We start from the raw sequence: 46,148 nt of genomic DNA, 5'->3' as shown, positions 1-46,148 counted from the left end.
GGCCCACCCCAGGCCACCGACCAGAGCCAGATTTCGTCGGTGGGGCCGCGCAGGAACTTCGGCTCGGCGGTCTCCGCGTCCCAGACGTGCAGCAGGGTCTCCCCTTCCACGGCGGCCGCGGCGAGCAGGCTTCCGTCCGGGCTCCAGGCCAGGACACTCGGGCTGGACGCCCCCACGCGCGTCCGGTCCAGGACGAGGTTCATCTCGGGCAGGAAGTGCGCGGTGCACCGCAGGTCCTTGATGATGGGCCGCCGCACTTCGGCGCCGGCGTCCGCGCAATCTCCCGACCACCGGTTGAAGCGCCAGCCCGAGCGCGGCACCGCGCTCAGGGTGACCTCGTCGTTGTCTGGGAAGCGCACCTCGCAGGCGGCGCCAGGACACGCCAGCAACGCCGGGGTGCTGTGCACGTCTCCAGCGCCCATCACCTCCACCTGGAGCGTGAAGCTCGCGGGCCGGCGCTCGAAGCGCGCCACGCACCGGACATCCGTGTGCAGGTACACCTGGGACTGAGTGCCCTCCCCCTCGCAGTCGCCCTCCCAGCGGGAGAACCGCCAGCCATGGGCGGGGGTGGCCTCGAGGCCCACCCAGGAGCGCTCGGGATAGCCGGCCTCGCAGGTGGCGCCGCAGGAGATGCCGTCCGGCACGCTGCGGACCGAGCCCTCCCCCTCCAGCGCCACGGTGAGCAGCGGCCCCGAGGCCAGGGCACGCACGTGGACCTCCACGGGCTCGGACCAGGGCCCCGCCCGTCCCGCGGCGTCCACCCCACGGCAACGCACCCGGTGCTGCCCCTTCTGGGTGAAGGCATGCTCGACCTCCACCGGCGTGCCGCTGGCCACCGCTTCCGTGAGGGGCTCCGTCGCCTCGGAGCCGTCTCCCCAGTCGAAGCCGTAGGTCAGCGCGCCGCCGTCCGGGTTCAGGGCCGAGCACCGGAAGCGCAGCCCCATCCCCACCGCGCCGGTGGTGACGTCGGCCTCGAGACGGGCCTGTGAAGGCGACCGGTCCCCCTGGCGGCCCTCGCCACCACAGGCGGCGGCGACGAGTGCCAGCAACAGGGAGAAGCACGGCGAGAGGCGCCCGAAGCGGGCGGAAGCCAGGGGTCCAGGACGGAAGTGCATAGACTCACTCGCGCAAGCCCGGCCCCGGATACGCGCGAGGTGCTGAGTAACCGCACCGGCCGTCGGAAGTCAAAGGACACTTCAAAACGGCAACGGCCGGGCCCCCTTTCGGGAACCCGGCCGTCTCGCCGTGAGGCGTGTGCCGCTGAAGCGATTACTTCTTCAGCTTGCTCGCCATCACGTCGCCGAGGCGCGCCTTGGAGCCTTCCGCCTGCTTGCGGAGGTACTCGCGGTAGTCCTCGCCCTCGCCGATGAGCGCCTTCATCGACAGCGCCACCTTCCGGTCCGGGGTGTTGATGTCGATGATCTTGACCTCGACCTCCTGGCCCTCGTTCACCACGTCACGCGGGTTCTCGACACGCTCCTCCTTCAGCTCGGAGACGTGGACGAGGCCCTCGATGCCCGGCTCGATCTCCACGAACGCGCCGAAGTCGGTGACCTTGGTGACCTTGCCCTTCACGCGGCTGCCCACCGGCAGGCGCTCGGACAGCGTCTCCCAGGGGTCCGGCTGGAGCTGCTTGATGCCCAGGCTGAAGCGCTCGTTCTCGACGTCGATGTTGAGCACCACCGCCTCGACCTCGTCGCCCTTCTTGAACATCTCGCCCGGGTGCTTGATGCGCTGGGTCCACGAGATGTCGGACACGTGCACCAGGCCGTCCACGCCCTCCTCGACGCCGACGAACACGCCGAAGTCGGTGACGTTGCGGATCTGACCCTTGATGACGGAGCCGATCGGGTACTTGTCCTCGAGCAGCGTCCAGGGGTTCTGCTCGATCTGCTTCATGCCCAGCGCGATGCGCTTGGCCTTCGGATCGATGTCCAGGACGACGGCCTCGACCTCCTGGCCGACCTCCAGAATCTTGGACGGGTGCTTGAGGCGCTTGGTCCAGGACATCTCGGACACGTGCACCAGACCCTCGACGCCCTGCTCGATCTCGATGAACGCGCCGTAGTCGGTGATGGAGACGACCTTGCCGCGCACGCGGGTGCCGACCGGGTACTTCTCGTCGGCGCGGTGCCACGGGTCCTCCTGGATCTGCTTGAGGCCCAGGCTGACGCGCTCCTGCGTCGGGTCGAACTTGAGGACGACGACGCGGACCTCGTCACCCACGTTGAACATCTCGCTGGGGTGACCGATGCGGCCCCAGGACATGTCCGTGATGTGGAGCAGGCCGTCGATGCCGCCGAGGTCGATGAACGCACCGTAGTCGGTGAGGTTCTTGACCACGCCCTTGAGGACCGCGCCCTCGCGCAGGTTCTTCAGGGTCTCCTTCTTCATCTCCTCGCGCTGCTTCTCGAGGAGGACGCGGCGGGACAGAACGATGTTGCCGCGCTTCTTGTTGAACTTGATGACCTTGAACTCGAATTCCTTCGAGATGTACTGGTCAAGGTTGCGCACCGGGCGGATGTCCACCTGGGAGCCAGGGAGGAACGCCTTCACGCCGATGTCGACGGAGAGGCCACCCTTCACGCGGCCGACGATGGTGCCCTTGACGATCTCGTCGCGCTCGCAGGCGGCGCTGATCTCGTCCCAGATGCGCATCTTGTCGGCCTTCTCCTTGGAGAGGACGACCATGCCGGTGTCGTTCTCGCGGCTCTCCAGGAGAACCTCGACGGGGTCGCCGGCCTTGACCGAGACCTCACCGCGAGGGTTGGTGAACTCGGAGATCGGGACCTGACCCTCGGACTTGTAGCCGATGTCGACAATCGCGAAGTCCTTCGTCACCTGGACCACGGTGCCCTTGACGATCTCCCCTTCCTTCAGGATGCCGTCACCACCGCGCTCCTTGAGCGAGGCCTCGAACAGTGCGGCGAAATCCTCGTCACCGCCGTCCATCCCGACCTGCTGGTTCACGTTCTGCTGCATGTAGAGGAAGTCCTTTGAAACGGTACAGCTGCCCCCTGATTGTGGGTGTACGCAGCGGCCTGCGGGGAGCAACGGGCCGGAGCGCTCGTCCTCGTCATGAGGACCTTGAATTTACGGAAGCCGCGCACCCTAGACACCGGAGATTCCGGGAGTCAAGCGAGCACGTGCTCCTTGTGACCTTGGGTGGATGCCCTACACCGGCCCTGTCAAGCCCGCCGTTCCTCGTCCGCCTGGTAGGACCCCAGGCGGACGGGCTCGAAACCCCGGCCGGATGGACCCAGCACCTACTTAAGAACGGGTCTGCCCCGGCGCAGCCCTCCCCACAAGGACTCTCCTTATATGCACGCCCTCCTGGCCGCACCCCGGGCGAGGAAAAATCCAGTCCGAATGCGACATTTTCCCCCGGAATCCGTTCGCCATTTGGGTGGAGGCCCGCGAGTCCAATGCCCGGCGTAGTCACGGGGGAGGTGCGCCCGGGGGGGTGGACTGTTCCCGAACGTCGGCGGCCGCGGGCCCCTCCCCCTTTTCCTGTTCATTTCAGGAGCTTGGACCCGCTCGGTTGTCGCGTGGGTGACGCCTGATGTGGGTTTTTGTCGGATCTGCCCCGTGATCCGAGGAAACCCTTTCCGGGCTCCCCCGATAATCCCGGGCTGAGGGTGTACCTACCTCCCGGGAGGTCCCGCTGTGATCCGCCAGATCTTCAGTTCGATGACGGCCGCGAAATCCAAGGCGTCCCAGGCCGTCCAGTCCAAGCAGGCGAGCAAGGACGGCTGGCAGCCCATGGGTCACGTCAGCCAGACCCACCCCAAGGGACGGAACGCCCAGTACGTGAATGCCGCGTTCAACTGCGGCCCTTCCGTGGTGGCCATGCTGGCGCGCGGCCATGGAAAGCTCGCCAAGCTCTCGGATGCCCAGCTCATCAACCGCCTGGGTCGCGGGGTCGTCACCGAGCAGGGAAGCACGCCCCGGGGCATCGCGAAGATGCTCGAGAAGGCCAACGTGCCCATCGCGGGCCCCGCGCTCGGCGGCCCCTACGACAACGCGGCCGTGAAGGGCGAGCTGAAGAAGGGGCGCATGCTCATCGCCCAGGTCAAGGTCGAGGACCCGAAGACGAAGGAGAAGAGTTCTCACTACGTCCTGGTCCGCAAGATGACGGCCGATGGCAACTTCGTCATCTCGGATCCGCTGAAGAAGGGCACCAGCATCGTCACGCCGCAGCAGCTCGCCAAGGCCGTCAACGGGGCTCCGCCGGACGGAGGCATGCTCATTCCCGTCTCGCGCCCCGGAGGGGACCTGAAGCCCAAGGAGCCCGCGCCGCCTCCGGCACAGCCGGGCCTGGTGGACCACCGCTCCTTCCAATACCCCCCTGGCTGGGCGGAGTACGTGCGGAACAACCCCTTCACCCACCGCTATGGGGACATGGGCCCGAACTTCGATGGCGAGCGGCAGTGGGAACGTCGCGGGGCGGACTCCTTCCAGCCGTCCTCCCACTTCAGGAACAGCACGTACGGCGGCTCCGACTTCCGGCGGCCTGGCCGTGACCGCATGGGCCTCTCCTCGATGCAGGACCGGTTCATGGGCTCCAGCGCGGCCGGTGCGAGGCCCGCGCCGAGCCCGGCGCCCGCGGAGAAGAAGCCCCCCACGAAGACCAAGGCGGACAAGAACGCCTTCACGGCCACGGATGACGTCTACACGGGCGTGAAGACCGACTTCGTCGCGCAGCCGGCCGCGCCCGAGCCCGCCGGCAAGTCGTCCAGCAAGAACAAGGCGTTCAGACTGATCGTCAGCTACAAGCACCACGACAAGGACGGTGCGAAGGCGGACAAGCCCGTCCTGAAGAAGATCAAGACCGACGAGGATGTCCAGGCGGCGGCGGAGCGGCTGCTGAAGCTCAAGGCGAAGGGAACCAAGGGCATCAACAAGATCCTGGGCAGGATGGAGAACAGCCCCCACGAGAGTGACAAGCTCGTGCTCTCGCGCTTGAAGAACCTGGAGCTGAACCAGGGCGGCATCGGCAAGAAGATCAATTACGAGTCGTGGGGCTGAGGGCCACGCCGCACGGGGGCGCTCCGCCTCAGCTAGGATTCCCGACGCATGGCCCGCCAGCCCACGGATGAACAGACGCAGGAGTCCCCCGCCCCCGTGATGTCCGCGCGCCCGAACACCGGGCGCCCGGAGGAATGGGTGGACACCGGAGGCCCGCCGCCGCGCAATCCGGGGTCCCCGGCGCGCCGTCGGAACACGGGCGTCCACGAGCAGGGCCCCCTCGCGCGCGGCACCCACGTCGAGCGCTACGTCATCCTCAAGCCCGTGGGCCAGGGCGGCATGGGGATGGTGTACGCGGCGTATGATCCGGACCTGGACCGCAAGGTCGCGCTGAAGCTGCTGCACCCGGACCTCGCGGGCCCCGAGGAGCAGGGGCGCGCGCGGCTCCTGCGAGAGGCGCAGGCCATGGCCCGCGTCTCCCACCCCAACGTCATCACCGTCCATGACGTGGGCACCTTCGGCCAGCAGGTCTTCGTGGCCATGGAGTTCATCCAGGGCCAGAACCTGCACGACTGGATCCGCCAGGGCGGGCACCCATGGCAGGAGGTGCTGCGCGTCTTCCTGGAGGCGGGCCAGGGCCTGTCCGCGGCCCACCAGGCGGGGCTCATCCACCGCGACTTCAAGCCGGCCAACGTGCTCATCGGCAATGGCTCGCGCGTGTACGTGACGGACTTCGGCATCGCCCGGCTGTCGGCGGACTCCGCTGACGAGGACGAGGACGCCGACGTGACGCGCGAGGAGCGCAGCGGCGCCGGACTGTCCTCCGAGCTCACCGCGGCCGGCGCCGTCCTCGGCACGCCGCAGTACATGCCGCCGGAGCAGTACGTGGATCAGGGCGCGACCGCGCGCTCGGATCAGTTCAGCTTCTGCGCGTCGCTGTACTGGGCCCTCTACGGCAAGCGTCCCTTCGACTACCGGCAGCTGCACCGGGCGGCGTCCAAGGCCTTCCTGGCTCCTGGAACGCTCTCCGCGGAGGTGCTCCGGAAGGAGCCGCCGGGCAGCATCATCCGCGAGCCCCCGCGAGAGGCGCGCGTGCCCGCGTGGGTGCGGCGCGCGGTGCTGCGCGGACTGTCGCTCCACCCGGATGACCGGTTCCCCACGATGGAGGCGCTGCTGGAGGCCCTGTCCCAGCAGACGCGCCTGGCGCGCCGGCGCGGCGTGCTGGCGGCCGTGGGCACCGTGGCGCTGGCCTCGGTGGGCGTGGGCCTCTACCTCCACCAGCAGTCGCAGGTGTGCGCAGGGGCGGAGTCGCTGGTGGCCTCCACGTGGGGCCCCGCCTCGCGCGAGAAGCTGGCGGCGGCCTTCGTCGCCACCGGCCGCCCCTTCGCCCACGACAGCGCGGAACGCGTGAGCCGGATGCTGGATGGCTACGCGGGGGACTGGGCGCGCCTGCACACCGAGGCGTGCGAGGACACGCGGGTGCGCGGCACGCAGACGGAGGAGCTGCTGTCGCTGCGCATGGTGTGCCTGGACCGGCGCCGCAAGGACCTGGGGGCCCTGGTGGGCCAGCTCTCCGATGCGGACGGCAAGGTGGTGGAGCGGTCCGTGGATGCCGTCGCCGCCCTCCCCTCGCTGCAGCCGTGCGGGGACCTGGCGTCGCTGACGGAGCAGACACCGCTGCCCACGGACCCGCTGCTGCGTGCCTCAATCGATGGGCTGGGCTCTCGACTCGCGGACGTGAAGGCGCTCTTCGACGCGGGCCGCTACCCGAAGGCGCTGGAGCACGCCCGGAAGCTCCAGCCCGAGGTGGAAGCCACCGGCTGGCTCCCGCTTCAGGCCGAGCTGCGCAACCACCTGGGCTGGCTCCAGCAGCAGATGGGCGAGGCGGACGCGGGCCTGCGGGAGCTGGAGCGGGCGCTCGACGCCGCGGAGGCGAGCCGCTCGGACCGGATGCGGTTGGAGATCCTCGTCCGCCTCATCTTCGCGCAGGCCAGCCACGGCAAGATGGAACAGGCGGAGCGCTGGGGCCAGGTCGCGGAGTCCGTCCTCGCGCGGCTCGGCGGTGAGCCGCTGCTGGCCATCGACCTGCTCGGCAACCTGGGCAACATCCGCATGATGCAGGGCCGCTACCAGGAGGCCCGCGACTCCTTCGCGAAGGCGCGCGTGCTGCAGCGGGACACGCTCGGTCCGGAGCACCCGAAGCGCGCCAAGGTGTCCTTCAGCGAGGGGCTCGCGGCCCTGCGCCTGGGTGAGCATGCGCGCGCCATCCAGTTGCTCACCGAGGCGCTCCAGCAGACGAAGCTCGCCAAGGGACAGAGCCACCCGGAGATGGGCAACCGTCACGCCATGCTGGCCACCGCCCTGCGCGAGAGCGGTGACCCCACCCGCGCCCTGCCCCACGCCCAGGCCGCGCTCGAGGTGCGCAAGGCCGCCTTCGGACCCAAGCATCCCCTCGTCGCCGACGCGCTGGACGAGATTGGCATGGACCTGCTGGCCATGAAGCGCCACGAGGAGGCGCTCGCCACCTTCGAGCAGGCCGTGGCGCTCAAGCGCGAGGCGCTGGGCGAGGACGACTCCAACCTCTCCTATTCGTACGACGGCATCGGCCAGGTGCTGCTGGCCCAGGGGCGCGCCGCCGACGCCGTCCCGCCCCTGCGCAAGGCGCTCGCGTACGAGGACGTCGAGCCCGAGGCGCTGGCGCAAACGGGCTTCGCGTTGGCGAAGGCGCTCTGGGAGACGGGAACGGAGCCGGCCAGCATTCGCGAGGAGGCCCTGCGCGCCCGCGAGCGGTACCTGAAGCTGGAGAAGAAGCAGCAGGCGGCGGAGATCGACACCTGGCTCCAGTTCCTGGCGGAGGCGCCCGCCCCCGCCCCCGAGCCCGAGAACGCCACGAAGCGTCGCGTGGCGGTGAAGAAGCGCTCGCGGAGCCGCTGAGCGTCCTACTCCCTCCGGGCCGCCGCCTTCGCGAGCGGCCCGACGTGCGCCTGGGGAACGCTCGCTGGGGGAGCGACCCATGCCGTGTGGTGGTTCGGGATGCTCCCGCCTGTGCCTGCTCAGCAGACGGGCTGACCTGGGTCGCGGAGAAGCGCCGCGCGGCGGAATGCCTCGCTTGCCCGGAGCGGTTAGCGCCGCGCTCACTCCCCGTGAACCCGATGACGCCCGAAAAGAACTTCCCGACGTCTTCCCCCCGTCCCCTTGATTCCTCGCGGTCCGAGCTGCCAGCAGCCGGGCACGCCAACGCGCTCAGCTCGACCGTGCCGGGCCTCTTCGACGTGGCACCGCGAGGCAATCCCACGCTCGCCGAGCTGCTCGCCCGCCCCGCCCGCGTACCGGAGTCGCTCCTGCCGGGCAACATGCCGGATCCGTTCGTGCTGAAGCTGTCGGACACGAGCCCGGGTGGCGCGCGGACCGCGGGCGCGTGGCTCATCGCCACCCACAACGACGCCCCCCACGCGTTCCCCCTCTATCGCTGGAGCGTGGAGCGCGCGTGCTTCGAGCCCGCCATGAAGGACGGGCGCCACGTGAGCCTCTTCCCCGAGGACCAGCTCCCGGACTGGTGGAACCAGGGTGAGCCGGTGCCCACCGAGCCGGACCTGCCCCGCGACCTCCTGCGGGCCCGCTGGGCGCCGGAAGTCTTCGAGATGGGCGACCAGCTCGTCCTCTTCTACACGGCGAGAGATCGCCAGGGCATCCTGCGCAGCGCGTACGCCACCAGCCGCGACATCGGGGGCCCGTGGACGGACCACGGCCCCCTGGACGTCAACCCGAAGGTGAAGACGCTGGTGCCGGACTACCCGGGCGGGCCCGCGGGCCCCAACCCCGTGCTGGGCACCATCGACGGCACCGTGGTGCGGCTGGAGGACGACGGCAGCGGACGCCCGCGCCACGCGCTCGTCATCAAGGTGGACGGCAACGCCCTGCGCTGGGAGGACCCTGCCACGGGCCGCCGGCGCGTGGCGCCCACCCCCCTGGTGGCCCGTGAGTTCACCCTCGACGCGGACGGGAAGCTCCGCTTCGTGGGCACGCCCAACGTCATCCTCAGCAACGGGCCGCAGCACGGCGGGCTCGTCGAGGGCCAGTTCTTCGTCCGGGAGAACGGACACCTCTACGTGCTCTACAGCGCCGGCTTCTTCGGCAACCACGAGTACCGCACCTACGTGGGCCGGCTCGACGACGTCATGCAGGGCCGCGTCTGGAACGAGCGGCTGCTGATGGACAGCGAGAGCCCCGCCCTCCGAGGCGCGTGGAACGGCCCCGGTCACCCCTCGCTGGAGAAGGTGGGTGACGGCCTCTACGCGCTGTATCTCCACGCGTGGCGCGAGGGTACCGACTACAACCGCCATGGCGAGCAGCGCCGGGCGCTGCGCTTCCACGTGTCCTTCCGTGACACCGAGGGCCGCCCCTGCGCGCCCTTCGTCGTCGAGGACCTGCAGAACCCGCGGGCTTGATCCCCACGTGTCTGTAACCTCCGGAGCAACACCCCGTGGCCTCCGGAGCAACAAGCTGTGTCTTGATTCGTTACACGCTGTCGCTCCGGAAGCCACAATCGCTGTCGGGCTGTAGCAGGGCAGGTCCTCAGAAGCTGCCGAACTTGAGGTACAGCGTCCCCGCGAAGGCGCTGAGGTCACTGCTCTCCAGCCCCTCCAGATCCACCCCGCCCATGTAGCGGTAGCTCACCCCCGCGCCGATGCGGAAAAACCCCGTCACATTCACTTCGGTCATGACCGAAGGCTCTGTGACGAACAGGGCATCGACCCCCAGGGTCTCCTCGCCGGCGAACCTCCCACTGCGTCGGTTCAGCCACCCACCTCCGAGGAGAACGCCGACCGTGGAGTGCAGTACCCGGTGCGGGGTGAAGACGTACTCCAGCCACAATCCGCCGTACCCCAGGCGAAGATCGTAGCGCTCGTTCGTTCCTACGGGGAATGCCGCGCGCGTCGGGATGAGGCCATTGACGGCCGCGCCCACCGCGAAGCGCCGATCGATGAGCCATGCGCCGCGTCCACCCACGAGCAGCACGTTCTTCCCCAGCATCCGCGAATAGGTCGCCGAAGGGCCGCCGTAGCCGCCGTACTCCCGCTCCCCATCCAGCAGCGTCCGTTGCTCCGGCCGTGGCTCGGGCCGCGGCTCGCTGGCGGCTGGCACTGTCCCTGCACTGGCTGCGGTTCCCAGCAGCAGCAGCGCGACCATCATCCACTGAGAATACGGAGACCGATTCATGACTCCCCCTTCTTCGATGTGACTTCCGGGCCCCATGCCCGTTTCGGATCTGCGACGACACAGAACGCTGTTGACCCGCTGTAAAAGTATTTTGTAATACTCATACATGACAGGCTTTAGCGAATTGCTATAGGGGACCTGTCTGCGACCTGTCAATCATTGGGGAAGGTCGCAATCAAAAGAGGGGGAAGCGACATGGACGGGACTTCCGTCGAGAGCGGTATTGCTTTGTCTTCATCCCAGCCGGGCGCCGCGCTGGAGCCAATCGCAATCATTGGCATGGGCTGTCGCTTTCCCGGCGCGAAGGGCCCCGAGGAATTCTGGCGCCTTTTGATACATGGCGTGGACGCCGTCGGGGAGATTCCGAAGGACCGCTGGGACATCTCCACGTTCTACGACGCGTCACCGGACCGCCCCGGCAAGGCGACCACGAAGTGGGGGGGCTTCGTGGATCAGCCGCTGGGCGCCTTCGACGCCATGTTCTTCGGGATGTCGCCGCGCGAGGCGGCGTACCTGGACCCGATGCAGCGCTGGCTGCTGGAGGTGTCCTGGGAGGCGTTCGAGGACGCGGGCCTCAAGCCGGAGTCGCTGGCGGGCAGCAGGACGGGCGTCTTCGTGGGCGCCTTCACGGTGGACGCCACCGTGTACCAGCTCCAGCAGGGAAACACGGAGCTGCTCGGGCCCCACAGCGGCACGGGCTCGGCGATGACCATGGTGTCCAACCGCCTGTCGTACTGGTACGACCTGCGCGGGCCGAGCGTCTCGCTGGACACGGCGTGCTCGTCCTCGCTGGTGGCGGTGCACCTGGCCTGCCAGAGCCTGTGGAGCGGTGAGTCCACGCTGGCGCTGGCCGGCGGCGCCAGCACCATGTTCCAACCCGGGTACACCATCTCCGAGTCCAAGGCGGGCATGCTGTCGCCGGACGGGCGCTGCAAGACGTTCGACTCGCGCGCCAACGGCTACGTGCGCGGCGAGGGCGCGGGGCTCGTGGTGCTCAAGCCCCTGTCCGCCGCGCTCCGGGACGGGGACACCATCCACGCCGTCATCCGTGGCACCGCGGCCAACCAGGACGGCCGCACCAACGGCATCACCGTGCCCAACGGCGAGGCGCAGAAGGCGGTGGCGCGCGAGGCGCTGCGCCGGGCCGGGCTGGCACCGCACCAGGTGCGCTACATCGAGGCGCACGGCACCGGTACCCCGGTGGGAGACCCCATCGAGGCCCGTGCCCTGGGCGAGGTCTTCGGCCAGGGCCGCGCCGAGGGCCGCTGCGTGGTGGGCTCGGTGAAGACGAACATCGGCCACCTGGAGGCGGCGGCGGGCGTGGCTGGCCTCATCAAGGCGGCGCTGTGCCTGAAGCACGGCCAGATTCCCCCGCACCTGCACCTGCAGCGCACCAACCCCAACATCGACTTCGACGCACTGAAGCTGCGCGTGCCTCGCGAGCTGGAGCCCATGCCCGCGGGTGACGGCCCGGCCGTGGTGGCGGTGAACTCGTTCGGCTTCGGCGGCACCAACGCGCACGCGCTGCTCTCCGAGGCGCCGAAGGCTCCGGTCGAGAAGGCCGAGCCCGTCGTGGACGGGCCCACGCTGGTGACGCTGTCGGCGCGGAGCCCAGAGGCGCTGCGCCACCTGGCCTCGCGCTGGAAGGGGCTGGCCGAGACGTCCGGTGCGCCCCGGTTGCGCGAGGTGGCGGGCGCGGCGGCCACGCGCCGCACGCACCACCCGCACCGGCTGTCGGTGGTGGCGGACTCGTACCGCGAGCTGGCGGACACGCTGCACGGCTGGCTGGAGGGCGCGACGCGGGCGGGGCTGTCCACGGGACAGGCGTCGGCGAAGGCGCGCTCGGAGCTGGCCTTCGTCTACACGGGCATGGGCCCGCAGTGGTGGGGCATGGGCCGGGCGCTGCTGGGCGCGGAGCCGGTGTTCCGCCAGGCGGTGGAGCGCTGCGACGCCATCCTCGGGCAGTGGACGGACTGGTCGCTGATGAAGGAGCTGATGGCGGAGGAGTCGCGCTCGAAGATGACGGAGACGCGCATCTCGCAGCCGGCCAACTTCGCCGTGCAGGTGGGCCTGACGGAGCTGCTGCGCTCCTGGGGAATCGCTCCCTCGGCCATCGTCGGCCATAGCACCGGTGAGGCGGCGTCCTTCTGGGCGTCCGGCGTGCTCACCCTGGAGCAGGGCTGCTGGGTCGTGTACCACCGCAGCCGCCTGCAGCACCTGACGGCCGGCCAGGGCAAGCTGGTGGCGGTCGGCATTCCGTACGAGGAGGCCGTGGCCCTCATCGAGGGCACCGAGGGCGTGTCCATCGCCGCCGTCAACAGCCCCAGCTCGGTGACGCTGGCGGGCGAGCCCTCCGCGCTGGAGCGGCTGGTGACGCCCCTGTCCGGACGTGGTGTCTTCTGCCGCTTCCTCAAGGTGGATGTGCCCTTCCACAGCCACTACATGGACCCGCTGCGCGACGAGCTGCTGTCGTCCCTGGCGGACCTGCGCCCGGTGCGCGCGAAGGTGCCGCTCTGGTCCACGGTGACGGGCCAGCGCGCCGCCGGCCCGGAGCTGGATGCGCACTACTGGTGGCTCAACGTGAGAGACCCGGTGCGCTTCGCGCTGGCCGCCCAGAACATGATGGCGGACGGCTACCGCACCTTCGTGGAGGTGGGACCGCACCCGGTGCTCGGCGGCTCCATCAACGAGTGCGCCCAGCAGCGCAACACGCCCGTGCGCACCCTGCCCACGCTCAAGCGCGGCGATGACGACGTGCGGGGGATGCTCGGCACGCTGGGCGCGCTCCATGCGCTGGGCGTGTCGCCGGACTGGGAGGGCGTCTTCCCGGGCGCGGCGAAGCGGCCGGTGCCGCTGCCGCGCTACGCGTGGGACCACCAGCTCTACTGGCAGGAGTCCGCCGAGTCCCGGACGCAGCGCCTGGAGCCCATGACGCACCCGCTGCTGGGCAAGCGCCAGATCGCGGCGCAGCCGACGTGGCAGGGCCAGGTGGCGCGCACCTCGCCCGCGTGGCTGGTGGACCATGCCATCCAGGGCGCGGTGGTGTTCCCCGGCGCGGGCTACCTGGAGATGGGACTGGCCGCGCTGCGGCAGGCCACGGGCCGCGCCACCGGTGGCGTGGAGCTGCATGACATCCAGTTCCGCAACGCGCTCTTCCCGCGCGAGCCCGTGTCCCTCCAGACGGTGCTGGACCTGGATGACGCGAGCTTCACCGTCTACAGCCGCACGAGCACGACGGAGGCCACGTGGCAGCCGCACACCCGGGGCCGCTTCCGCGCCATTCCCACGCGCGCCGCGGTGCCGGGCCAGCTCGCGGCCGTGAAGGCGTCCTTCGCGGGCGTGCCCGAGTCCGACGCCACCGAGTGCTACGAGCGGCTGCGCTCGCGACACTTCGAGTACGGCCCCCGCTTCCAGGGCCTGCGCCGGCTGGCCGCGCGTGGCAACGAGACGCTCGCCCTGGTGGAGCTGAAGGCGGAGGACACCGCGGACCTGACCGGTTTCGAGCTGCCCCCTCCCCTGCTCGACGTCTGCTTCCAGGTGCTCATCGCGGGCACCCTGGCGTCGGGCGCGAAGGAGGCGTCGCTGCCCACTGGCATCGACCGCATCGCCATCCACGGGCCGCTGTCGGGACGGCTCTGGGTGCATGGCCGGATGAAGGACAGCAGCCGTCGGTCCATGTCCGGCTCGCTGGACGTGTACTCGGAGGACGGCCGGCTGCTGGTGTCGCTGGAGGGCATCCGCGTGCAGTCGCTGGAGGCCTCGTCGCGCTCGCACGCCACGCCGGACATGTTCTACGAGATGACCTGGCACCCGCTGGCGCAGGACTCCGCGACGGAGCCGGCGCGGGCGGCGAAGTCCTGGCTGGTGCTGGAAGACGCGCACGGCCTGGGCAACCGGCTGGCCTCCGCGCTGGAGGCGGCGGGCGGAAGCGTGGTGCGGGTGCGGCCGGGCACCGCGTTCCGCGCGTCGCGCGACGGGCGCCGCTTCGAGGTGAACCCGGAGAAGCGCAAGCACTTCGACCGGCTGCTGGCGGAGCTGGAGGCCCGGGGACGTCCGGACGGAGTCCTCCACCTGTGGGGCCTGGATGCGCGGCCCACGCGGGAGCTGACGTCGGACACGCTGATGGACGCGCAGGGCCCGGGCCTGGTGGCGCTGATGCACCTCTCTCAGGCGCTGCAGACGGCGGCCTGGTCGAAGCCGCCGCGCCTGTGGGTGCTCACGCGCGGCGCGAAGTACGTGCCGGGCGATGTGCGCACGCTGGAGGTGGCGCAGAGCCCGCTGTGGGGCTTCGCCGCCGCGCTCTTCCAGCAGGAATACCCGGAGCTGGCCGGCGGCGCGGTGGACCTGGACCCGTCCGCGCCCGACTCGGAGGTGGAGCGGCTGCTCTCGCTGCTGTCGCGGCCCTCGATGGAGCCCCTGCTGGCGCTGCGGCGTGAGCAGCTCTGGGGCGAGCGCATGGTGCCCGCGCCGCGGGTGGCCGGCGGCTCGCTGCCCGCGCGGCTGCGGCCGGACGCGTCGTACCTCATCACCGGCGGGCGTGGTGGCCTGGGGTTGGTGTTCGCGCGTTGGCTGGTGGAGCGCGGGGCGCGCCGGCTCGTGCTGGCGGGCCGCACGCCGCTGCCCGAGCGGCACAAGTGGCACACGGTGGCGGCCGACTCCTCGGTGGGCCGGCAGCTCGCGGCCGTGCGTGAGCTGGAGGCGCTGGGCGCGAGCGTCCACGCGGTGGCGCTGGACGTGACGGACGAGAAGCGGATGCGCGCGTTCGTGGAGGACTTCCGGCGCGAGGGCTGGCCGCCCATCCGAGGCGTCATCCACGCGGCGGGCGTGGTGCAGCCGCGGCGCTTCTCCGACCTGGAGGCGTCACACCTGCGCGACACGCTGGCGCCGAAGCTGGCCGGTGGGTGGAACCTGCACCGGCTGCTGGCGGACGCGCCGCTGGACTTCTTCGTCCTCTGCTCTTCCGTCAACGCGCTCGGCTTCTCCATGGGCGTGGCGGACTACGCGGCCAGCAACGCGTTCCTGGACAGCCTGGCGCACGCGCGCCGGAACCAGGGCCTGCAGGCGCTGTCCGTCAACTGGAGCGCCTGGGACGAGGTGGGCATGGCCAGCGAGGAGCAGGTGGCCCACGACTTCGAGCGGCGCGGCATCATCCCCATCCGACCAGCCCAGGGCGTGGAGGCGCTGGAGCGCGCCATGCAACATGACCTGCGGCAGGTCGTGGTGCTCGCGGCGGACTGGCAGCGCATCCTCCGCACCGGCTACCCCACCGCGGAGACGCCCGCGATGATCCGGCCCATCGCCGAGCAGCTCGCCGCGAGCGCTCCGGCCGACGAGCAGTCCGGCCCGCGGGAGAACGTGCGCGCGCAGCTGGCGGAGGCGAAGGACGATGCGACCCGCCAGCGGGTGCTGGAGGACTTCCTCGCGGGCGTGGTGGCCCGCACGCTGCGGCTGTCGCCGGAGCAGGTGGACCGGCAGCTGCTGCTCCAGACGCTGGGCCTGGACTCCATCATCGCCGTGGAGCTGCGGATGCAGATGGTGGGCGGCCTCGGCGTGGGTCCCACCCTCATCGAGCTGCTGCAGGGCGCGAGCGTCACGTCGCTCGCGGCCATGCTGCTGACGCGCCTGCCGTCCGCCGACGCGGCCCCGGCCGACGCCGAGCCCGCGAAGGTGGAGTCCGCGAAGCCCCAGCCTCCCGCCGCTGCCGTGGTGATGGCGGCGCCGGAGCCAGCCCCCGAGGTCGGTGACCTGGCGTCGAGCCTGAAGGACCTGTCCGAGGAGGAGCAGCAGGCGCTCCTCCTGGCGTTGGAGCGGGAGCTCACGACCGAGCAGCACGGCGGCGAGCGGCTGACACACTAGCCGGACCCGCCCTGTCTCATTGCCAGTTCGTCCACGTCCGGGGGCCCCGCGGCCCCCGCCTTGCCATTCGTGCACCCAGAGAGAGACACGGACATGCAGAGTTCGTTGAAGGATCGGTTGGCGGCGCTGTCTCCGGAGCAGCGCAAGCAGCTCGCGCAGCTCTTGAAGCAGCAGGGGTCGGCGGCCTCGAACACGCTGTTCCCGCTCTCGGAGAACCAGTGGGGGCTGTGGTTCCTGTACCAGCTCGCGCCGGAGAGCGCGGCGTACAACGTCGCGCTGCCCATCCGCGTCCACGCGCCCGTGGACCTGAAGGCCATGGAGCGCACCCTGCAGCGGCTGGCCGCGCGCCACGCGGTGCTGCGGACCACGTACGAGACGACGGCCGAGGGCCCGCGCCAGCGCGTCAACGAGCGGCAGGGCGTGGCGCTGGAGCACCACGACGTGGCGGGCGTGACGGACGCCCGGCTCTTCGAGCACATGCGGCGCAGCTACCTGCGGCCGTTCGACCTCCAGCATGGCCCGGTGGCGCGGCTGGACATCTTCTCGGTGGCTCCGGATGACCATGTCCTGCTGCTCGTCATCCACCACATCGCGACGGACCTGTGGTCCATGGCGCTGCTCCTGGAGGAGCTGCAGCAGCTCTACCGCGAGGAGACGGGCGGCGAGGCGGCCCGGCTCGCACCGCTACCGGTGGACTACGCGGGCTACGTGCGCCAGCAGCAGGAGATGCTCGCCGGGGCGCGTGGCCAGAAGATGGAGCAGTACTGGCTGAAGGAACTCCAGGGCGGGCCGCAGCCGCTGGAGCTGCCGGCGGACCACCCTCGCCCGCCGGTGTGGACGTTCCGAGGCGCGGTGCACGAGCTGAGCTTCGGCCCGGAGCTGTCCGCGAACCTTCGCGCCCTGGCGCGCACGGAGGGCAAGACGCTCTTCGCGGTGATGCTCGCGGCGTGGCAGACGCTGCTGCACCGGTACAGCGGGCGCACGGACATCATGGTGGGCACGCCGATGTCGGGCCGCACGCAAGCCGACCATCAGCGGCTGTCCGGGTACCTGGTGAACTTCGTGGTGATGCGCGGGGACCTGGAGGGCGACCCCACGTTCCGCGAGCTGACGGAGCGGCTGTACGCGAAGGTGCTGGGCGCGCTGGAGCACCAGGACTTTCCCTTCCACCGGCTGTCCGAGAAGCTGGGGATGAAGCCGGACTCGAGCCGCCCGCAGTTCATCGAGGCGGGCATCTCGGTGGACGCGATGCTGCGGCTGCCGGGACTGGGCGCGGGCTCGTCGCTGCCGGGTGAGCCGGTGCCGTTCTTCGCACAACAGGATGGACAGCTCGACGTGCACCTGCACCTGGTGGACACGGGCTACGACATGATGGGGGCCCTGCGCTACGCGGCGGACCTCTTCACGCCGGAGACGGCGGCGCGCATGGTGGCGCACCTGCGCCGGCTGCTGGAGGGCATCGTCCGCGCCCCGGGCGCTCGCCTGTCCGAGCTGCCGCTGATGGGCGAGGACGAGCGTCGCCGGCTCCTGGTGGAGTGGAATGCCTCGGCGGTGGAGCTGCCGCCGGAGCCGCTGGCGCACCGGGTGTTCGACCAGCAGGTGGAGCGCACGCCGGACGCCGTCGCACTCATCGCGGGAGCGGTGTCCCTCACGTACCGCGAGCTTCAGCGGCGGGGCCGTGAGCTGGGAGCGCGCCTGCGCTCGCTCGGCGTGGGCACGGCGGATTGCGTGGCGCTCTGCGTGGAGCGTGGCAGCGCGGACCTCGTGGTGGCCATGCTGGCCACGCTGGAGGCCGGCGGCGCCTTCCTGCCGATGGACCCGGCGCATCCGCCGGAGCGGCTGAAGTACTACCTGGAGGACTCCGGCGCGAAGGTGCTGCTGACGCACCGGGAGCTGGCCGAGCGCATGCCGGGGCACGGCGCGCGGGTGGTGTGCCTGGACGTGGAGCCCGAACGGCCCACGGCGACGAGGGTCTCCCCGCCCCTGTCCCCTGATGACCTCGCCTACGTCATCTACACGTCGGGCAGCACCGGACGGCCGAAGGGCACGCTGCTGCACCACCGCGGTCTCGTGAACACCGCGCTGGCCGCCGCGCGCAGCCTGCGGCTGGCCCCTGGAGAGCGCGCACTCCAGCTCGCATCCCCCGCCTTCGATGCGTGCGTCTGGGAGGTCTTCTCCGTGCTGCTGTCCGGCGCCACGCTGGTCCTCGCACCGCGCGAGCAGCTCCTGCCGGGCGACGAGCTTCAGTCCCTGCTGTCCACGCAGCACATCACCACCCTCACCTCAACGCCGACGGTCCTCTCCCGACTCCAGCCGGAAGCCCTGCCCGCGCTGCGCACGGTGGCCTCCGCCGGTGAGGCCCTTCCCCCTGCCCTGGCTCGCCGTTGGGGCGAGGGCCGGCTGATGCTCAACGCGTACGGCCCCACGGAGACGACGGTGTGCGCGTCGGTGACGTCGGGCCCGGTGGACCCGGAGCGCATCACCATCGGCCGGCCGTTCGCCAACACCCGGCTGTACGTCCTGGACGCGAACCTGAAGCCGCTCCCCGTCGGCATCCCGGGAGAGCTGTACATCGGCGGCGTGGGCGTGGCGCTCGGCTACCTCCATCGGCCGGAGCTGACCGCCGAGCGCTTCATCCCCGACCCGTTCAGCACCGAGCCCCGCGCGCGCATGTACCGCACGGGAGACCGTGCGCGCTGGCTGCCGGACGGCGAGCTGGAGTACCTGGGCCGCCTCGACTTCCAGGTGAAGCTGCGCGGCCTCCGCATCGAGCTGGGCGAAATCGAAGCCGCCCTCCTCGCGCAGCCCGGCATCCACGAGGCGGTGGTGCTCGTGCGCGACGACGTGACCGGGGACTCGCGCCTCGTGGCCTACGTCGTCCCGAAGTCCGCGTCCTCCGACCTGGACTCCGCCCCGCTGCGCGCGGCATTGAAGCAGCGACTGCCCGAGTACATGGTGCCCTCGGCCTTCGTCGTCCTGGAGACCCTGCCCCTGTCGCCCACGGGCAAGCTGGACCGCAAGGCGCTGCCCGCCCCGGAGGCGCCCCAGCCGGTGGCCGCCGACCCGTCCGAGGCCCCGCGCAATCCCGTGGAGCAGCTCCTCGCGGACGCCTTCGCGGAGGTGCTCAACCTCCCGCGCGTGGGCGTGAATGACGACTTCTTCGCGCTGGGCGGCCACTCGCTTCTGGCCACGCGCGTGGTGTCCCGCATCCGCTCCAGCCTCGGCATCACCCTGTCCCTGCGTGGCCTCTTCGAGGCGCCCACCGTCGCCCTGCTCGCGCGGCACCTCCAGGCCACGGCCACGAAGTCCCAGGCGCCCGCGCTCATCCGCGTGTCGCGCGATGGCGCCCTGCCCCTGTCGTTCGCCCAGCAGCGCCTGTGGTTCGTGGACCAGCTCATCCCCGGAGACGCCGCGTACAACATTCCCGCCGCGCTCTGGCTGTCCGGGCCGCTCGACGTGGAGTCCCTGCGCCGGGCCTTCGAGGAAATCGTCCGTCGCCACGAGGTGCTGCGCACCACCTTCGCCGTGTCCAGGGGTGAGCCCACCCAGGTCATCCACCCGCCCTCTCGCTTCGAGCTGCCGGTGCTGGAGCTCTCCACCGAGTCCACGGAGGCGTCCCGCGCCGAGGCCCTGCGCCTGTGCCAGGAGGACGCGCGCCAGCCCTTCTCGCTCTCCACGGGCCCGCTGCTCCGCGCCTCGCTGCTGAAGCTGGGCTGCGAGGAGCACGTGCTGCGCATCAACATGCAGCACAGCGTCTCCGACGGCTGGTCCGTGGGCGTGCTCGTCCGCGAGCTGGCCACCCTCTACGGCGCCTTCCAGTCCGGCCGGCCCTCGTCGCTGCCGGAGCTGCCGGTGCAGTACGCCGACTACGCCGTGTGGCAGCGCGACTGGCTCCAGGGTGAGGTGCTCGACACGCAGCTCGCCTGGTGGAAGGAGCAGCTCCAGGGCATCACCCCGCTGGAGCTGCCCACGGACTTCGCGCGTCCGGCCGTGCGCCGCCAGCGCGGCGGCATGGTGGGCGTGGCCTTCCCGAAGGCGCTCACCGACGACCTCAACACGCTGGCCCGCCAGGAGGGCGCCACGCTCTTCATGGTGTTGGCCGCGGGCTTCCAGGTGCTGCTCGCCCGCTACTCCGGTCAGCGGGACGTCACCATCGGTACTCCCATCGCGGGCCGTGCGAGCCAGGAGCTGGAGTCGCTGCTCGGCGTGTTCGTCAACACGCTGGTGCTCCGCGCGCGGATGGAGGACCGGCCGACGTTCCGCGCCCTGCTGTCCCGGGTGAAGGACATGACGCTGGGCGCCTTCGCGCACCAGGACGTCCCCTTCGAGAAGCTCGTGGAGGAGCTGGAGCCCACGCGCGACCTGTCCCGCCAGCCACTGTTCCAGGTGATGTTCGCCCTGCAGAACGCACCCATGGGTGACCCGGCGCTTCCAGGCCTCTCGGTGCGCTTGCAGGAGATCGACAACGGCACGTCCAAGTTCGACTTCACGCTGTCCCTCACGGAGACGGCGCGAGGGCTGGGTGGCTACCTCAACTACGACGCGGACCTCTTCGAAGCCGCCACGATGGAGCGGCTCGTCTCCCACTACCAGCGGTTGCTGGAGGGCATCTGCCGCGCGCCCCAGCAGCGCGTGGACGCGCTGGAGTTGATGACCGACGCGGAGCTGCGCGAGACGCTGGTGGACTGGAACGCCACCCGCACCGCGTTCCCGCGTGAGACGTGCGTGCACTCGCTCTTCGAGGCCCAGGTGGAGCGCACGCCGGACGCGGTGGCCATCGTCGCGGGCGACGTGACGGTGACGTACGCGGAACTGGAGCGCCGGGCGAACCAGCTCGCGCGGCGGCTGGTGGGCATGGGCGTGAGGCCCGAGGTGCGCGTGGGCGTGTGCCTGGAGCGCTCGGTGGACCTCGTGGTGGCGATGCTCGCCATCCTCAAGGCGGGCGGCGCGTACGTGCCGCTGGACCCGGCGCACCCCACCGAGCGCCTCGCGTACATGCTGGCCGACAGCGGCGTGCCCTTCCTGCTGACGCACGGCACGCTGGGGGATGGGCTCGACGCGCCGGGCATCCTTCCGCTGAACCTGGACACGGAGCGGCCGATGCTGGACGCCATGGCGCACCACCCCGTGCGCGCCTCCGTCACGCCGGAGGGGCTGGCGTACATCATCTACACGTCCGGCTCCACGGGCCGACCCAAGGGCGTGGCGGTGCACCACCGGGCCATCGTCCGGCTGGTGATGGACACGGACTACGTCCGGCTGACGCCCGAGGACCGGGTGGCGCAGCTGTCCAACACGTCCTTCGATGCGGCGACCTTCGAGGTCTGGGGCGCGCTGCTGAGCGGCGCGCGGCTGGTGCTGGTGCCGCGCGACACGTCGCTGGTCCCCGCGGACCTGGCGAAGGCGGTGCGAGACAGCGGCATCACCACGCTGTTCGTGACCACGGCCCTCTTCAACCGCATGGCCCGCGAGTACCCCGCGGGCTTCGGTACCGCGAAGCACGTGCTCTTCGGCGGCGAGGCGAGCGACCCGGAGGCGGTGCGCCGCCTGCTCGACGCGGGCCCGCCGAGGCGCCTGCTGCACGTGTACGGCCCGACGGAGACCACCACCTTCGCCACGTGGCACCGCGTGGAGTCCGTGGACGCCGGAGCGCGGAGCATTCCCATCGGCCGGCCCATCGCGAACACCACGGGCTACGTGCTGGACCGCGAGCTGCGCCCGGTGCCCCGGGGCGTGGTGGGCGAGCTGTACCTGGGCGGCGACGGCGTGGCCCGCGGCTACCACGAGCGCCCGGAGCTGACGGCGGAGAAGTTCATCCCCGACCCGTTCTCCACCGTGCTCGGAGCGAGGCTGTACCGCACGGGAGACCTCGTGCGCCTGCGCTCCAGCGGAGCCATCGAGTTCATCGGCCGCGTGGACCATCAGGTGAAGCTGCGCGGCTTCCGCATCGAGCTGGGCGAAATCGAGACCGCGCTCCAGGCGCACCCCGCGGTGACGGAGGCGGTGGTCCTCGTGCGCGAGGAGCACGGCGACCGCAAGCTGGTGGCATACCTCGTGGCGGAGGCGGGCCAGTCCCCCACGCCCGCGGCGCTGCGGGAGCACCTGGCGCGCACGCTGCCGGAGTACATGCTGCCGGCCGCCTTCGTCACCCTGCCCGCCTGGCCGCTCAATGCGAACGGCAAGGTGGACCGCAAGGCGCTGCCCGCCCCCACGGGCGAGCACGCCGCCATCGCCGTCACGGCCGGTGACGCGCCAGCAACCCCGGTGCAGCAGCTGGTGGCGGACGCCTTCGCGCAGGTCCTGGGCCTGCCCGCGGTGGGCCTGGGCGACGACTTCTTCACGCTGGGCGGCCACTCGCTGCTGGCCACGCGCGTGGTGTCCCGCATCCGCGCGAGCCTGGGTTGCGAGCTGCCCCTGCGCCTGCTCTTCGAAGCCAGCACCCCAGGCCGACTCGCGGAGCGCATCGAGGCGCTCGGGCTGACGGGCACGCGCCTTCCGCCGCTGGTGCCGGCCTCGCGCGAGCAGCCCCTGCCGCTGTCCTTCGCCCAGCAGCGCCTGTGGGTGGTGGACCAGCTCATGCCGGGCGACGCCTCGTACAACATGCCGGTGGCCCTGTGGCTCACCGGCGCGCTGGACGTGGAGTCGCTGCGCCGCGCCTTCGAGGCCCTGGTGCACCGTCACGAGGTCCTGCGCACCACGTTCGCCGCGGGCCCGGACGGCCAGCCCGTGCAGGTCATCCATCCCTCCGCGCGGTTCGAGCTGTCCCGTGACGACCTGACGTCCCTGCCCGACACGGAGGCCCGCGCCGAGGTCCAGCGCCGCGCCTTGGAGGATGCGCGCAAGCCCTTCTCCCTCTCCGAGGGCCCGCTGCTGCGGACCGCCCTGCTGAAGCTGGGAGACACCGAGCACGTGCTGCTGCTCAACACGCACCACAGCATCTCGGACGGCTGGTCCGTGGGCGTGCTGGTGCGCGAGCTGGCCACGCTCTACGTGGCCTTCCACGCCGGCCAGCCCTCGCCGCTCTCGGAGCTGCCGGTGCAGTACGCCGACTACGCCGTGTGGCAGCGCGGCTGGCTCCAGGGCGAGGTGCTCGACACGCAGCTCGGCTGGTGGCGCCAGCAGCTCGCCGGCCTGGAGCCGCTGGAGCTGCCCACCGACTTCCCTCGTCCCGCCGTGCGTCGCCAGCGCGGCGCCACGGTGGCCGCGCGGTTCTCCCGGCCGGTGGCGGACGGGCTCAAGTCGCTGGCCCGGCAGGAGGGCGCCACGCTCTTCATGGTGCTGGTGGCGGGCTTCCAGGTGCTGCTCAGCCGCTACTCCGGACAGAAGGACCTCGCGGTGGGCACGCCCATCGCGGGCCGCCGCGCGCAGGAGCTGGAGTCGCTGCTCGGCATGTTCATCAACACGCTGGTGCTGCGCACCCGCCTCGCCGGCAACCCGACCTTCCGTGAGCTGCTGGCCCGCGTGAAGGACTCCACGCTGGGCGCCTACGCGCACCAGGACATCCCGTTCGAGAAGCTGGTGGACGTGCTGGAGCCCACGCGCGACCTGTCCCGCCAGCCGCTGTTCCAGGTGATGTTCGCCCTGCAGAATGCGCCGGCCAGCGCGCCCGAGCTGCCGGAGGTCTCCGTGCGGCTCCAGGAGATCGACAACGGCACGTCCAAGTTCGACCTCACCGTCTCTCTACAGGAGACGGAGGACGGGCTGGAGGGCACGTTCAACTACGACGCGGACCTCTTCGAAGCCGCCACCGTCGAGCGGATGGTCGCCCACTTCGGGCGGCTGCTCGAAGGCGTGGTCGCCTCCGCGGACCATCGGCTGGCCGACCTGCCGCTGTTGTCCGACGCCGAGCGGCGGCAACTCGTGTCCGACTGGAACGCCACCGCCGTCGACTACCCGCGCGATGCGTCCCTCTCCTGCCTCTTCGAACGTCAGGCGCGGCTCACGCCGGACGCCGTGGCCGTGGTCGCCGGGGCGGAGTCGCTGACCTACGGGGAGCTGGAGCGGCGCGCGAACCAGCTCGCGTGGCTGCTGCGCGAGCACGGCGTGCACGAGGAGACCCCGGTCTGCTTCTGCATGAAGCGGGGGCTCGACCTCATCGTCGCGCACCTCGCCATCCTCAAGGCCGGTGGCTTCTACGTCCCGCTGGACGCGTCGTACCCGGCGGCGCGGCTCGACTCGATGCTGGAGGACGTCCGGGCGCCCCTGCTGCTCACGCAGCTCGAGCTGGAGCCCACCTTCGCTGGGCGCTTCGAAACGACGCTCTGCCTGGATGCGCTGCCCGCGCGGGCCACGTCCCTGCCGGCGACTCCGCCTCCGGTGGCCACGCATGGCGGCAGCACGGCGTACGTCATGTTCACCTCCGGCTCGACGGGGCGTCCCAAGGGCGTGCTCGTGCCGCACCGGGGGGTGGCGCGGCTGATGCTGGGCAGCACCTTCATCCGCTTCGGTCCGGACGAGCGCCTCATGCTCGCGGCGCCCGTCACCTTCGACGCCTCCACGTTGGAGCTCTGGGGCGCGCTGCTGCACGGTGCGCGGCTGTTCCTGGCGCCTCCGCACTCGCTGTCGCTGGAGGAGCTGGCGTCGCTCTGCGACCAGCACTCGCTCACCACGCTGTGGCTCACGGCGGCGCTCTTCGAACAGATGGCGCTGCACCAGCCCGAGGCGCTCGCCCGCGTGTCTCAGGTGCTCGCGGGCGGCGACGTCCTGCCCCTCCCCCGTGTTCGAGAGCACCTGGCGCGGCTGCCCGACGGGGCCGTGTTCGTCAACGGCTACGGCCCCACGGAGAACACCACCTTCACGACCTGCCACCGGATGACGCGTGAGTCGCACGTGGGCGCCGCGGTGCCGCTGGGCAGGCCCATCGCGAACACGCGGGTGTACATCCTCGATGACGCGCTGAACCCCGTTCCGCCAGGCGTGCCCGGTGAGCTGTTCTGCGCGGGCGAGGGCCTCGCGCACGGCTACCTGAACCGGCCGGAGCTGACGGCGGAGAAGTTCATCCCGGACCCGTTCAGCACGGAGCCGGGAGCGCGCATGTACCGCACGGGAGACCGGGCCCGCTGGCTGGCGGACGGCACCGTGGACTTCCTGGGCCGCGCCGACTTCCAGGTGAAGGTGCGTGGCTTCCGCATCGAGCCGGGCGAGGTCGAAGCCACCCTGCGGATGCACGAAGGCGTACGCGAGGCGGTGGTGATGGCCCGCGAGGACTCGCCGGGCGGCAAGCGCCTCGTCGCCTATGTCGTGCCGGTGTCCCCGTCCTCGGTGGACGCCGAGGCCCTGCGCGTGTTCCTCAAGCAGAAGCTGCCCGAGTACATGGTGCCCGCGGCGTTCGTGCTCCTGGACGTGCTGCCGCTGTCGCCCAACGGCAAGGTGGACCGCAAGGCCCTCCCGGCGCCGGATGCCGCACAGGCGACGCGGGGCGAGTACACCGCGCCACGCGATGAAGTGGAGCAGAAGCTCGCCGACATCTGGGCCGCCGTCCTGCGCGTGCCGCGTGTCGGCATCCACGACAACTTCTTCGCGCTCGGTGGCGACTCCATCCTCAGTCTCCTGGTCGTCTCCCGCTCGCGTCAGGCGGGCTTCCCGCTCACCGCGCGCCACCTGTTCCAGCACCAGACCGTGGCCGAGCTCGCCGTGGCCGCGCGCTCCGCGTCCGCCCTCGCCTCCATCGACCAGGGCCCTGTCACCGGCCCCGTACCGCTGACGCCGGTGCAGCGCTACTTCCTCCAGCACGAGCAGGCGCACCCGCACCACTTCAACCAGTCGCTGCTCCTGACCGCGCACCAGCCGCTGCAACTGGAGGTGCTGGCCCAGGCCCTGCGTGCGCTCCTCGCCCACCACGATGCCCTGCGCCTGCACTTCCGTCGGGAGGAGGATGGCACCTGGGTGCAGGACAACGCCGGAGTCGATGAGGCCCCGCTGCGCCTGGAGCACCACGACCTGTCCGCCCTGCCGCACGAGGAACAACTCACCACCCTGGAGGCACACGCCACGCGCCTTCAGGCCTCGTTCGACCTGGGCCAGCCGCCACTGCTGTGCGCCGCTCTCTTCAACCTCGGCTCCACGCAGCGGCTGCTCCTCTGCGTCCACCACATCGTCGTGGACGCCGTCTCCTGGCGCGTGCTGCTGGAGGATCTCCAGACGACCTACCAGCAGCTCGTGCAGGGCAAGCAGCCGTCGCTCCCGCCGAAGACCACGTCCTTCCAGACCTGGGCGAACAAGCTCCAGCAGTACGCCCACTCCAACGCGCTGAAGAAGGAGGCACAGGTCTGGCTGCGGCAGGCCGCCACCCCGCCAACGCCGCTGCCCATCGACAGCATCGGCCCCAACACCTTCGGGTCGGCCCGCACCGTGCCCCTCACGCTGGACACCGAGGAGACGCGAGCGCTGTTGCGAGAGGTGCCCACCGCCTGGCGCGGCAACCTCCAGGACGTGCTGCTCACCGCCCTGGCCCAGGCCCTGTCCGACTGGACGGGCCAGCAAGACGTGTGGGTGAACCTCGAAGGCCATGGCCGCGAGGACTCGCTCGTCGAGGGCGCGGACCTGTCCCGCTCCGTCGGTTGGTTCACCGCGCTGTACCCGGTGCACCTGTCCATGCCCCGAGGCGGCACGGCGGGCGACGCCATGCGCTCGGTACGCGAGGCACTGCGCCACATTCCCCACCACGGCGTGGGCTTCAGCATCCTCAAGTACCTGGGCCCGGACGAGGTCAGCGCTCCGCTGCGTGCCCTGCCCGTGCCGCAGGTGGCCTTCAACTACCTCGGCCAGCTGGATGCGTCCTCGGATGCGAACGCCATCCTCTCCCTGGCCAACGAGCCGTCCGGCGCGCAGTTCGCGGCGGAGGCGCTCCGCATGCACCCGCTGGAGATCAACGGTTCCGTGCTGGACGGGCGGCTGAGCCTCCTCTTCATCTACAGCGAGAACCTGCACGCACGCACCACCATCGAGACGCTCGCCCAGTGCTTCCTGAAGCGCCTGCGCACCCTCATCGCCACGCACCTGTCCGACGATGCGAAGCGCCGGGGCACCGCGGACTTCCCTCTCGCCTCGCTGACACAGCCCGCCCTGGAATCGCTGCTCCAGCAGCAGGGCCCGGGTGTCGAGGACCTCTACCCGCTCTCCCCGCTCCAGCAGGGCCTGCTCTTCCACACCGTGCTCTCCCCCGAGTCCGGCGTGTACTTCGAGCAGCTCGCCTGGACGGTCAGCGGCTCGCTGTCGGTGGAGCACTTCCGTCAGGCCTGGCAGGCGCTCGTGGACCGCACGCCCATCCTCCGCACGAGCTTCGCGTGGTCCGACCTCGAGTCCCCGCTCCAGGTGGTGCACGCGCACGCGGAGCTGCCGTGGGAGCAACTCGACTGGCGCACCCTGCCCGCCTCCGAGCAGAAGGCCCGCTTCGCCCGGCTGCTGGTGGAGGACCGGGCCCGGGGCTTCGACCTGCGCAAGGCCCCGCTGATGCGGATGACGGCGGTGCGCCTGGGCGAGGACACGTGGCGCTTCCTGTGGAGCCATCACCACCTGCTGCTCGACGGCTGGAGCCTCAGTCCCGTGCTCCAGGACGTCTTCGTCCTCTTCGACGCCATGGCCTCCGGTCGTGAGCCCCGGCTCCCGTCGCGCCCGCCGTACCGCGACTACATCGCCTGGCTCCAGCGCCGCGACACGGAGGCGGACGACGCCTTCTGGCGCGCCGAGCTCCAGGGCTTCACCGCCCCGACGCCGCTACCCGCGGACACCCATGCCACTCCGCCCGAGGGTCAGCACGCGGCCCAGCACATGCTGGAGGTGGCGCTCACGGTGGAGCAGTCGGACACGCTCCAGGCCTTCGCGCGTCAGCACCAGCTCACGCTGTCCACGCTGATGATGGCGGCCTGGGGCTTCGTGCTCGGCCGGCACAGCGGGGAGCAGGATGTCGTCTTCGGCAACACCGTGGCCGGCCGTCCTCCCGAGCTTCCCGGCGCCGAGGCCATGGTCGGCCTGCTCATCAACACGCTGCCGGTGCGCATCCCGCTGCCGGACGCGTCCACCCCGGTGAAGACGTGGCTGCAAGGGCTCCAGGCCCGGTATCAGCAGTCGCGCAATCACGAGCACACGCCGCTGGTGCACATCCAGTCGCTGGCGCCGGTGCCCCGCGGCACGCCGCTGTTCGAGTCCCTGCTGGTGTTCGAGAACTACCCCATCGACGACTCGCTCACGCAGCGCACGTCGGCCATGGCGGTGCGGGACGTGGAGGGCGTGGAGCGCACGAACTATCCCATCACCGCCACCATCCTCCCGGGCCAGAAGCTGCGCCTGCGCCTCACCTTCGAGGAGCCTCGCTTCGGCCGCGACACCATGCGGCGCGTGCTGGATCACTGGCGTCTGGCCCTGCTGTCGCTCGCGGCTCCGGAGACGCGGAGCCTCGCGGACGTGACGATGATGGACGCCGAGGAGCGGCACCGCGTGGTGGTGGAGTGGAACGCCACCGACGCCGCGCTCCCCTCGGACCTCTGCGTCCACCACGTCTTCCACCAGCAGGTGGAGCACACACCGGACGCGCCCGCGCTCGTGGCGGGTGACGTGTCCCTCTCGTTCCGACAGCTCCAGCGGCGCGCGCGCCAGCTCGCGCACCGGCTGCTGTCGCTCGGAGTGGGCCCGGAGGGCCGGGTGGCGTTGTGCCTGGAGCGTGGCAGCCCGGACCTCGTGGTGGCCATGCTCGCCGCGCTCGAGGCCGGCGGCGCCTTCCTTCCGCTGGACCCGGCGCACCCGCCGGAGCGGCTGAAGTACTACCTGGAGGACTCCGCCGCGCGGGTGCTGCTGACGCACCGCTCTCTCGTGGAGCGCCTGCCCGAGCACGGCGCCCGGGTGCTGTGCCTGGACGAGGAGTCCCTGTCCGAGCTGCCGGACACGGCTCCAGCGGTGGCCGTCACACCGGAGAGCCTCGCGTACGTCATCTACACGTCGGGCAGCACGGGGCGGCCGAAGGGCACGCTGTTGCACCACCACGGCCTCGTGAACACGGCGCTGGCCATCATCCAGGGGCTGAGCATCCGGCCCGGACAGCGGGCGTTGCAGCTCGCGTCCCCGGCGTTCGACGCGTCGGTGTGGGAGGTCTTCTCGTCGCTGCTGTCCGGGGCCACGCTGGTCCTGGCTCCGCGCGAGCAGCTCCTCCCCGGCGAGCCGCTCCAGGCGACCCTGGCTCGGCAGCGCATCGAGGTGCTGCTGGCCACGCCCACGGCCCTGTCCACGCTCCAGCCCGAGGCGCTGCCCGAGCTGCGCATGGTGGCGTCCGGCGGCGAGGCCTGCTCTCCCGCGCTGGCGCGGAGCTGGGTGAAGGGCCGCACGTTCGTCAACGCGTACGGCCCGACGGAGATCACCATCGTCGCGACGATGACCCGGGGCTCCATGGATCCGGAGCGCCTGAGCATCGGCCGGGCGATTCCGAACGCGCGCCTGTACGTCCTGGACTCGGCGCTACAGCCGCAGCCCATCGGCGTACCCGGAGAGCTGTACATCGGCGGCGTGGGCGTGGCCCGGGGTTACCTGGACCGCCCGGAGCTGACGGCGGAGCGCTTCATCCCGGACCCGTTCAGCACGGAGCCGGGCGCCCGCCTCTACCGCTCCGGAGACCGTGTGCGCTGGCGCGCGGACGGCGAGCTGGAGTACCTGGGCCGGGTCGACTTCCAGGTGAAGCTGCGCGGCCTGCGCATCGAGCTGGGCGAGATTGAAGCCGCCCTGCTCGACCAGCCCGGCATCCACGAGGCGGTGGTGCTGGTACGGGAGGATGTCCCGGGCGACAAGCGCCTCGTGGCCTACGTCGTACCGAAGGCCATGGGGGATGACGCGGCCCCGGAACTGGACCTTGCCCCCGTGCGCGCCGCGCTCAAGCAGCGACTGCCCGAGTACATGGTGCCCTCCGCCTTCGTCGTCCTGAAGGCGCTGCCCCTGTCCCCGACGGGCAAGCTGGACAAGAAGGCGCTGCCAGCGCCGGATGCCTCGCATCAGCTCCCGCAGGGCGAGTACGCCGCCCCGCGCGATGAGGTGGAGCAGAAGCTCGCCGACATCTGGGCCGCCGTCCTGCGCGTGCCGCGCGTCGGCATCCACGACAACTTCTTCGCGCTCGGTGGCGACTCCATCCTCAGTCTCCTGGTCGTCTCCCGCTCGCGCCAGGCGGGCTTCCCGCTCACCGCGCGGCATCTGTTCCAGCACCCCACGGTCGCGGAGCTCGGCGTGGCCGCGTGCTCCGCGTCCGCCCTGGCCTCCATCGACCAGGGGCCCGTCACGGGACCTGTCCCACTGACGGCGGTGCAGCGCTTCTTCCTCCAGCATCAGGCGTCCCACCCGCATCACTTCAACCAGTCGTTGCTCCTGGCCGCGCACCAGCCGCTGCAACTGGAGGTGCTGGCCCAGTCCCTGCGCGCCCTGCTCGCGCACCACGACGCCCTGCGCCTGCGCTTCCGTCGGGAGGAGGATGGTTCCTGGGTGCAGGACAACGCCGGAGTCGATGAGGCCCCGCTGCGCCTGGAGCACCACGACCTGTCCGCGCTTTCCGAGTCCGAGCAGCGCCAGGTACTGGAGGCGCACGCCACGCGTCTCCAGGCCTCGTTCGACCTGGGCCAGCCGCCGCTGCTGTGCGCGGCGTTGTTCAACCTTGGCTCCACGCAGCGCCTGCTCATTTGCGTGCACCACATCGTCGTGGACGCCGTCTCCTGGCGCGTGCTGCTGGAGGACCTCCAGACGACGTACCAGCAGCTCCTTCAGGGCAAGCAGCCGTCATTGCCGCCGAAGACCACGTCCTTCCAGACCTGGGCGAACAAGCTCCAGCGGTATGCCCACTCCGATGCGATGCGGAAGGAGGCACAGGTCTGGCTGCGGCATGCCGCCACGCCACCGATGCCGCTGCCCATCGACAGCATCGGCCCCAACACCTTCGGTTCGGCACGCACCGTCTCCCTCACGCTGGACGCCGAGGAAACGCGGGCGCTGCTGCGCGAGGTGCCCACGGCCTGGCGCGGCAACCTCCAGGACGTGCTGCTCACCGCCCTGGCCCAGGCCCTGTCCGACTGGACGGGCCAGCAGGACGTGTGGGTGGACCTCGAAGGCCATGGCCGTGAGGACTCCCTCGTCGAAGGCGTGGACCTGTCCCGCACCGTGGGCTGGCTCACCTCCATCTACCCGGTGCACCTGTCCATGCCTCGGGGTGGCACGGCGGGCGACGCCATGCGCTCGGTGCGCGAGGCGCTGCGCCACATCCCCCACCACGGCGTCGGCTTCGGCATCCTCAAGTACCTCGGACCCGACGAGGTCGGCGCCCCGCTGCGCGCCCTGCCCGTGCCGCAGGTGGCCTTCAACTACCTCGGCCAGCTCGACGCGTCCTCCGACACCTCCGCCCTGCTCTCGTTCGCCAACGAGCCCGCGGGTGCCGAGGTCCCCGCCGAGGCGCTTCGCATGCACCCGCTGGAGGTGGGCGGCTCCATCCTCGGAGGCCGCATGCAGCTCACGTTCGCCTACAGCGAGAACCTGCATGCGCGCACCACCATCGAGGCGCTCGCTCAGGGCTTCCTGAAGCACCTGCGCGCCCTCATCACCACCCATCTGTCCGACGATGCGAAGCGCCGGGGCACCGCGGACTTCCCGCTCGCCTCGCTGACGCAGTCCGCGCTCGACACGGTGTTCGAGCAATCGGGCGCCGACATCGAGGACCTGTATCCCCTGTCCCCGCTCCAGCAAGGCCTGCTCTTCCACACCCTGCTGTCGCCGGAGTCCGGCGCCTACTTCGAGCAGCTGGCGTGGACCGCGAGCGGCTCCGTGGACGTGACGCACTTCCGACGGGCCTGGCAGGCGCTCATCGACCGCACGCCCATCCTCCGCACGGGCTTCGCCTGGGCCGGCCTCGAGTCACCGCTCCAGGTGGTGCACGCACACGCGGAGCTGCCCTGGACGCAGCTCGACTGGCGCGCCCTCTCCCCCTCCGAGCAGAAGGCCCGCTTCGCCGAGCTCCAGGCGGAGGACCGCCGCCGGGGCTTCGACCTGCGCCGGCCGCCGCTGATGCGGATGACGGCGGTGCGCCTGGGCGAGAACACGTGGCGTTTCCTGTGGAGCCACCACCACCTGCTCCTCGACGGCTGGAGCCTCAGTCCCGTCCTGCAGGACGTCTTCACCCTGTTCGACGCCTTCGCCTCCGGTCGCGAGCCGCGACTGCCGTCCCGCCCGCCGTACCGCGACTACATCGCGTGGCTCCAGCAGCGGGACACGGAGACGGATGACGCCTTCTGGCGCGCCACGCTCCAGGGCTTCACCGCGCCCACGCCGCTGCCGGCGGACACCCACGCCACGCCTCCCCCCGGAGTCCAGGCCCGGCAGCACACGCTGGAGCTTCCGCTCACGCGGGAGCAATCCGCCGCGCTCCAGGCCTTCGCGCGCCAGCACCAGCTCACGCTGTCCACGCTGACAATGGCAGCCTGGGGCTTCGTCCTCGCCCGCCACGGCGGCGAGCAGGACGTCGTCTTCGGCAACACCGTGGCGGGCCGCCCGCCCGAGCTCCCCGGCGCCGAGGCCATGGTGGGCCTGCTCATCAACACCGTGCCCGTGCGCATCCGCGTGCCGGAAGCGTCCACGCCCGTGGCTACCTGGCTGGAGGGACTCCGCGAGCAGCAGCAGCAGACGCGCCATCACGAGCACACGCCACTGGTGCACGTCCAGACCCTGGCCCCGGTGCCGCGCGGCACGGCGCTGTTCGAGTCCCTGCTCGTCTTCGAGAACTACCCCATCGATGAGTCGATGGAGCAGCGCACCAGCGCCATGTCGCTCCAGGACGTGGAGGGCGGCGACCACACGCACTACCCGCTCACGGCCACCGTGCTCCCCGGCCGAGTCACGAAGCTGCGGCTCACCTACGAGGAGCCCCGCTTCCAACGCGAGAGCCTCCAGCGCGTCCTGGAGCAGTGGAGCCGCGTGCTGCTGTCCCTCGTGGCTCCTGGCACGCGCACGCTCGCGGACGTGTCGATGATGGACGCGGCGGAGCGCCAGCGCGTCCTGGTGGACTGGAACGCCACGGACCTGGACTTCCCGCTGGACGCGTCGCTCGCCTCGCTCTTCGAGCAGCAAGCCGCGCGCACGCCGGACGCCATCGCCGTCATCTCCGGCGAGGAGTCCCTCACGTATGCGAAGTTGTCCTGGCATGCCACGCGGCTGGCCGGAGTCCTCGGCTCGCTCGGCGTGCGCGAGGAGACGCCCGTCGGCGTGTGCCTGGAGCGCGGGCTCGAGCTTGTCGTCGCGCTGCTGGCCATCCTCAAGGCGGGTGGCCACTACGTCCCGCTGGACCCGGCCTACCCCCGGCAGCGCCTGGGCTTCATCCTGGAGGACTCGGGGGCGCGCCTGCTGCTCACCCGCGCCTCGCTCGCCTCGGTGCTGCCCGAGCACTCCGCCCGCGTGCTGTGCGTGGACTCGGACGAGGTGACGTCCAGCGCCGCCGTGCCGTCGATGCCGCTGCCGGTGGTCTCCAGCCACCAGCTCGCGTACCTCATCTACACGTCGGGCTCCACGGGCCGTCCGAAGGCGGTCGCCATCGAGCACCGCAACGCCGTGGCCTTCCTCGCCTGGGCGCGGACCGTCTTCCCGCCCGAGGTGCTCACCGGCACCCTGGCCGCGACGTCCATCAACTTCGACCTGTCCATCTTCGAGCTGTTCCTCCCGCTGACCACGGGCGGCACGGTGGTGATGGCGGAGAACGCCCTCGCCCTGCCCTCGCTGCCGGCCGCGAACCGCGTGACGCTCGTCAACACGGTGCCGTCCGTCATGGCGGAGCTGCTACGCGCGGGCCCGCTGCCCGAGAGCGTGCGCGTGGTGAATCTCGCTGGCGAGCCGCTCCCTACGTCACTGGTGCGCCAGCTCTACGCCCGGCCGCACATCCAGAAGGTCTACGACCTCTACGGCCCGTCCGAGACGACGACGTACTCCACCTTCGCCCTGCGCGAGGCGGATGCGCCGGCGACCATCGGCCGTCCCATCGGGAACACGCAGCTCTACGTCCTGGATGACCAGCAGCAGCCGGTGCCGGTGGGCGTGCCCGGCGAGCTGTTCATCGGCGGAGCCGGCGTGGCGCGAGGCTACTTGGGCCGTCCGGAGCTGACGGCCGAGCGCTTCGTGCACAACCCCTTCAGCACCGCGCACGGCGGGCGCATGTACCGCACGGGAGACCGGGTGCGCTGGAAGGCGGACGGCACGCTGGAGTACCTGGGCCGCGTCGACTTCCAGGTGAAGATCCGCGGCTTCCGCGTGGAGCCGGGCGAGGTGGAGATTGTCCTCTGCACGCACGAGGGCGTCCGCGAGGCCGTGGTGATGGCGCGCGAGGACTCCCCGGGCGACAAGCGACTCGTCGGCTACGTGGTCCTTAAGGCGAGCGGCACGGAGGCCACGCTGCCGGCCGCCATCCGCGCATACCTCCAGCAGAAGCTGCCGGAGCACATGGTGCCGTCGGCCATCGTCGTCCTGGACGCACTGCCCCTGTCGCCGAATGGCAAGGTGGACCGCAAGGCGCTGCCCGCGCCGGCCAGCACCGGAACTCCGAGCGAGCCCGGCACCGACACGGCCCTTACGCCCGTGCAGCAGCTCCTGGCGGACGCGTTCGCGGAGGTGCTCAACCTCCCGCGCGTGGGCGTGAATGACGACTTCTTCGCGCTGGGCGGTCACTCGCTGCTGGCCACGCGCGTGGTGTCCCGCATCCGCGCGAGCCTCGGCATCGAGCTGCCCCTGCGAGCCCTCTTCGAGGCCAGCTCGCCCGGCCGGCTCGCGGAGCGCATCGAGGCCCTGGGCCTGACTCGAGGTCCCCAGCTCCCGCCGCTGGTCCCCGCCTCGCGCGAGCAGCCCCTGCCGCTGTCGTTCGCACAGCAGCGCCTCTGGGTGCTGGAGCAGCTCCTTCCCGGCGATGTGGCCTACAACATCCCGGTGGCTCTGGGGCTCTCCGGCTCGCTGGACGTGGAGTCGCTGCGCCGCGCGTTCGAGGAGGTCGTGCGCCGTCACGAGGTGCTACGCACCACCTTCGCCACGGCTCCGGAGGGCCAGCCCGTCCAGGTCATCCACCCGCCCGCGCGCTTCTCGCTGCCGCTGGAGGATCTGTCCGCCCTACCCGGTACCGAGGCCCACGCCGAGGTCCAGCGCCGCGGCCTGGATGAGGCGTGCAGGCCCTTCTCCCTCACGGCGGGGCCGCTCATGCGCGCCTCGCTGCTGAAGCTGGGGGACACCGAGCATGTGCTGCTGCTCAACATGCACCACATCGTCTCGGACGGCTGGTCCGTGGGCGTGCTGGTCCGTGAGCTGGGCGCGCTGTACGCGGCGTTCCGCGAGGGCCAGCCGTCCCCGCTGCCGGAGCTGCCGGTGCAGTACGCCGACTACGCGGTGTGGCAGCGCGACTGGCTCCAGGGAGAGGTGCTCGACGCGCAGCTCGGTTGGTGGCGCCAGCAGCTCTCCGGCCTGGAGCCGCTGGAGCTGCCCACCGACTTCCCCCGTCCCGCCGTGCGCCGCCAGCGCGGCGCCACGGTGACGGTGAAGCTGCCCCGGGAGCTCTCCGAGTCGCTCCGCGCATTTGGCCGCCAGGAAGGCGCTACGCTGTTCATGGTGCTGCTCGCGGGGTTCCAGGCGCTGCTCGGCCGCTACTCCGGGCAGAAGGACCTGGCGGTGGGCACGCCCATCGCGGGCCGCCGCACGCAAGAGCTGGAGCCGTTGCTCGGCATGTTCATCAACACGCTGGTGCTGCGCACCCGCCTGGAGGGAGCGCCGACCTTCCGCGAGCTGCTGGCCCGCGTGAAGGACTCCACGCTGGGCGCCTACGCGCACCAGGACATTCCATTCGAGAAGCTGGTGGAGGCACTGGAGCCCACGCGCGACCTGTCCCGCCAGCCGCTCTTCCAGGTGATGTTCGTCCTCCAGAATGCCCCCATGGGCGAGTCGCTGCTCCCGGGCCTATCGGTAAGCCAGCGGACGCTCGACAACGGTACGTCCAAGTTCGACCTGTCCGTCGCCCTGCACGAGACGGCGGACGGCCTGGAGGGCGGCTTCAACTACGACGTGGACCTCTTCGAGGCCCGCACCGTTGAGCGGATGGTCGCCCACTTCCAGCGTCTGCTGGAGGAGCTGGTCGCCAACCCGGGCCGCCGTATCAGCGAGGTGGGTCTGCTCGGCGCGGAGGAGCGTCACCAGGTGCTGCACGCGTGGAACGCGACGGACACGGAGTACCCGCGCGACGCTCGCATCCCCGAGCTGTTCGCCGCGCAGGTGGAGCACACGCCGCGCGCGGTGGCGCTGGTGTCCGGTGACTCGCGGGTGACGTACGCCGGGCTGCGCCAGAAGGTGCAGCGGCTGGCGCGGCGCCTGCGGACGCTGGGCGTGGGGCCGGACGTGAAGGTGGGCGTCTCCGTGGAGCGCTCCGTGGACATGGTGGTCGCCATGTTCGCCATCCTCGAGGCGGGTGGCGCCTACCTGCCGCTGGACCCCATGTATCCGGCGGATCGGCTCGCGCTCATGCTGGAGGACTCGGGCGCTCCGGTGCTCCTCACGCAGAGCCACCTGACGGGCATCTTCCCCGGGTACACGGGACAGGTGGTCTGCCTCGACGCGCCGAAGGAGTCCCCCCGCCGCTCGCGCGCCCGGCCCGAGGAGCCGCGCCTGTCGTCCGATGATGCCGCGTACGTCATCTACACGTCGGGCAGCACGGGCAGGCCCAAGGGCGTCGTGGTGCCGCATCGCACGGTGTCCAACCTCTTCGCGGGCATGGACGCGTTGCTCGGTAGGGAGCCGGGCGTGTGGCTGGCGGTGACCAGCATCTCGTTCGACATCCACGTCGTGGAGCTGCTCTGGACGCTGTGCCGTGGCTACCAGGTCGTGCTGCATGACGAGCAGGCGGCGGCGCGCCGCGGCTCCGCGCTCCCACTGCCGGAACTGCTGCGCCGCCACGAGGTGACGCACCTGCAGTGCACGCCGTCCTTCGCGCGCTCGCTGGTGCTGGCGCCGGAGACGGTGGCGGGCCTCGGCTCACTGCGGCACCTCATCATGGGTGGAGAGGCGATGCCGGGGTCGCTGGCCCGCCAGCTCCGCGCCGCCCTGCCCTCGATGACGCTCACCAACATGTACGGGCCGACGGAGACGACGGTCTGGTCCACCCTGTACACGGTGGCCTCGGACGACGTGCCGGCCATCGTGTCCATCGGCCGGCCCATCGCGAACACGCGGTTGTACGTCCTGGACGAGCACTCGATGCCGGTGCCCGTGGGCGTGCCGGGCGAGCTGTACATCGGCGGCGAGGGCGTCACGCGCGGCTACCTGAACCGTCCGGAGCTGACGGCCGAGCGCTTCGTGCACGACCCCTTCAGCCCCACGCCGGGCGCGCGCATGTACCGCACGGGCGACCGCGTGCGCTGGCGCACGGATGGGACGGTGGACTTCCTGGGCCGCATCGACTTCCAGGTGAAGGTGCGCGGCTTCCGCATCGAGCTGGGCGAGGTCGAGTCCGCGCTGCACGCCTGCCCGGGTGTGGCCGACACGGTGGTGGTGGTGCGCGAGGATGACCCGGGCGACAAGCGCCTCGTGGCGTACCTCTCGGCCTCCGCGCCGGAGTCCGCGCCCGACGCCGCGGCCCTGCGCTCGGCCCTCAAGGCACGGCTGCCCGAGTACATGGTGCCCTCGGCGTTCGTCGTGATGGACGCGCTGCCGCTGACTCCGAACGGCAAGGTGAACCGGCGGGCGCTGCCGGCACCGAAGCAGGCGGGCTCGGGCGTGGCGCACGTCGCCCCGCGCGACTCGCTGGAGCTGGCCCTGGCGCGGCTGTTCGAGGAGGTGCTCGGGGTGACACCGGTGGGCATCCACGATGACTTCTTCACGCTGGGGGGCCACTCGCTGCTTGCGGTGCGCCTCATGGGGCTCCTCCGCGAGCGCACGGGCCGCACGCTGCCGTTGGCGGCGCTGTTCCAGGCCTCCACCGTGGAGCAGCTCGCCGTCCTCGCGCGGAGCGAGCCCACGCCATGGACGCCGCTGGTTCCCATCCAGACGGGCGGAGACCTGCCGCCCTTCTTCTGCGTGCACCCGGTGGGTGGCGGAGTCCTGGCGTACGCCGGGCTGGCGCGGCACCTCGGGCCCCGGCAGCCCTTCTACGGGCTGGAGGCACAGGGGCTCGACGGCACCGAGCCGCCGTTGGAGTCCATCCTGGAGATGGCCTACTTCTACGTGGAGGCCATCCGCACGGTGCAGCCGCACGGTCCGTACCGGCTGGGCGGCTGGTCGCTCGGCGCGGTCATCGCCTTCGAGATGGCCCGCGCGCTGCGCCAGCGCGGCGAGGAGGTGGAGGTGCTCGCCCTCATCGAGCCGAGCCCCACGGCCTACGCTCGGGGCGAGCCGCTGGCCGACCCGTCCTCCCTCGCGGGCCTGTTCGACGCCGAGCCCGGTCAGGCGGCGGGTGTGTCCGCGGAGCAGCGGGCCACACTGGAGCGCGTCTTCACCACGAACCTCGGCGCGCTCCACGCCCATGCGCTGAAGCCGCAAGCGGGAGCGCTGACGCTGCTGCTGGGTGCGGACACACGGGGCCTCGACGAGCACGGACTGGCGCGCGGCTGGGACGCGCTCGCCGACACGGTGGAGGTCCTCACGATGCCTGGAGACCACCACTCCCTCCTGAGCGCTCCGAACGTGGAGCGGCTCGCGGAGGCCCTGACGGCGCTGCTGGAGCAGACGCGGAAGAACACGACCCGGAGCCGGGTGGGCTGAGCCCCCCTTCACAGGACTTCAACCATGACCTCATCCACACAGACTCCGGCGCTCCGTCCGACGCGGGCCTTCGGCCTCACCTGGCTCGGCCAGGTCGCCTCGCTCATCGGCTCGGGGGTGACGCACTTCGCGCTGGGCATCGAGATCTACAAGCGCTCCGGCTCCGTGACGCAGTTCTCGCTGCTCACCTTCTTCTACCTGCTGCCCATGGCGCTGGTGTCTCCGCTGGCGGGCGCGCTGGTGGACCGCTGGGACCGGCGGAAGGTGATGCTGCTGAGCGACCTGGGCTCGGGGCTCGCATCGCTGTGCATCTTCGGACTGCTGCACGCGAACGCGGCGGGGCTGTGGGAGATGAAGCCCTGGCACTTCTATGGCCCCATCGTCGTCAGCGCGCTCTTCAACGCGTTCCGCTGGCCGGCCTTCCAGGCGAGCACGACGCTGATGGTGTCGAAGGAGCACCTGGCGCGGGCGAACGGCTTCGTGGAGCTGGCCTCGGGCGTGGGGCAGCTCGTGTCGCCGGTGCTCGCGGGGGTGCTGCTCCTGAAGATTGGCCTCCAGGGCATCGTGCTGATGGACCTGGCGACGTTCGCGTTCTCCATGGTGACGCTGCTGATGGTCCGCTTCCCGAAGCCGCCCGTGTCCGACGAGGGCGCGGCGGCGCGCGGCTCGCTGTGGAAGGAGATGGGGTTGGGTTGGCGCTTCATCGCCTCGCGGCCCGGGCTGCGGGGGCTGCTGGTGACGCTGGCGGTGGTCAACGTGGTGATGGGCATGGTGATGGTGCTCATCACCCCGCTCATCCTCAGCTTCACGGACGCGGCCACGCTGGGCCGGGTGATGTCGGCCTCGGGCTCGGGGATGTTGGTGGGCGGCATCGCCATGGGCGTGTGGGGCGGACCGAAGCGCCGCATCCACGGGGTGCTCGGCTTCGTGGCGCTGGCGGGTCTGCCGCTGATGCTCGCGGTGCTGCCGCCGAGCCCGTGGCTGGTGGGCCTGTGCGCGGCGCTGTTCCTGTTCAACATCCCCATCCTGTCGAGCTGCGCGCAGACCCTCTGGCAGCAGAAGGTGCCGCCGGACGTGCAGGGCCGGGTCTTCTCCGTGCGGCGCGTGGTGAACCTGCTCGGCGCGCCGGTGGCCTCGGTGCTGGCGGGCCTGCTGTCCGACGCGTTCTTCGAGCCGTGGATGGCGCCGGACGGAGCGCTCGCGGGGACGCTGGGCTCCATCGTGGGGACGGGCACCGGACGCGGCATCGCGCTGCTCTTCGGTGTGCTGGGGCTGGTGCTGGTCGCGCAGGCCATTGCCGCCTGGCAGAACCCGCACATCCGCAACCTGGAGGACGAGCTGCCGGACGCGGAGTCCGGCACCGACGACAGCCCCGTGCCCTCGCTCGCGAGCTGATGCCGCTGACGGTCCTCAGCGCACGCCCAACATGACGGAGCGTGACGCCTCGAACCGTTCCGCGAGAAAGCCCATCACCGCGCGCACCCGCGGCACCTTCCGGGCCTCGCGCGAGGCCACGAGCCACACGTCCTCCAGGGGCAGCTCCACCTCCGGGAGGACGGGCTGCAGCTCCGGGTGGAGACTGGCCAGCGCGCACGGCAGCGCGGCCACCCCCTGGTGCGCGGCCACCGCGCCCGCCACGGCCACGGCCGCGTTGCTGCGGAAGACGAAGCGCCCGGCGCCCCACTCCTCCAGCCACTGGAGCTGCGGCATGCGCGCGATTGCCGCGTCGAAGCCCACCAGCGCATGGTCCGCGAGGTCCGCCGGTGAGCGCAGGGGCGCGGCGCGGGACAGGTAGCGCGCGCTGGCGTAGAGCCTCCAGGCGAGCTGCCCCACCTTGCGCGCCACCAGCGAGTCCCCCTTGGGGCGCACGGTGCGCACGCCCAGGTCCGCCTCCTGGCGCGCCAGGTCCAAGAGCCGCGTGTCCGCGGACAGCTCCACGCGGACGCCCGGGTGGCGCTCCCGGAAGCTCGCCAGCCAGGGGTTGAGGAAGGCCACGAAGCCATCCCCGGTGGTCAGGCGCACGGGCCCGTCGAGCTGCCCCTCCTCGTGCTTCAGCCCGCGCTCGGCGCTGTGGAGCTGGGACTCGATGGCCGCGGCGGTGCGCACCAGCGCGCGGCCCTCGGGCGTCAGCCGGACCCCCTCCGGAACGCGGGCGAACAGCCGGGTGCCCAGGCGCCGCTCCAGCGCCGTCATCCGGCGACCCACGGTGGAGGTGACCACGCCCAGCGCGCGAGCCGCCGCCGACATCGAGCCGGCGCGCTCCACGGTGAGGAGGTAGCGCAGGTCATCCCAGTTCATTCGCAGCCCCTTGCATGGATGCAACACCAGTTTGCCGCGATGGCGTCTGGCGCAACAGGGGGGTACCCAGATGCCAACGAGGGCGGCCCGTGCCGGGGCGCCCACAAGCACGGAGGCACATTCCATGAAGACCGCATTCGTCACCGGCTCCACCGGCCTGCTCGGAAGCAATCTGGTCCGCCTGCTCACGTCCCGCGGAGTCCGGGTGAAGGCGCTGGTCCGCTCCCCCGAGAAGGCCCAGAAGCTGCTGGCCGGCGTGCCGGTGGAGCTCGTCGAAGGCGACCTGGAGAACGTGGAGGCCTTCGCGCCCGCGATGCGGGACGTGGACGTGCTCTTCCACACCGCCGCGTACTTTCGGGACAGCTACAAGGGCGGCAGCCATGCGGCGGGGCTGATGCGCATCAACGTGGAGGGCACGCGCGCGCTGCTGGAGACCGCGTACCGGCGGGGCATCCGGCGCGTGGTGCACACCAGCTCCATCGCCGTGCTGTCGCCTCGCCCGGGCCACCGCCTCACCGACGAGACGATGCGACGCGACGCGGAGCACGAGCAGGACGCCTACTACCGCTCGAAGATCCTCGCGGACCGGGAGGTGGACGCCGCGCTGGAGCGCCACCGGGACCTGCACGCCTCGCTGGTGCTGCCGGGCTTCATGAACGGCCCCGGTGACGCGGGCCCCACGACGGCGGGACAGCTCGTCCTGGACTTCCTGCATGGCCGCCTGCCGGGAGTCATCAACACGCGCTTCGCCTACGTGGACGCGCGCGACGTGGCCACGGCCTTGGTGGCCGCCGCCGAAAAGGGCCAGCGTGGAGAGCGCTACCTCGCGGCGGGCCGGGACCTGCACGTGGGCGAGGCCCTCCAGGTGCTCGCGTCCGTGACGGGACTCCCCGCCCCGAAGCGGCGGGTGCCGGACGCGCTGCTGGGAACGCTGGCGCTGGTGAACGAGGCCTGGGCGCGGCTCTCCGGGCGCCCGGTGCTCGTGAGCTGGCAGGGCTTCCAGACGCTGCGCCGCGAGCGGACGAACACGGCCTTCGACCCGTCCAAGTCCGAGCGGGCGCTGGGCCTCCGCTTCCGGCCGCTCGAGGAGACCTTCACGGATGCGGTGGAGTGGTTCGCCGCGCACGGCTACGTGGACCGAGCGCGCCTACCCCGGATGGTGGCCCCCGGGACCGTACTCCCCGTCCCACGGGTGTCCTGAGCCCCACGGGCATCGGCTTCGCCAGGTGGGCTACGGTCAGGCGTTCGGAGTCCTCCCGTCGTTCAGGGGCACCCGGACCCGAGGCGCCCCATGTTCGCCCACCCCTTCAGCACCGGCGTCATCTACCGCGAGCGGCTCTTCACCCTCTGCCGGAGCACGGGCCCGCTACCGTTCCGCCCGCAGGCTCACGGGATCACTCCAGAGAGTGTCTACGTGGGTGCGCTTGAGACCTTCCAGGACACCTACGGCATCTCCGGCGGAGCCCTGTTCATCGAGCACTGCCGTCTGCGGCTGCCGTACATCGACCAACTGCGCATCCGCGCCGGAAAGGGTCCGCTGCTGCTGGGCCGCGCCGCTCGCGTCGAGCCGGAGGAAACGCTCTGCGTCGTGTACGAGAACCTGCACACCCCCATGTCCTTCACCGGGGGAATGCTGGTGGGCGACGGCTACATCCTCATGCCCCGCGAGGAAGGCCGCGAGCGCCAGGTCCGCGAGAGCACCGCCCACCCCATCTTCGAGTGGCGCGAACTCGGCGAGCTGCTGTTCGAGGAAGGCCACCTCACCGAGGCCCGGGACATCACCGAGGCCGCGGCCCGGCTGCGCCAGGACCTGACCACGGGGCCGCACGAGCCCGGCTCACCCGAGTGGAAGACCGAGCTCGCGACCAAGGTGTCCCCGCTGTTCCGCCGGGACTACGGCGGGCTCGAGCCACGCCGTAGGTTCAGGGCGCCCCCCATCGAGTAGCGGGCGGCCCACCGGGCACGCCCGCCCACGGGAGCAACGTCTCAGCCCAGCAACTTGAACGTCTCGCGGGCAATCACCATCCGCTGCACCTCGCTGGTGCCCTCGTAGATGGTCTGCACGCGGGCGTCGCGGAAGTACCGCTCGACGGGGAACTCGTCGATGTAGCCGTAGCCGCCGTGGAGCTGCACGGCCTTGTCGGCGAGCTTGTTGCTCATCTCGCTGGCGAACAGCTTCGCCATGGAGGCCTCGCGCGAGAACGGCTGGCCCTGCTCCTTCATGTACGCCGCGCGCAGCGTCAGCAGCTCCGCCGCCTCCAACTGCGTCTTCATGTCCGCCATCATGAAGCGCGGCGCCTGGAACTCGCCAATGGCCTGACCGAACGCCTTGCGGTCCTTCGAGTAGGCCACCGCCGCCTCCAGCGACGCCCGGCCCACGCCGCACGCCTGCGAGGCGATGCCGATGCGCCCGCCGTCCAGCGCCGTCATCGCCAGCCGGAAGCCCTGCCCCTCCTGGCCCAGGAGGTTCTCCGCCGGAATCTCACAGTCCTCGAACGTCAGTGACACCGTGTTCGAGGCGCGCAGCCCCATCTTGTCCTCGTGCTTGCCGATGATGAGGCCCTTCGTCCCGCCCTCCACGATGAAGCACGACAGGCCCTTGTTGCCCGTCGGGGACGTGCGCGCCCACACCACCATCACCCCGGCGTACGCGCCGGAGGTGATCCACTGCTTGCTGCCGTTGAGGACGTACGTGTCCCCGCGGCGCGTCGCCGTGGTGAGCATCGCGCCCGGGTCCGAGCCCGCGTGCGGCTCGGACAGCGCGAAGGAACCGGCAATCGCCTCGCCGGACGCCAGCCGCGTGACGTACTTCTCGCGCTGCGCCTCCGTGCCGAACGCGTTGATGAGCTCCGCGCACATGTTCGTCACGGCCATCGTCACCGACACGGACGCGTCCGCCGCCGCCATCTCCATCATCGCCAGCGCGTACGAGACGACGCCCGCCTCCGAGCCGCCGTACTTCGCCGGGATGTTCACCCCGAGCAGCCCCAGCTCGCCCATCTCCTTGTAGAGCTCCGTGGGGAAGCGCTCTTCACGATCCAACGTGCGGGCCAGCGGGGCCACGCGCTCGCGCGCGAACTTGCGGGCGGTGTCGCGGATCAGCGTCTGGGTCTCGGTCAGCTCGAGGTTCACGGCGGTCTTCCTACTCGATGGCCTTGAGGTTGAACGGGTACTCGATGGGGTGGTCCGCGCCGTCCGGCGGCTTGGGGAACGTCATGGACGACAGCACCGCCACCACGCAGTCGTGAAGGTTGGCGTCCTTCAGCGTGCTGGACTTCTTCACCACCTTGGCGCCCTTCACCAGCCCGTTGGCGTCGATGGTGAAGTTCGTCATCAGGCGGCCCTCCACCTTCTGGTCCTTCTCCGCCATGAGGTCCTCGTAGCACTCCTGGATACGAGGCTGGTGGTAGGTGACCACCTGGCGGATGGAGTCCGGGGTGAACGGCAGCCGGTCGACGTCCGGCCCCTCGCTCTTGGCGGGGGCCGTCGCCTGGGCGGGCTTCCCGCCCGAGGGCTTCTTCGCCGGAGCGCCGCCCTGCGCGAGCGCCACCGCCGAGGAGAGAACGACCACGGAAAGGAAAGCCCGCTTCATCGCGCCTACTCCTTCAGCAGGTTGGCAGAGATGACGATGCGCTGGATCTCGCTCGTCCCCTCGTAGATTTCGGTGATGCGCGCGTCGCGCACGTGGCGCTCGGCGTCCATCTCCTTGCTGTAGCCCATGCCGCCGTGCACCTGGAGGGCCTTGTTGGCCACGCGGCTGGCCATCTCGCTGGCGTACAGCTTGGCCATGGCGCTCTCCGGGCTGTGGCGCACGCCCTTGTCCTTCAGCAGCGCCGCGCGCCACACCAGCAGGCGGGCCGCGTCGATCTCCGTGGCCATGTCGGCGATCATGAACTGGATGGCCTGATGCTCGCGGATGGGCTTGCCGAAGGACTTGCGCTCACCGGAGTAGCGCACCGCCTCCTCGTACGCCGCGCGGGCGATGCCAAGCGCCTGCGACGCGATGCCGATGCGGCCGCCGTCCAGCGTGCTCATGGCGATCTTGAAGCCGTCGCCCTCCTTGCCCAGCATGTACTTCGCCGGCACGCGCATGTCCTCGAAGAACATGGAGCAGGACCAGGCGGCGCTGATGCCCATCTTCTTGTCGGGCTCGGCGCGGATGAAGCCGGGGGTGTTGGTGGGCACGAGGAAGGCGGTGATGCCCTTGTTGCCCTTCTCCTTGTTCGTCATCGTGAACAGGACGATGGCGTCCGCCTTCGGCCCGTTGGTGATCCAGTTCTTGGAGCCGTTGATGACGTACTCGTCACCGCGGCGCACGGCGACGGTCTTCTGGGCGGCGGCGTCGCTGCCGGCCTCGGGCTCGGTGAGGCCGAAGCAGCCGAGCTTCTCGCCCCGGGCGAACGGCGCGAGGAACTGCTCCTTCTGCTCGTCGGTGCCGTACTTCATCACCGGGTCGCAGTAGAGCGAGTTGTTCACGCTCATGATGACGCCGGTGGAGGCACAGCCGCGGCTGATCTCCTCCATGGCGATGGCGTAACAGACGTTGTCCAGGCCCGCGCCACCCTGGTTCTCGGGGACGGCCACGCCCAGGAGGGACAACTCCGCGAGCTTCTTCACCGCGTCCGTCGGCCACGCGTGGTGTTCATCCCACTTGCGGGCGTTGGGGATCAGCTCCTTGGCGGCGAACTCGCGGGTCATCCGCTGGATCTCGCGCTGGACGTCGGTCAGCTCGAAGTTCATGAGGCTCCTCAACAGCGGGAGAAAAAGAGAAGGGACTACATAGTATGGGGGTTTCCCCTCGGGTACAGCGAAGAGGTAACGCCCTGCCGCAAGCGCGGGTTGGTGGTCCGATTAGCGGACGTCCGACTGCCTGTTTCCCCGGAATCCAAGGGTGAACCCAAGAACATGTTCAGCGGCACGGTGACGTCGAACGAGACGTCCGTCCGTCCGCCCTCCCCCGTCCACGTCCGCCGCGCGACGAGCGACAGCGTCCAGGGCACGGTGTGCCGGTGGCGCTCGATGAGGTCGTACGTCAGCCCCACCCCGGCCATGCCACCCGAGCCGTCGCGGCCCCACAGGCC

15 protein-coding genes and 1 pseudogene are annotated in these 46,148 nt (G+C 71.0%); 8 read left to right on the top strand and 8 right to left on the bottom strand.

Annotated elements, in window-relative coordinates:
* On the bottom strand, positions 1 to 1,115 hold a 1,115-nt coding region (locus tag HG543_RS15265; RefSeq protein ID WP_439332605.1), incomplete at its 3' end, for an InlB B-repeat-containing protein.
* Between the two features lie 154 nt (positions 1,116 to 1,269).
* Positions 1,270 to 2,982, bottom strand: a complete 1,713-nt coding sequence (locus HG543_RS15260) for a 30S ribosomal protein S1 (RefSeq protein WP_169345490.1) — start codon at positions 2,980 to 2,982, stop codon at positions 1,270 to 1,272.
* Positions 2,983 to 3,666: 684 nt separating this feature from the next.
* Here HG543_RS15260 and HG543_RS15255 point away from each other — a divergent pair.
* The 3 genes from HG543_RS15255 to HG543_RS15245 all read left to right on the top strand — a co-directional run bounded on the left by HG543_RS15255 (position 3,667) and on the right by HG543_RS15245 (position 9,416).
* Entirely contained in the window at positions 3,667 to 5,028 is a 1,362-nt protein-coding gene (locus HG543_RS15255) for a cysteine peptidase family C39 domain-containing protein (RefSeq protein ID WP_169345489.1), read from the top strand.
* Between the two features lie 48 nt (positions 5,029 to 5,076).
* Positions 5,077 to 7,902 (top strand): serine/threonine-protein kinase, encoded by a 2,826-nt coding sequence (locus tag HG543_RS15250; protein ID WP_246357041.1) that lies wholly within the window; start codon positions 5,077 to 5,079, stop codon positions 7,900 to 7,902.
* A 218-nt stretch (positions 7,903 to 8,120) separates the two neighbouring features.
* A complete protein-coding gene (locus HG543_RS15245; protein WP_246357040.1) occupies positions 8,121 to 9,416 on the top strand; it encodes a glycoside hydrolase family protein in 1,296 nt (431 codons plus the stop codon).
* A 127-nt stretch (positions 9,417 to 9,543) separates the two neighbouring features.
* Here the strand turns inward: HG543_RS15245 and HG543_RS15240 are convergent, their stop codons facing one another.
* The gene (locus tag HG543_RS15240) at positions 9,544 to 10,161 is read right to left on the bottom strand and encodes a hypothetical protein (RefSeq protein ID WP_169345488.1); all 618 of its coding nucleotides are present in this window, start codon (positions 10,159 to 10,161) and stop codon (positions 9,544 to 9,546) included.
* 222 nt (positions 10,162 to 10,383) lie between these two features.
* On the opposite strand from HG543_RS15240, the gene HG543_RS15235 reads away from it, so the two are divergent.
* From HG543_RS15235 to HG543_RS15225, 3 genes are all read left to right on the top strand, one after another.
* A complete protein-coding gene (locus HG543_RS15235; RefSeq protein WP_281404406.1) occupies positions 10,384 to 16,044 on the top strand; it encodes a type I polyketide synthase in 5,661 nt (1,886 codons plus the stop codon).
* A gap of 93 nt (positions 16,045 to 16,137) precedes the next feature.
* Positions 16,138 to 38,769: a non-ribosomal peptide synthetase gene (locus HG543_RS15230; RefSeq protein WP_169345486.1), complete on the top strand. Its 22,632-nt coding sequence runs from the start codon at positions 16,138 to 16,140 to the stop codon at positions 38,767 to 38,769.
* Positions 38,770 to 38,793: 24 nt separating this feature from the next.
* A complete protein-coding gene (locus HG543_RS15225) occupies positions 38,794 to 40,164 on the top strand; it encodes an MFS transporter (protein WP_169345485.1) in 1,371 nt (456 codons plus the stop codon).
* A gap of 15 nt (positions 40,165 to 40,179) precedes the next feature.
* Here the strand turns inward: HG543_RS15225 and HG543_RS15220 are convergent, their stop codons facing one another.
* A complete protein-coding gene (locus HG543_RS15220) occupies positions 40,180 to 41,067 on the bottom strand; it encodes a LysR family transcriptional regulator (RefSeq protein WP_169345484.1) in 888 nt (295 codons plus the stop codon).
* 124 nt (positions 41,068 to 41,191) lie between these two features.
* Here HG543_RS15220 and HG543_RS15215 point away from each other — a divergent pair, with 124 nt between their 5' ends.
* The gene (locus HG543_RS15215) at positions 41,192 to 42,268 is read left to right on the top strand and encodes an SDR family oxidoreductase (RefSeq protein ID WP_169345483.1); all 1,077 of its coding nucleotides are present in this window, start codon (positions 41,192 to 41,194) and stop codon (positions 42,266 to 42,268) included.
* A gap of 90 nt (positions 42,269 to 42,358) precedes the next feature.
* Positions 42,359 to 43,012: a hypothetical protein gene (locus tag HG543_RS15210; protein WP_169345482.1), complete on the top strand. Its 654-nt coding sequence runs from the start codon at positions 42,359 to 42,361 to the stop codon at positions 43,010 to 43,012.
* Positions 43,013 to 43,053: 41 nt separating this feature from the next.
* Here the strand turns inward: HG543_RS15210 and HG543_RS15205 are convergent, their stop codons facing one another.
* The 4 genes and pseudogenes from HG543_RS15205 to HG543_RS54500 all read right to left on the bottom strand — a co-directional run.
* A complete protein-coding gene (locus HG543_RS15205) occupies positions 43,054 to 44,199 on the bottom strand; it encodes an acyl-CoA dehydrogenase family protein (RefSeq protein ID WP_169345481.1) in 1,146 nt (381 codons plus the stop codon).
* 10 nt (positions 44,200 to 44,209) lie between these two features.
* Entirely contained in the window at positions 44,210 to 44,659 is a 450-nt protein-coding gene (locus HG543_RS15200; protein ID WP_169345480.1) for an AgmX/PglI C-terminal domain-containing protein, read from the bottom strand.
* Positions 44,660 to 44,664: 5 nt separating this feature from the next.
* Entirely contained in the window at positions 44,665 to 45,807 is a 1,143-nt protein-coding gene (locus HG543_RS15195) for an acyl-CoA dehydrogenase (protein ID WP_169345479.1), read from the bottom strand.
* A gap of 35 nt (positions 45,808 to 45,842) precedes the next feature.
* Positions 45,843 to 46,148: pseudogene (locus HG543_RS54500) on the bottom strand (hypothetical protein); the annotation flags it as partial.

It is taken from the genome of Pyxidicoccus fallax (assembly GCF_012933655.1).
In the GTDB taxonomy this organism is placed as follows: Bacteria; Myxococcota; Myxococcia; order Myxococcales; family Myxococcaceae; genus Myxococcus; species Myxococcus fallax.
Note: the sequence above shows the minus strand (reverse complement) of the source record. Positions and strands in the feature narration are given on the sequence as shown.

Excerpts from the sequence above, each read along its gene's own strand:
- HG543_RS15260 (WP_169345490.1), bottom strand. The coding sequence starts at position 2,982 with ATGCAGCAGAACGTGAACCAGCAGGTCGGGATGGACGGCGGTGACGAG.
- HG543_RS15250 (WP_246357041.1), top strand. The coding sequence starts at position 5,077 with ATGGCCCGCCAGCCCACGGATGAACAGACGCAGGAGTCCCCCGCCCCC.
- HG543_RS15245 (WP_246357040.1), top strand. The coding sequence starts at position 8,121 with ATGACGCCCGAAAAGAACTTCCCGACGTCTTCCCCCCGTCCCCTTGAT.
- HG543_RS15240 (WP_169345488.1), bottom strand. The coding sequence starts at position 10,161 with ATGATGGTCGCGCTGCTGCTGCTGGGAACCGCAGCCAGTGCAGGGACA.
- HG543_RS15235 (WP_281404406.1), top strand. The coding sequence starts at position 10,384 with ATGGACGGGACTTCCGTCGAGAGCGGTATTGCTTTGTCTTCATCCCAG.
- HG543_RS15230 (WP_169345486.1), top strand. The coding sequence starts at position 16,138 with ATGCAGAGTTCGTTGAAGGATCGGTTGGCGGCGCTGTCTCCGGAGCAG.
- HG543_RS15225 (WP_169345485.1), top strand. The coding sequence starts at position 38,794 with ATGACCTCATCCACACAGACTCCGGCGCTCCGTCCGACGCGGGCCTTC.
- HG543_RS15220 (WP_169345484.1), bottom strand. The coding sequence starts at position 41,067 with ATGAACTGGGATGACCTGCGCTACCTCCTCACCGTGGAGCGCGCCGGC.
- HG543_RS15215 (WP_169345483.1), top strand. The coding sequence starts at position 41,192 with ATGAAGACCGCATTCGTCACCGGCTCCACCGGCCTGCTCGGAAGCAAT.
- HG543_RS15210 (WP_169345482.1), top strand. The coding sequence starts at position 42,359 with ATGTTCGCCCACCCCTTCAGCACCGGCGTCATCTACCGCGAGCGGCTC.
- HG543_RS15200 (WP_169345480.1), bottom strand. The coding sequence starts at position 44,659 with ATGAAGCGGGCTTTCCTTTCCGTGGTCGTTCTCTCCTCGGCGGTGGCG.
- HG543_RS15195 (WP_169345479.1), bottom strand. The coding sequence starts at position 45,807 with ATGAACTTCGAGCTGACCGACGTCCAGCGCGAGATCCAGCGGATGACC.